Below are 55,014 nucleotides of genomic sequence, written 5' to 3'. Positions count from 1 at the left end.
TCAGCCAGGGGAAGTAAAATCATGGCTTCCGATCATCGAGGATAGTCGTGTCTGCTTCCGTTTTGAAGAACGATGTGTTCTTGCGCTCGCTGCTGCGCGAGCCCGTGCCCTACACCCCGATCTGGCTGATGCGCCAGGCCGGCCGCTACCTGCCCGAGTACCGCCAGACGCGGGCCCGCGCGGGTTCCTTCATGGGCCTCGCTCAGAACCCGGACTATGCCTCGGAAGTCACGCTGCAGCCGCTGGAGCGTTTCGACCTGGACGCAGCCATCCTGTTCTCGGACATCCTGACCGTGCCGCACGCCATGGGCCTGGGCCTGGACTTCGCCGAAGGCGAGGGCCCGCGTTTCGCCCGCCCCGTGCGCACCGAGGAAGACGTGGCGCGCCTGGAAGTGCCGGACATGGACAAGCTGCGCTACGTGTTCGATGCCGTGCGCACGATCCGGCGCGACCTGGACGGCAAGGTGCCGCTGATCGGCTTTGCTGGCAGTCCCTGGACCATCGCCTGCTACATGGTGGAAGGCCAGGGCAGCGATGATTACCGGCTGATCAAGACCATGCTGTACGGGCGCCCCGACCTGCTGCACCGCATTCTAGAAATCAATGCCGAAGCCACGCTGCAGTACCTGAACGCGCAGATCGCCGCGGGTGCGCAGGCCGTGATGCTGTTCGACAGCTGGGGCGGCGTGCTGGCCGACGGCCTGTTCCAGCAGTTCTCGCTGGCATACACCCGCAAAGTCGTGGCCGGCCTGACCCGCGAGCACGAAGGCCGCCGCGTGCCGGTCATCGTTTTCACCAAGGGCGGCGGCCAGTGGCTGGAACAGATCGCCGCTTGCGGCGCTGACGCCGTGGGCCTGGATTGGACGGTGGACCTGGCGGCCGCGCGGCGCCGCACCGGCGACTCGGTCGCGTTCCAGGGCAACCTGGATCCCATGGCCTTGTTCGGCGGCGGACCCGCCATCCGTGCCGAGGCGCGCCGAGTGCTGGACGCCTTCGGACCCGTGGGCAAGGGCGGCCATGTGTTCAACCTGGGACACGGCATTTCCCGCTTTACTCCGCCAGAAGCCGTAGCCGAATTGGTGGATGAAGTCCACCAGCACAGCCGTTCGCTGCGGGGGTAAGTGAGTGGACGCTTCGGCCCACAGGGCCGAAGCTGGAGGGCCCCTGGGGACACTTGTGCACAGCAAGATTGCTCTCGGGGAAAACCCTTTAGATGCTAGTTTACAATCTCGGAAGCTCTAATAAGTCATTGTTTTTAATGATGAAAATAGAGTTTTCAACAAGATTTCGTAAGTTTGCGCAATCTTGTCAAATTCCAATTTCCGATGTTGCTCCAGCCTTTTCCCCAAAGTTATCCACAGGCGGGAAAGCGAGCACGCCGACATCATCCGGGATCATCCTTCTACATGCTCCGTCCTAGCTCCCATGTCTGAAGCGCAGCCGAATACGACCCCCGCGGTCTGCTGGGTGCGGGTGGCGCTGGACGTGCCTTTGCCCGGCCCGTTCGATTACCGCAGCGAGTCGCCGGTGACGGTGGGCCTGCGGGTCATCGTGCCGTTCGGCCGCCGCAAGCTGATCGGCGTGGTGGTGGATAACCCGGCCGAGCCGTCCTTCGATCCCAAGCAGATCCGGCCGATCGAAGAGGTGCTGGACGATTTGCCGCCCTTCGACGAGGACTGGCTGCGCCTGGCCCGCTTTGCCGCGGACTACTATCAGCGGCCGCTGGGCGAGGTGATGCTGCCCACGCTGCCGCCGCCGCTGCGCAAGCCCACGGCCTACCAGGGCAAGCGCTCGGCCGGCGGACCCGTGGCGCGGCTGGACGGGCGCAAGCGCAAGGTCGTGCGCACGCCGGCCCAGGCCGACCAGCCGCCCGAACTCAACGATGCCCAACGCGAGGCCGTGGACACCATAGGCGCGCTGAACGGGTTCAAGCCCGTGTTGCTGCACGGCGTGACGGGCAGCGGCAAGACCGAGGTCTACCTGCGCGCGGCCGAAAAGGTGCTGGCCGCCGGACGCCAGGTGCTGCTGATGGTGCCCGAAATCAATCTGACGCCGCAGCTGGAAGGGGCGCTGCGCGCGCGCCTGGAGGCGCTGGTCGGACCAGACGGCCTGGCGGTCATGCATAGCGGTTTGTCCGATGGCGAACGCCTGCAGGCCTGGGCCCGTGCCCAGCGTGGCGAGGCGCGCATGCTGCTGGGCACGCGCATGTCGGTGTTCGCGCCCTTGAGCCAGCTGGGCCTGATCGTGGTGGACGAGGAGCACGACGCGTCCTACAAGCAGCAGGACGGCCTGCGCTATTCGGCGCGCGACCTGGCGGTGTGGCGCGCCCATGACCTGGGCATCCCGGTGGTGTTGGGCTCGGCCACGCCGTCGCTGGAGACCTGGCAGCATGCCGAGCGCGGCCGCTACCTGCGCTTGACCCTGCCGGGCCGCGCGCGCGCCAGCAGCCTGCCATCGATGCGCCTGATCGACACGCGCCGCCTGCAGATGAAGCAGGGCATGTCGCCGCAATTGCTGGACGCCATCGCGCAGCGCCTGGAGCGCAAGGAGCAGTCGCTCATCTTCCTGAACCGGCGCGGCTATTCGCCGGTGCTGCATTGCCAGTCCTGCGCCTGGGTCAGCAATTGCCCGCGCTGCACCGCGTTTACCGTCCTCCACCGCACCGACGGCCGCGGCCACCGCCTGCAATGCCATCACTGCGGCTATCAGGCGCCGGTGCCGCGCGCCTGCCCCGAATGCGGTGACCAGGACTTGGCGCCCATGGGGCGTGGCACGCAGCGCGTCGAAGAACACCTGGCGGAATTGTTTCCCGAGGCGCGCATCCTGCGCATCGACGCCGACAGCACGCGCAAGAAAGGCAGCGCCGAGGCGCTGTTCGCGTCGGTACACGCGGGCGAAGTGGACATCCTGGTGGGCACGCAGATGGTGGCCAAGGGCCACGATTTCGCGCGGCTGGGACTGGTGGGCGTGCTGAACGCGGATTCGATGCTGTTCGCGCACGACTTCCGCGCGCCGGAACGCCTGTTCGCGCAGTTGCTGCAGGTGGCGGGCCGGGCCGGCCGCCACCAGGGCAATGGCGAAGTGCTGATACAGACCGGCTACCCCGAGCAGCCGGTCTATCAGGCGCTGCTGCGGCACGATTACGCGGGCTTTGCCCGCCATGCCCTGCACGAACGTGAAAGCACTGGCCTGCCGCCTTTCGTCTACCAGGCCCTGCTGACCGCCGAGGCGCGCGAGCTGAAGGTGGCGCAGGAGTTCCTGGAGCGGGCGCGGACCTTGCCCGAGGGGGAGTGGGCGGCCGATTTTCCGGGCCTGGACGCCATCATGCTGTACGACCCGGTGCCGCTGCGCGTGGTGCGCGTGGCCAATATCGAGCGCGCGCAGTTGCTGGCGGAAAGCAGCAGCCGGCCGGCCCTGCAGGCCTTTCTGGCGTCCTGGTCGCACCACCTGCCATACCTGGCCAACGAGGCCCGCGTGCGCTGGCAGCTGGAAGTCGATCCGCTCGAAATCTGATCGATCGCGACAGGGGCCGATGCGCCGTCGATCCGATTGTTCTATGATCTTTCTCCTCTATCGCGCCGGCGCGGCAGGCCCGCTGCGGCGGCTGCGCCCGTCCCCTTTTTCTCGCGTGTTACCGGCCCGCTGACGGGCGGCCGCAAGCCCCGTGCTTGCCGGCCGCATCTTCATTGCGGCCGCCGCGATGCATGATCACCTGACTCAAATGTCCGCCAGCGAACCTATAGCCCAAGGCATGAACCCCGCTCAACGCGAAGCGGTGCTTTACCTGGACGGCCCCTGTCTGGTGCTGGCCGGCGCCGGCAGCGGCAAGACGCGCGTGATCACGCAGAAGATCGCCTATCTGCTGCGCGAATGCGGCTACATGGGCCGCAACGTGGTGGCGCTGACCTTCACCAACAAGGCCGCGCGCGAGATGGACGAGCGCGTGAAGACGCTGGTGGACCGCAAGCTGTCCAAGGGCCTGATCATCAGCACCTTCCATTCGCTGGGCGTGAAGATGCTGCGCGAGGAAGCGCGCAACGCGGGCCTGAAGCCGACGTTTTCGATCCTGGACGCCGACGATGCCATGGCCATCATCCAGGAACTGCTGAACACCACCGACAAGGCCCGCCTGCGCCACGTTCAGGGCATCATCTCGCTGTGGAAGAACGGCTTGATGGAGCCGGACGACGCCGCGCGCGAAGCCATCACGCCGGCCGACGTGGAGGCGGCCAACGTCTATCGCAGCTACGCGGCCACGCTGGCCGCCTACCAGGCGGTGGACTTCGACGACCTGATCCGCATCCCGGCGCTGCTGCTGGCCAACAACGAAGAAGTGCGCACCCGCTGGCAGAACCGTGTGCGCTATCTGCTGGTGGACGAGTACCAGGACACCAACGTGTGCCAGTACCGCCTGGTGCAGTTGCTGACGGGCTCGCGCGCCATGTTCACGGCGGTGGGCGACGACGACCAGGCGATCTACGCCTGGCGCGGCGCGACCATCGAGAACCTGGCCAAGCTGACCACCGACTATCCCAACATCAAGCTCATCAAGCTGGAGCAGAACTACCGTTCGGTGCAGCGCATTCTGGCCGCCGCGAACCAGGTGATCGAAAAGAATCCCAAGCTGTTCGACAAGAAGCTGTGGTCCGACCTGGGCGTGGGCGAACCCATCCTGGTGTCGGCCATGGACGGCGAGGAACAGGAGGCGGAATCCATCGCCATGAAGGTGTCCGCGTCGCGCTTCGAACGCCAGGCGCAATGGAAGGATTTCGCCATCCTGTACCGCAGCAACCACCAGTCGCGCATCCTGGAGCAGGCGCTGCGCAACCTGAAGATTCCGTACACGATCTCGGGCGGCCAGAGTTTTTTCGACAAGACCGAAGTGCGCGACGTGCTGGCCTATCTGCGCATCCTGGCCAACGACGAAGACGACCCGGCCTTCATCCGCGCGGCCACCACGCCCAAGCGCGGCATCGGCCAGGCCACCTTGCAGACGCTGGGCCAGTACGCCGCCAGCCGTGAGCTGTCCCTGCTGGCGGCAGTGGCCGAGACCGGCCTGGAAAGCCAGCTGGCGCCGCGCCAGTTGGACCCGCTGCGCACTTTCACCGAATTCATCCGCCGCATGCAGTGGCGCGCCGGGCGCGGCGCGGCCTCGGGCAAGGACGCAGCGCCCGCCGAACCCGCGGGCGTGCTGCTGGACGATCTGCTGGAGGCCATCCAGTACGAGCGCCATCTGTACGAGCTGTTCGAGGAACGGCCCGCGCAGACGCGTTGGCAGAACGTGCTGGAGCTGACCGGATGGCTCAAGCGCAAGGCCGAAGAGGACAACATGACGCTCTTCGACCTGGTGCAGCACGTGGCGCTGGTCACCATGCTGGAGCGCGGCGAGGAAGAAGAGCCCGACGCCGTGAAGATGTCCACGCTGCATGCGTCCAAGGGCCTGGAGTATCCGCACGTGTATCTCGCGGGTGTCGAGGAAGGCCTGCTGCCCCACCTGGGCAAGGACGACGAAGTTGGCGATCCGGCGCGCGCGGCCGAGAACCTGGCTTCGCGCATCCAGGAAGAGCGCCGGTTGATGTACGTGGGCATCACGCGCGCGCAGCGCAGCCTGAATCTGAGCTGGTGCAAGCGCCGGCGCCGGGCACGCGAGGACCTGGTGCGCGAGCCTTCGCGCTTCATCGAGGAAATGGGCCTGGGCGACGTGCGCGTGCAGGAAGACGAAGCCACCGCCGCGATGAACCCCAAGGAGCGCATGGCCATGCTCAAGGCGCTGCTGAAGAAATAGGGGCAGGGCGGCGGCTTGTGGAAAGCCGTGGGCTGCTCCTACACTGGACTGCGCCCGCCCCGCGGTCCGGGGCGGGGCAACCCCGCGGATCGAAGGAGCGCGCCATGTGTCGCTGGCTGGCTTATACCGGTAGTCCCATACAGATGGAGAGTGTGCTGTTCAAGGCCAAGCACTCCCTGATCGACCAGAGCCTGCATTCGCGGCTGGGCGCCACCACCACCAATGGCGATGGTTTCGGGCTGGGCTGGTATGGCCGCCAGCACGAAGGCCGGCCGCTGGAGCCGCCGTTCCGCTACCGCAGCGTGCATCCGGCCTGGAACGACCGCAATCTGCGCGAGGCGGCGCGCGCCATCCACGCGCCGCTGTTCGTGGCGCACATCCGCGCCGCCACCGACACGCCCGCGCAGGAAACCAACTGCCATCCGTTCCGCCACGGGCAATGGCTGTTCGTGCACAACGGCGTCATCCGCGACTACCCGCTGCTCAGGCGCGACCTGATGCTGATGATCGCGCCCGCGTATTTCGGCTCGCTGGAAGGGTCGACGGATTCCGAGGTGATGTTCCTGCTGGCGCTCAGCTTCGGCCTGGAGGAAGACCCGCTGCCCGCGCTGGCCCGCATGGTGGGCGCGGTGGAAGAGACGGGCAGGCGGCATGGCGTGGCCCAGCCCATCAATATGACGGTCTGCGCGCTGGACGGCCAACGCCTGATCGCCGTGCGCTATTCCAGCGAAGCCGATTCGCGCACGCTGTTCCACAACACTTGCGTGCGCCATCTGCGTCAGCTGTATCCCGACAACCCGCAGATCGCGGCGCTGGACGATGACGCCTTCCTGCTGCTGTCGGAGCCCTTGACCGAAATGGCCGGCGTCTGGGAGGAAGTGCCCGAGGCCACCGCCATCATCGCGGGCGGCGGAACGGTGACGCACTATCCGTTCGCGCCGGTGCCGCCAGGGGCCTGAGACTGCCTGGCCGGGCCGGAAATGCGGGAAATTGGGGTCATCAAGCACGTATCTTCCATATAAGGGAGAATACGGATCGCATGACTTTGCGACGTCCTGGGCCGCGAAAGCACCCTAATTCCAATAAGGAAGTTGCATGACCGATAGCAAAACCCCGCAGGCCTCTGACGCGCTGGCGGTGTTTAACCACACGGGGAGCACCCCGGATTGCTTTGAGTTGCACGAGCATGGCGTTGTCAGCCGACAAGGCGACACGCGCACTTACACCGCATTTTCGGACATCCAGGACCTTTGCCTGTACGCCTCCGGACCGGACGCGGCTGCTGGCCTGATCAATAATTTTGCTTACCGCACCGGTACGGCGCAGGACTGGACCAGGGTGCTGGCCGAGGTCGGCGAATTCGACAAGCTGATGGACGCATTCCGCTCGCGCTACGTCGCGCAGCGTCTGCCCGTGCTGGAAGAGAGGATCGCGGACGGCGCGCGAGTCGTGTTCCGCTACATCCGCAGCGGCGATTTCCCGGACCTGAAGACGCAGGAACTGGCCCTGTCGGCCGAAGGCCTGCACATCGGCGACGCCACCTGGCCGTACGAATCGCTCAAGCGCATCGACCTGAACCAATGGGCCGAGACGATCAGCCTGCAGGACGAAGACGGCAAGACCGTGTTTTCGTGCCCGGCCATGCGCGTACTCAGCTCGGACCTGTTCGTGAACCTGGTCTACGACCAGTTGGGACGGACGGCGGAATACGCCTGAGCAGGTAGCTCCCGCGCCGCGGGGTCAGTGTCCTGAATGCAGGGCGGGATTCAGCGTGCCCCAGGCGGCGGTGCGCACCAGGCACTCCACGGCGCCGGTCTGCGAATTGCGGCGGAACAGCAGGCCTTGCTGGCCCGCCAGCGAGGTGGCCTTCACCACCGCGCCTTCCGGCGTCAGCACGCGCGTGCCGGCTGTGATGTAGCAGCCGGCCTCGACCACGCAATCGTCACCCAGCGAAATGCCGATGCCTGAGTTGGCGCCCAGCAGGCAGCGCTTGCCGATGGACACCACCTGTTTGCCGCCGCCGGACATGGTGCCCATGATGGACGCGCCGCCGCCGATGTCGCTGCCGTCGTCGACGATGACGCCGGCGCTGATGCGGCCTTCGACCATGGACGCGCCCAACGTGCCGGCGTTGAAATTGCAGAAGCCTTCATGCAGCACCGTGGTGCCGGGCGACAGATGCGCGCCCAGCCGCACGCGTGCGGTGTCGGCGATGCGCACGCCGCCGGGCATCACGTAGTCGGTCATGCGGGGGATCTTGTCCACGCCGCGGATTTCCAGGATCTGGCCGGAGGCGCGCAGGTGCCAGCGCAGCGTGTCCACTTGGTCCACCGCGCAAGGTCCCGCCGAGGTCCAGGCCACGTTGGCCAGCACGTTGAACAGGCCGTCCAGGTTGGCGTCGTGCGGACGGATCAACCGGTGGCTGAGCAGGTGCAGGCGCAGATAGGCGTCGTGCGCGTCGACCGGCGGTTCGTCCAGCGACGAGATCGCGGTGCGCACGGCGACGATGTCCACCTTGCGGCGGGTATCGCGGATCAGGGCGGTGGGCACGTGTTCGCCCAGCGCGGCGCGGGCTTCCTCGGGCGACAGGTGGCGCGTGCCGGTGGCCGGCGAGTTGTCGGCCAGCGAGGGGCGCGGATACCAGGTGTCCAGGATGGCGCCGTCGGCGGCCAGCGTGGCGACGCCATAGGCGATGGCGCTGAGGGGCTTGGAGGAATCGGCCATGATGAAAGAGGAAGTGCGCAGTCTGAGTGCGTAATTCTAAGGCGAAAGGGCTGTGGTTTTCAGAGGCTGCCGAAGGCCCAGCGCAGGCTCAGCGAGCCGGTGTGCTCGCGGTTGCCGCCGCCATACTGGCCGCCGTAGGCCAGGCCGATGACGGCCGAGCGCGACACGGCGACTTCCAGGCCCACGCCCGCCAGCGCGGCGGACCGGGCGATGGGCGCGCCAGCCACGGTCAGCACGCTGCCGCCGTCCAGCACCAGGGTCGTCTCCGGCTGCACGTCGCCGAAGGCGCGGCGCCAGCCCAGCGTCGCGTGCAGTCTGCCGACCGTGGGTCCGAGTGCGAACCCGGTCTGGCCGCGCAGTCCCAGCGTGGTGGTGGTCTGCCGGATCCGCCCCGCGTCGGCCGAGAGTGCCGTTGAGCCGCCCGATTCGCTGAAACTGCGGGTGCGCACGTTGCGCACGGCCACGCCTGCGAACGGTTCGATGGTGGCGCGTGGCGACAGCGCCAGCTCGTAACCCAGTTCCGAGAAGGCCTGTGCGGTGTAGGCGCTGAAGTCGGCGGTCAAGGTTTGCCGGGCAATGCCGGGCATTTCGAAATGCCGACGGGTGTCGATGTCGTGCCAGGTGTAGGAGGCGGCGGCCAGCAGGTTCAGCTTGCCGGGGCCGGCACTGAACGACTTCTTGCCGTAGACCCCGGCGGTGTAGCTGTAGACATCCATCCGGAGGTCGGCGGCGTCGATGCGGACGCGGCTGCGGGTGGCGCCCAGCGCGCCGCCCAGCCGCCAGCCGGCGCCCGCGTCGAACTCGCCGCCGCCATACAAGCCGGTGGTGCGCTGCTTGATGCGGGCCACGTTGGCGCCGCCTTCCAGCGTCTGCCAATTGTCGACGGCGACGAGCCAGCCCGGTTGGGCCGGCGCGGGGCTGGTCGGCCGGTCGGCAAGCAGGTCGCGGGCCGGCTCGGCTGGTCCGGCGTGCGCATGGGCCGCGCCCGCCGCGAATACGGCATGCATGGCGAACGCCCGCGCCAGCAGCTGCCGGCGGACGGCTATCGGCGGTGGCAAGGGCTGCCTACGCCAGTTCTTTCAACAGCAGTTCCCAGAATTTCATGCGCTGTTCCAGCGTCGAAACCAGGATGTACTCGTTCAAGGTGTGCGCGCCGTCGCCGTCGGCGCCCAGGCCGTCCAGCGTGGGGATGCCCATGGCGGAGGTGAAGTTGGCGTCGCTGCCGCCGCCCGTCATGGGCGCGTCTTCCAGCAGGAAGCCGGCGCGTTCGGCGTAGCCCTGCACCAGCGCCAGCAGATCGGCGGCGGCTTCGGTCTTCACCATGGGCGGGCGGTTCAGTTCCACGTCGATGTCCAGTTCGACGTCCGGACCCACGGCGCACAGCTCGCGCATGCGGCGCAGCACGTCTTCGGCGGCGCCCATGTCGGGCACGCGGAAGTCGACCACGCAGCGGCACAGCGCCGGCACGGTGTTGGTCACGGTGCCGCCGGCGATGGTGCCGACGCTGACGGTGATGCCGCGGTCATAGTCGGTCATGGCTTCCAGCGCCAGCACCTGGTGGGCCATTTCGCGGATGGCGCTGCGGCCCTTCTCGTGCTGCATGCCGGCGTGGGCCGGACGGCCCTTGACGTTCAGGTTCAGCATGCCGGTGCCCTTGCGCGCCGTGACGCACTTGCCGCCGTTGGGGCGGGCCGGTTCGCAGACCAGCGCGTACTTGGCGTTGGCGGCGAAGCGTTCGATGTGCGTGCGCGAGGCGTGGCTGCCGGTTTCTTCGTCGGGCACCACCAGGAAGTCCACCGGCAGTTGGGTCGCGCCGGGACGTGCCAGGCCGGACAGGGCAGTCAGCGCCAGGTAGATGCCGGCCTTCATGTCGTAGCCACCCGGGCCGTAGAGACGGTCGCCTTCGATGCGCACCGGATTTTCGAGCAGCGTGCCCACCGGATGCACCGTGTCCATGTGCGCCAGGATCAGGATGCCGGGGCGCGTATCGCCGGGGGCGCGGTTGGTTGCGTACAGCAGCGGGCCCGTGGTGGGGCCCAGCGACGACAGCTCCACCGTCAGGCCGGCGGCCGCGGCGTAGTCGGCGATGATGCGCGCCATGGCGGCGATGCCTTCGGGGAAGTTCGAGGGCGATTCGCATTGCAGCCAGCTCTTGATGCCAGCGACGATCTGTTCAGTGCTCTGGGTGTTGGACATGACGGTATCGGATATCTGCAACGAAGAAAATGGGAGCGGTCAGGCGACCTGCTGGCCGGCCAGGCGGGCCAGTTCGGCGGCGTCGGGCATCTTGCCGTCGAACCAGAGGCTGGCGCACACGGCGGACATGGCGCGGCCGTCGTGGCCGATGCCGGGCACGACTTGCAGCGTCCAGCCGAACGGCACGCCGCGGCGCTCGGCTTCCTTGCGGCCGAACTCGAAGTAGTTCTGGGCGCGCGCAAAGCGGTGCGGGCCCTGGCGCATGGCGGCGGGCTCGGACGGCAGGTTGGGATCGTCGGTGGCGATGTCCTGGTCGCCCGCCAGGATGGTCATCGGATAGGCCAGCAGCTTGACCAGGTGTTCTTCGGTCAGGCCGACGCCGTCCATGCCTTCGGGGAAGGGATGGTCGAAGGTCGGCAGCGTGTACCAGCCCGGGTTGCCGGCGGCCACGGCCTTGAAGGGCGCGTGCGACTGGCTGCTCATCAGGCGGTGCACGAACTGGCCGCCCGCGGAATGGCCGAACAGGTAGATGTTCTGGCCGTCGGTGATTTCACCGTCGATCAGGTCCTTGATGACATTGCCCACCAGCGCGTAGGTCCAGCCGTCGATGTGGCGCGGATTGCCGCCGGCCGAGAACACGCGGCCGTTGTTATAGCTTTCGACGCCGGGCCAGATCTCGTTGGAGAAGGTCAGCGCCACGATCAGCAGCTTGTGCTTGTCGGCGGCTTCCACCCAGAAATCGCGGTACTCGTCGCCGTTGCGCAGCACGCCGTGCTGCACGATGACCACGGGCCGGTCCGGCGTGTAGCCGTAGGGGCGGTAGGTCTGGAGCTTGAAGGGACGGTCGGAATTGCGGTCCTCGTCCACATACAGGATGGCGTTGCGGCCAGCATGGCCCAGCTCGATGGCGATGCGGTCGACGTTGGACATCTCGGAGGGTTTCATCAGGCGTGCGCCTCGTTCAGGTGGCAGGCCGACCAGTGGCCTGCCGAGATTTCTTTCAGGGCCGGCGCCTGCTCGCGGCAGCGCGGCATGGCGTGGGGGCAGCGGGGATTGAAGGTACAGCCCGGCGGCGGATTCAGCGGCGATGGGATCTCGCCCTTGATCGGCGTGAACTTGCGGCCGCGGCGGGCCACGTCCGGCACTTCGGCCATCAATGCCTGAGTGTAGGGGTGATTGGCGCGCGCGAAGATCTCGGCCGACGTGGAGATCTCCACGATCTTGCCCAGGTACATGATCGCCACGCGGTCCGAGATGTGCTTGACCACGCCCAGGTCGTGGCTGATGAACAGATACGTGAAGCCGTGCTGTTCGCGCAGGTCCATGAACAGGTTGATGACCTGCGCCTGGATCGACACGTCCAGCGCGGCCACGGGCTCGTCGCAGACCAGGAACTTCGGCGCCACCATCAGCGCGCGGGCGATGCCGATGCGCTGGCGCTGGCCGCCCGAGATCTGGTGCGGGAAGCGGTCGCGGTATTCAGGGTCCAGGCCGACTTCCTGCAAGGCCTGGTCGATGCGCGCGGGAATCTGCGCGGCGGGCGCCAGCTTGTGGACCTTGAGCGATTCGCCCAGGATCTGGCGCAGGCGCTGGCGTGGGTTCAGCGAGGCTTGCGGGTCCTGGAAGATCATCTGCACGCCCAGGGTATAGGCCAGCTTGTCGGCGCCGCGCAGGCGGCGCGCTTCCTTGCCCTGGTACAGCAGTTCCCCTTCGCTCTGGCCGTGCAGGCCGGCGACGACGCGGCCCAGCGTGGACTTGCCGCAGCCGGACTCGCCGACCAGGCCCACGACTTCGCCGCGCTTGATGGACAGGTCCACGCCATTGACCGCGTACACGGTGCGGCGGTCGATGGGGCGGCCGGTCAGGGCCAGGATGCGCTGGGCCAGATCGGGCCGTTGCTCGAAGCGCTTGTGGACGTTCTTGAGCTCGATGACGGGGGTATCGGCGGTACTCATACCGACTGGGCCTCGCGGGTAATCGGCACGTAGCAGCGATAGCTGCGCGGGCCTTCGGTGGTGACGGAGGGGGCTTGTTCGGTGCAGCGCGTGACCGCGCTGTTGCAGCGCGGACGGAACGGACAGCCCGAGGGGCGGCCGGCCAGGCTGGGCGCCATGCCGTTGATCTGGTGCAGGCGCGCGCCGGGCTGGGTAGCGCCGGGCATCGAGTCCAGCAGGCCCTTGGTGTAGGGATGGCGGGGCGCGTCCAGCACCTGCTCGACCGGGCCGCTTTCGACGATGCGGCCGGCGTACATCACGGCCACGCGGTCGGCCAGTTCGGCCACCACGCCCAGGTCGTGGGTGATCCAGATCAGCGCCGTGTTGTGCTCGCGGCAGATCTCCTGCATGCGGTAGAGGATCTGGCCCTGGATGGTGACGTCCAGCGCCGTGGTCGGCTCGTCGCAGATGATCAGGTCGGGTTTGTTCAGCATGGCGATCGCGATCGCCACGCGCTGGCGCATGCCGCCCGAGAATTCGTGCGGATAGCTCTTCAGGCGTTTTTCGGGCGAAGGAATGCCGACCATGGCCAGCGCCTCGCGGCAACGCTCCTCGGCTTCGGCGCGCGGCACGTTTTCATGGGTGAGGATGGCCTCCATCATCTGCTCGCCGATGCGCAGCACCGGATTGAGCGTCATCAGGGGATCCTGGAAGATCATGGCGATGCGGTTGCCACGCAGCTGGCGCATCTGCTCTTCGCTCAGCTTGCGCAGGTCCGTGCCCTTGAACTTCACTTCGCCGTCCACGACTTCCCCGGGCGGGTCGATCAGGCCCAGCAGCGAAAAGCCGGTGACGGATTTGCCGGAGCCCGATTCGCCGACCAGGCCGACGATCTCGCCGCGGCGCACGGTCAGGTCGACACCGTCGACCGCCAGCCAGGCGCCGGCTTCGGTATGGAATGCGGTGCGCAGGCCGCGCACGTCTAGAAGGATTTCGCTCATGCTCGTCGCGGGTCCAGGCTTTCGCGCAGGCGGTCGCCCACGATATTAATGGAGAGGATCAGCAGCAGCAGGGCGATGCCCGGGAACAGGCTGATCCAGTAATCGCCCGACAGCAGGTACTGGAAGCCGTTGGAAATCAGCAGGCCCAGCGAGGGTTCAGTGATGGGCACGCCCACGCCCAGGAACGACAGCGTGGCTTCCAGCGCGATCGCGGTCGCGATCTGGATGGTGGCGAACACCATGACGGGACCGAGACAGTTGGGCAGCAGGTGGAAAAGCATGATGCGCCAGGCCGGGTAGCCCAGGTTGGCGGCGGCTTCCACGTATTCCTTGCGGCGTTCCTGCAGGGCGCGGCTGCGCATGATGCGCGCATAGTGGCCCCACTGCACCAGCACCAGGGCCAGGACCACCTTGTCGACCCCGCGCCCCAGCACCACCAGCAGCACCAGCGCCACCAGGATGGTCGGAAAGCCCAGGATGAAGTCGACGATGCGCATGAGCACGGTGTCGACCAGGCCGCCGACATAGGCGGCCACCAGGCCGACCGCGCCGCCCACGGCGGTGGCCAGCACCACGGCGGACAAGCCGACCATCAGGCTGATGCGCAGGCCATACAGGATGGCACTGAGCATGTCGCGGCCCTGGTCGTCGGTGCCCAGCCAGGCGATGCTGCCGTCCATCAGCGCCTGGCGCGGCGCCAGGCGGCCGTCCATCAGCGAGAGGTTGGCCAGGTCGTAGGGGTTCTGCGGCGCGAAGTAGGGCGCGAAGACCACCAGGATGATCAGGATGGCCAGCGCGATCACGGAGCCGCGCAGCGTCGGGCGCGCGTGCAGTTTCTTCAGGATGGAGGCGCGCTGGGGCGTCTCAGCCAGGGGCTGGACGGTGCGGGTGCGGCCGGAATTGGGAGTTTGAGCCATGGCGGATTATTGAGCGGGAGTCACGAGCTGCACGCGCGGGTCGAGCGCGGCGTACAGGATGTCCACAACCAGGTTGATGATCACGAAGATCAGGGTGACCAGCATCACGTAGGCCACCACCACGGGGCGGTCCAGCTGGTAGATGCTGTCGATCAACAGCTTGCCCATGCCTGGCCAGGCGAACACCGTCTCGGTAATGGTGGAGTAGGCGATGAGGCTGCCGAATTCCATGCCGATCACGGTGACCACGGGGATCAGGATGTTGCGCAGGATATGGCGGCGCACGATGCGGCCCGGCTTCACGCCCTTGGCGCGCGCGAACTTCACGTAGTCCTGGCTGCGCGCTTCGACCACGCCGGAGGCGGTCAGGCGCAGCACCAGGGCGATATTGGCCAGCGCCAGGTTGATGGCCGGCATGATCAGGTGCGACCAGCCGTCGGCCGTCAGGATGGACAGGCGCACGCCCAGCACGGTGACCGTGTCGCCGCGGCCGGTCGCCGGCAGCCAGCCCAGCCACACCGCGAACAGCAGGATCAGCATCATGCCCTGCCAGAAGTTCGGCAGGGAAAAGCCCAGCACCGAGGACGCCATGATGCCGCGGCCCAGCGGCTGGTCACGGTACAGGCCCGCGATCAGCCCCAGCGGAATGCCGAACACACAGGTCAGCAGGATGGCCACGACCACCAACTCGAAGGTGGCGGGAATGCGCTGCACGATCAGTTCGACCGCGGGGATGCCGTGCACGAAGGAGGTGCCCAAGTCGCCGTGCAGCGCGCGCCACAGGAAGCCTGTGTATTGCTGCCACACCGGCAGGTCCAGGCCCAGGCGGGCGATCATCGCCTCGCGCGCGGCCTGGCTGGCTTCGGGGCTGACCAGCAGTTCGATCGGATCGCCCACGGCATAGACCGCGAAGAAGACCACGACCGAAACGGCCAGCAGCACGAACAGACTCTGTATCAGTCTGCGTAGGATGAACAAGGCCACGAGATGATTTCCTTGGTGGGCTCAGGGTTTGCGGGCGCCGCGTAGGGTCTTACTTGGCGGGCTTGGCCGACATGGCCAGGGTGTACTGGTCGGCGCGGCCTTCGTAGGTCAGTCCCTTGCGGAACGCCCAGATGCTGCTTTCGAAATGCAGGGGAATGCTGGGCAGGTCGGCCAGCGCAAGCGTCAGCGATTCCTGCAGCAGCTTTTCGCGCGCGGCCGGGTCCACGGTGACCAGCGCGCGCTTGAACACGCGGTCGAACTCGGGGTTGTCATAGCCGCCGTAGTTGCTGGTGCCCAGGCCGTGTTCCTTGTCGAACGCGCTGACCCAGTATTGCAGGAAGGACGAGGCCTCGCCGGTTTCCGAGGACCAGCCGCCCATGGCGAAGCTGAACTCGCGCTTGGCGCGCTTGGGGAAGTAGACCGAGCGCGTCATGGTGTCGACGGTGGTCTTGATGCCCACGCGCGACAGGTATTGCGCCACCGCCTGGGATATCTGCGCGTCGTTGATGTAGCGGTCGTTGGTCGACGACACGGTCAGCTCGAAGCCGTCCGGATAGCCGGCTTCGGCCAGCAGCTTCTTGGCGGCGGCCGGGTCGTACTTGAGTTCCGGCGGATTGGGCAGGGTGCCGAACATGCCGTCGGGCAGGAACTGGTTGGCCGGCGTGGCGGCGCCGTCCATGATGCGGGCGGCGATGGTCTTGCGGTCGATGGCCAGCGACATGGCGCGGCGCACCCGCGCGTCCTGCAGCGGGTTCTTGCCATCCGCGGCCTTGACGCCGGGGCTGGGGCTGCGCGCCACGTCGGGCTGGAAGTACACCACGCGCACCGAAGGCGTGATGACGTGGCCGAAGCCCGGCGTTTCCGAAATGCGCTTCACGTCGCGCGCGGCGGGGTTTTCGATCAGGTCGAAGTCGCCCGCCAGAAGACCCGTCAGGCGTGGGCCGGCGGCCGGCACGGGCACCAGCTTCACGTCCTTCCATGCAGGCTTGTCGCCCCAGTAGGCGTCGTTGCGCGTCAGCTCGATGGCGGTGCCCTTGACGTAGCTCTTCAGGGTGTAAGCGCCGGTGCCGATCACGGAGCGGCCGGTGTTGAAGTCGGCCACGGTGGGCCAGGCGCCGGTGACGCCGCACTTGTTCTTCAGGTCGAAAGTGATCGCGCCGTGCTCGGCGATGCCGTTCCACAGCATGCCCATGCGGGTCAGGTCGTTGGGCAGCAGCGGATAGGGCTGGCGCGTCTTGATCACCAGGGTATTGCCGTCGCGCACCTGCACGTCGGCGAATTTCTGGACGATGGCCGGGTACGAGCTGCTGATGGACTGTTCGTTGTTGACCACGCGGCAGAAGGTGAACAGCACGTCCTGCGGCGTGAAGGGCTGGCCATTGGAAAACTTGACGCCCTCGCGCAGCGTGAATTCCCAGGTCGTGTCGTCCACCGGCTTCCAGGCCGTGGCCAGACGCGGAATCAGGTTCATCTTGGCGTCCTGGCCCACCAGCGTCTCGAACATGTGCGAGGTCATCGCATCGTTCGGCGTGGCCTGGTGGTAGTGCGGATCCATCGACGTCGGCTCGGACGACAGGCCGATCCTCAGGACGCCGGCGGCATCCTGGGCGATGGCCGTGGTGGTACAGGCGGCCATGGCGAAGGCCGTGAGCATGCTGCGGTGGAGCGTCTGGGCAGACATGGATTTGTCCCTTTGTTTATTGGTTTTGTGTTGCAAGGCGGCGGGCTGCCGCGGGTCTTCAGGCGATGGGCTGCGCCAGCCGGACCACGGTCACGCCGGGCCGCAGATTGGCGGTGGACGGCATGATCAGCACGCAATCGTCATAGGGCGTGACGACGGGCTCGCCCTCGGACCAGCCGATCAGGGTGCCGGCCGCAGCCAGCGTTTCCAGGCCCTTCCAGGGCTGGGCGAAGCGGAAATCGGCACTCTTGGCGGCGACCGCATGCGTCACGCGCAGCGCGCGCTGCGCAGGCGCTGCGGGCACGAACCAGGCTTCGGGCAGGTCGCTGCTGTCGACCGTGCCCGCTTCCACCAGGAAGCGCGCCATCTGGTCGACGGCGACGCCGCGCGCCTCGGGCGCGCCATGGAAGCCGCATTCGATCAGCAGGGAACGGGTGCCGTTGTCGCCGGCTTCGCCGAAGCGGCCGAAGTCGCGCATGCGCACGCCCGCGGCGTGGCCGGCGTCGGCGATGATGGTGGCGGGGTTGCCCAGGGCCAGCGCCAGGTCGATATTGCGCTGTTCCATGCCGGTCAGCTGTAGCGGCACATCGGAATTGCTCATCGAATGGAAGTCCAGCAGCCAGTCGGCCTGCTCGACCCAGGGCCGGATCTCGGCCGCGCGGCGGCGTTCCTGGCTGGTGGGCACGCTCAGCTTGTCGTCGCTCCAGACGCGGTTCATGTCCTCGTCGACGAAGCGCGCGGGCGCGTAGTTGGCGGGATCGAAGCGGTCGAACGCGGCCAGATTGCAGAAGGCCAGCGTCAGCGACCCCCGGCGCGGCCGCAGGCCCGCCGTCAGTGCGTCCTTCAGCGCCCAGGCGCCGCAAAGTTCATTGCCGTGGATCAGCGCGCTCAACATGACATGCTTGCCAGGCTCGCCAGAGTCGAAATGCCAGACCCCCGGGGTATCCGTATTGCCCGCCCGCTCGGCCGACAAGTTCGGACAGGCAAGAAGAAATGGACGCGGTAGGGACGCGGGGGCGGGCGTAGGCATGGGGACTCCGATGAAGCGACGCGATTGTATAGGCGATGGCGCTAGGGGGGCGGCTAGGAGCCGGCGTGGGCGTGCGCCGTCGCGCGGCGGGCGCTGAAATGGGCTGCTGACACGGGTTTTCCCTTATATATGGGGCACGTCAGGCGCGCGCCGCCTTCGAGTATTGGGCGAATTCTAGGAGCTTGGCTGCTTTCTCTACAATTAGAATATTTATCTCGAGCTTTGCAGAAAAGGCAAAGCTTGTTCCTCATTCCCATTCCTTGAGAACCGCGAGGGGCGGACATGCACGGCATCGCCTTGAAGTACTTTCTGGAGGTTGCCCAGGCGGGCAGCCTGAGCGGCGCGTCCGAGCGCCTGCATGTGGCGGTGTCGGCCATCAGCCGGCAGATCGCCAAGCTGGAGGAAGAAGCAGGAGCGCCGCTGTTCGAGCGCGCGGCGCGCGGCATGGTGCTGAGCGAGGCGGGGCAGCTGTTGCTGGCGCATGCCCGCCGCACCATGCTGGAAGCCGACTCCGTGCTGCAAGAGATCGCCGCCATCAAGGGCACGGTGCGCAACGAGATCCGGGTGGCGTCCGTCGAGGGCGTGGCGCGGATTTTCCTGCCCTCGGTGATGGCGCGCTTTCGCCGCGATTGGCCCAACATCCGCTTTGACCTGCATGTGGGCTCGCCGGCCGAGGTCAGCCGCCGGGTGGCCGAAGGCAGCGTGGAACTGGGCATGGTCTTCATCGCCGAACGCATCGGCGGGGTCAGCCCGCGCTATTCGCGCCGCGCGCCGGTGCATGCGGTGATGGCGGCCGACCACCCGCTGGCGGGCCGCGCCAGCGTCAGCCTGCAGGATCTCAGCCAATATCCGCTGGCGCTGACCGGGCCGGGCACCACCACGCGCCAGCTGTTCGAGATGGGCTGCGCGCTGGAGTCGGTGCAACTGCAGCCGGCGCTGACCTGCAACGATTCCTCGCCGCTGCACGGCTTCGTCTTCGGGTCGGACGCCATCATGCTCAGCGGCTACATCTCGGTGGCCTGGAGCCTGCAGCGCGACGAGCTGATCGCCGTGCCGATTTCCAACGCCGAGCTGCAATCGCGCACCCTGCAGATCCAGGTCATGCCGGGCCGGGTGCTGCCGCCGGCAGCGGAAGCGTTCGTCGAGCTGCTGTCCAGTGAATTGGACAACGCGTTGCAAGGCCGGCCAGCCGTGTAGCCTGGAAAGGCCCAATGGCAAAAAAAAACGGCTGCGCGAGGCAGCCGTTTTCTCGTTCAGGCGGACCTGATCATTGCTTTTCGGGCGTGACCGAGGTGGCCAGCGTGTACTGGTCGCGGCGGCCTTCGTAGGTGATGCCCTTGCGGAAGGCCCAGATGCTGCTTTCGAAGTGCAGCGGGATCAGCGGCACGTTGTCCAGCGCGATCTGGGTGGATTCCTGCAGCAGCTTTTCGCGCTTGGGGGCGTCGACGGTCACGATGGCCTGCTTGTAGACCTTGTCGAAGTCGGCATTGCTGAAGCCGCCGTAGTTGCTGGTGCCCAGGCTGTTGGGGGAATCCAGGGAAGCCACCCACAGCTGGAACAGCGCCGAGGCTTCACCCGTTTCCGCCGGCCAGCCGCCCATCGAGAAGCTGAACTCGCGCTTGGCGCGCTTGGGGAAGTAGATGGAGGCCGTCATGGCGTCCACATTGGTCTTGATGCCGACGCGGGCCAGGTACTGGGCCACGGCTTGCGCCACCTGGCCGTCGTTGACGTAGCGGTCGTTGGTCGACGACAGCGTCAGTTCAAAGCCGTTCGGGTAGCCGGCTTCGGCCAGCAGCTTCTTGGCGCCTTCGGGGTCGTACTTGATTTCCGGCGCCTTGGGCAGCGCGCCGAACATGCCGTCGGGCATGTACTGGAAGGCGGGCGTGGCCATGCCGTCCATGATGCGGGCGGTGATGGTCTTGCGGTCGATGGCCATCGAAATCGCCTTGCGCACGCGCAGGTCTTGCAGCGGGTTCTTGCCGTCGGCGCTCTTGACGAAGGGGCTGGGGTTGCGGCCGATGTCCGGCTGGAAGAACACCAGGCGGGTCGACGGGGTGGCGACGAAACCGAATTTGGGGTTGTCCTTCAGGCGCGGCAGGTCGCGCGCGGCGGGGTTTTCGATCACGTCGAAGTCGCCCGACAGCAAGCCGGTCAGGCGCGGGCCGGCGGACGGCACCGGCACGAACTTCACTTCCTTCCAGTACGGCTTGGGACCCCAGTAGTTTTCATTGCGGACCAGCTCGATGCCGGTGCCCTTGACGTAGGACTTCAGGGTGTAGGGGCCGGTGCCGATCGCGTCGCGGCCATTGTTGAAGTCGACCACGGTAGGCCAGGCGCCCGTCACGCCGCAACCCTTCTTGGGATCGTACGTGAGCTTGCCGTGCTCGACGATGCCGTTCCAGACGATGGGCAGCGAGCGCGCCAGTTCGGCGGGCATCAGGGGGAAGGGTTCGCCGGTCTTGATGATGACCGTGTGCGCGTCCGGCGTCTGCACGTCGGTGATGCGCTTGGTCATGTCCATGTAGGACTGCGACACGTTGGTTTCGTTGTTCAGCGTGCGGCAGATCGTGAACAGCACGTCTTCGGACGTGAACGGCTTGCCGTTGGAGAACTTGACGTCGTCGCGCAGCTTGAATTCCCAGGTCAGGTCATCCAGGTTCTTCCACGACGTGGCCAGTGCGGGCACCAGCTTCATGTCGGCGCTGCGGCCCACCAGGGAACTGTAGACGTGCGCGGAGAACGCGTCGTTCTGCGTCATCTTGTGATAGTGGGGATCTGCCGAGGTGGGCTCGGCCGACAGGCCGATCTTCAGCGTCTGGGCTTGGGCGGCGGCCAGGGGAATGGCGGCGGCCGCAAGGGCCAGGGTGGTGCGCAACTTCATGGTGACAACTCCGGATGGAAAACGAACCGGATCGCGCCTGCGTGTAAACCAGCCTGCGCCAGCCGCGCATGCAGCGTCGCCTGGAAGGGGCTCAGGGGGTTTTGGCGCCGGGCACGACGGCAAGGGGCCGATTATCGGTAGGGGCTTCGCGCACTGTCAATGTGCAATGGCAAGCGCAGCGCTAGGGAAAACGCGGAGAGGAAGGGGGGGGAGGGCGCCGCGCTGCCTCGTCTGGAGGCCTGCGCGGCGCGATGGCGCCCGGGTGAGGGACTGGGCGCCGAAGAACCGCCGCAACGGGCGCCGGGAAGCCGGCGGGCGTTGTGGCGGGGTTGCGCCAGGCTGAATCGCGGGAGATCGATCGCGATTCAGGCCGGCGCGGCAGGGCTTACCACTGCGAACCGGAGAAGCGCGAGCTGGCGGCGCGGGCCTTGTTCATCGAATCGTTCACTTCGTCGATGAAGGAAAACACGGCGGCAACAGCTGCGGCTACGGCTTGACCAGCCTTCTTCAGGTTGGTCAGCGGATGGGAATTCGGTTGGTTCTCGAGGGCGCCGCGGAGCAGATCGCGCTCCAGCGCGTCGGTCAGGCGGGCAGTGTGGTTCAGGGTCAGTTCGCTCATGGTTTGCTCCAGTCCGTTTCGTCTTGGTGTAAACCATTATAGGGATAACCCTATGATCAATGCAACGCTATTTTTAGGGTAAACCCCTATATGTTGTAAAAATGTTTATTCCCCAGGGACTTAGCTGGCGTTTCGCAGGGCGCGGGCGGCATCCGCCAGCTCTCCGGCGGTCAGTCCGATAGGGCCAATACCCTGAGCGACCAGCGCGTCCGCCGCCGCGCCGTGTAGCCAGACGGCTCCGGCCACGGCCTGGTCCAGGGGCAGCTTCTGGGCGATCAGCGAGCCCAGCATGCCCGCCAATACGTCCCCGGTTCCGGCAGTGGCAAGTCCCGGATTGCCGCTGGCATTGATGTGCAGTCCGCCATCAGGGGCGCAGACCACGGTGCCCGCGCCCTTCAGTACCACCCAGGCCCGGTAGCGCTGCGCCAGTTGCCAGGCGGCGTCCGGGCGGTCGGCCTGCACTTCGGCCGCGCCGATGCCCAGCAGGCGTCCGGCTTCGGCCGGGTGCGGCGTCAGCACCACGGGGCCGTCGCCCCAGTTGGGTTGAATGTCGCCGCGGGCCAGCAGGTTCAGGCCGTCCGCGTCCAACACCAACGGCGCCCCGCGCCGCAGCACGAACAACTCAGATAGCGTATTGGCCGCCAGGGCGCCCGTGCCGATGCCGCAGCCGGCCACCCAGGCGGTGACGCCCCAGTCTTCCTCCAGCAGGGAGCGGGCGTCGCGCAGCATCACCTCAGGCTGCAAGGGATCGCAAGCCAGGGGCGCGGCTTCCTGCGCAAAGCCGACCAGCACCTTGCCGGCGCCAATCTTCAGTGCGGCCCGCGCGGCCAGCAGCGCCGCGCCAGCCATGCCGGGGCCGCCGCCCACCACGCCTACCGTGCCGAAACTGCCCTTGTGGGTGTCCTGGCCGCGTCGCGCGAACAGGGCGGGCAGGGCGGCGCGGTCGATGACGCCGCCGGCGGTCGGGGCGGTAGTGTTCATGGGCTGAGGCTCCTGAGGTAATCGGCGTGGCGCGAGGGCACGTATCTACTATAGTGCGCCCAAACCAGCCGGCATCCGGTTGGGCCAAAAGACAAGATGGAGACGAACATGAGCGACATCACGCTGGAACACTATTCCGCCTATGAGTCCCTGAAGCTGCGCCGGCACCCCGGCGGGGTGCTGGAGGTGATCATGGGCGCCAAGGGCGGCAAGCCGGGTAAGCTCTCCACCGCCGACGACCGCATGCACCGCGAGCTGGCCGACATCTGGCGCGATATCGATACCGACCCGGACACCCGGGTGGTGGTGATCCGCGGCGAGGGCAAGGGCTTTTCGGGCGGCGGCGACCTGGACCTGGTGCAGCAGATGGCCGACGATTTCGACGTGCGCACCCGCGTCTGGCGCGAGGCCCGCGACCTGGTCTACAACATCATCAACTGCAACAAGCCCATCGTGTCCGCCATGCATGGCGCGGCCGTGGGCGCGGGCCTGGTGGCGGGCCTGCTGGCCGACATCTCCATCGCGGCCCGCGACGCGCGCATCATCGACGGCCACACCCGTCTGGGCGTGACGGCAGGCGACCACGCCGCCATCGTCTGGCCGCTGCTATGCGGCATGGCGCGCGCCAAGTACTACCTGATGTTGTGCGAAACCGTGACCGGCGAGGAAGCCGAGCGCATCGGCCTGGTGTCGCTGTGCGTGGACGAGGCCGAACTCATCGGCCGCGCTTTCGAAGTCGCCAACAAGCTCGCCGCGGGTTCCCAGACCGCCATCCGCTGGACCAAGTATTCGCTGAACAACTGGCTGCGCATGGCCGGGCCCAGCTTCGATACGTCGCTGGCGCTGGAATTCATGGGCTTTGGCGGCCCCGACGTGCGCGAAGGGATCCAGTCCCTGCGCGAACGCCGGGCGCCGAACTTCCGGCCGGATTCGCCGTTCTGACGGGATGGGGATTGTCCACCCGTCTTACTTGAAGAACTTCGCGAACGCCGCCTGCGCCTCTTCGGATTGCAGGCGGATGCGGAATTGCTGGGCTTCGTAGTCCAGCGTGTCCTGGATTGCCTGGCGATCCGGGCGGCGCAGCATGGCCTTGGTCAAACGCAGCGCGGCGCGCGGCTGGCGTTCCAGGTCGGCGGCGGTGGCTTGCGCCGTGGCCAGCGCCTGGCCCTTGGCCGTGACCGAAGTGGCCAGCCCGGCATCGCAGGCGTCCTGCGCCGTGAACGCCTTGCCCTGTAACAGCCATTCGGCGGCACGGCGAGCGCCAACCAGCCGCGGCATCAGCAGGCTCGACGCGCCTTCCGGGCACAAGCCCAGCGCCACGAACGGGATGCGGAAGGTGGCGCCTTCGCCGGTGTAAACGAAATCGCAATGCTGCAGCAGGGTCACGCCTATGCCGATGGCGTAGCCTTCGACCGCGGCGATCACCGGCACCTCGGCCGTCGCCAGCGTGCGCAGGAAGGTCAGGCCGGCGCTGTCGCCCGCGCCGCGTTCCGCCTGGAAGTCGCGCAAGTCGTTGCCGGCCGTGAAATGCTCGCCCGCGCCGGTCAGGACAACGGCCGCCACGGCCATGTCGGCGGACGCCAGCGCAATCTGTTCGGTCAGCGCGGCATAGGTGGCCGTGTCCAGCGCGTTGCGGCGGTCCGGGCGGTTGATGGTGAGCGTCAGCACCGCGCCGTCGCGGCTGACCTGCAGCCCGGCGCTCATGCGCCGAAGTCGCCGGCCAGGCGGGCCCGCGCGTCCGCATACTCGCTACGCAACGTGTCCACGATCCGGCGCGTCGGCTGCACGCTGGCGATGCCGCCCACGCCCTGGCCCGCGCCCCAGATGTCCTTCCAGGGCTTGACCCGGCTGGAGCCGAAATTGGACGCGCCGCTGTCGGGCTGGGGCAGGTTGGCCGGGTCCAGCCCGGCGGCGGCAATGCTGGCCTTCAGGTAGTTGCCGGGGATGCCGGTGAAGAACGGGGTGTACAGGATGTCCGAGGCGCTGGCGTCGACGATGGCGGATTTGTAGCCTTCGCTGGCGTTGGCTTCCTCGCTGGCGATGAAGCGCGTGCCCATGTAGGCGAAGTCCGCGCCCATGGCCTGGGCGGCCAGGATGTGCGCGCCCGAGGTGATCGCGCCCGACAGGATCAGCGGGCCGTCGTAGAAGCGGCGCACTTCGGACACCAGCGCGAAGGGGCTGAGCGTGCCGGCGTGGCCGCCAGCCCCGGCGCACACCAGGATCAAGCCGTCCACGCCGGCCTCCAGCGCTTTTTCGGCGTGGCGGATCGTGGTCACGTCATGGAACACCTTGCCGCCCCAGTCATGCACGCCTTTGACCAGGTCGCCGGGAGCGCGCAGGCTGGTGATGATGAGCGGTACGCGGTGGCTGGCGCACACGGCCAGGTCCTGCTCCAGCCGGTCGTTGGACTGGTGGATGATCTGGTTGACCGCGAACGGCGCCACCGTCGCGCCGGGGTTGGCCTCGCGGTGCGAGGCCAGGCCGGCCTGGACTTCGTCCAGCCAGTCGGTCAGCAGGCTCTGCGGACGCGCGTTCAGCGCGGGGAACGAACCCACGATGCCGCTGGTGCACTGCGCCACCACCAGCTTGGGGTTGGACACGATGAACATGGGGGCGCAGATGACCGGCAGGGACATCTGGCCGTACAAATCAGTCACGAGAGAATGGGGCATGGCGTCGTCGCGGAAAAAGGTCACAAGAGGGCTTGAGCATCGTAGTCGGGTGTGCCTATAATTACCTACCGACCGTCCGGTAATTAATTAATCCTTATTAAACGGCATGCGCCAAAGCGCTGTCAATGGAGGTACGCGAGTCCCTCCGGCAGCTGCGGCGCGGCCCCTGCAAAGGCAGCCATGGCGACCTCCGCCCCTCCCGCCCAGAAGCGCGCCCGCGCCGGCCGTCCGCCCACCGTGGCGGCTCCCCGCGAACGCATCCTGGAAGAAGCCGCCAAGCTTTTCGCCCGCAGCGGCTATGACGGCAGCTCCGTGTCGGACCTGGCCGCCGCGCTGGGCGTGTCCAAGGCCGCCATCTACCACTACTACACCACCAAGCAGGACATCTACGACGCCATCATCCTGGTCGTGCTCAGCGGCCTGACCCAGGCCGTGGCCCAGGACGTGGCGCGGGCCGAGGGCGCCACCGCCCGGCTGCGCGCCTTCATGGTCGGCCACGCGCGCTACTTCGAACAGCACCACGCCGAATTCGTCACCATGCTGATCGGCTATTCCGGCATGGCCCTGACCGAACGCGAAGACGCGGCCCGGCTGCGCGACGGCTACGAAAAGCGCCTGCGCGAACTGATCGCACAGGGTGTCACCAGCGGCGAGTTCCGCGCGCTGGACGTGGCCGCGGCGGGCCGCGCCGTGCTGTCCATGCTGAATTGGATGGTGCGCTGGTACAAGCCCGGCCAGGGCGACAGCGCCGAAGCCATCGCCGCCGGTTATTTCGATCTACTGGTCGGAGGCATGCGCGCCTGAGGCGCGGCTGTCCCCCGGCTTGCCCCGCATTTTCTTGAGACTTCCATCATGGCCCTCGACACCGAAACCCTGAACCTGCTGCTGGACGCCGTGCGCCGCTTCGTGCACGAACGCCTGATCCCCGCCGAAGACGAACTGGCCGAAAGCGGCCAGGTGCCGCCCGACATCGTCAACGAGATGCGCGAGCTGGGCCTGTTCGGCCTGTCCATCTCGCCCGACCACGGCGGCCTGGGCCTGACCATGGAAGAGGAAGTGCGCGTGGTCTTCGAGCTGGGGCAGACCTCGCCCGCCTTCCGCTCGCTGGCTGGCACCAACATCGGCATCGGCTCGCAGGCCATCGTGCTGGCCGGCACCGACGAGCAGCGCGCCCGCTACCTGCCCAAGCTGGCCAGCGGCGAACTGATAGGCTCGTTCGCGCTGACCGAACCCGACGCCGGCTCCGACGCGATGGCGCTGCGCCTGTCCGCCGTGCGCGACGGCGACAGCTACGTGCTCAACGGCACCAAGCGCTACATCACCAACGCGCCTATCGCCGGCCTGTTCTCGGTCATGGCGCGCACTGCGCCGGAACGCCGCGCCAATTCCATTTCGTGCTTCCTGGTCGAAGCCGGCACGCCAGGCCTCTCCATCGGCAAGCCCGACAAGAAGATGGGCCAGGCCGGCGCCCTGACCAGCGACGTGGTGTTCGACAACTGCCGCGTCCCGGCCAGCGCGCTGCTGGGCGGAGAAGAAGGCAATGGCTTCCGCACCTCGATGCGGGTGCTGGACAAGGGCCGCCTGCATATTTCCGCGCTGTGCGTGGGCATTGCCGACCGTCTGTTGAGCGACGCCGTCAAGTACGCCATCGAGCGTAAGCAATTCGGCCAGCCCATCGCCGAATTCCAGCTGATCCAGGCCATGATCGCCGACAGCCAGGCCGAACTCTACGCGGCGCGCTGCATGGTGCTGGACGCCGCCCGCATGCGCGACCGCGGTGAAAACACCACCATGCAGGCCGCCTGCAGCAAGCTTTACGCCACCGAAATGGTGGGCCGCGTGGCCGACCGCGCGGTGCAGATCCACGGCGGCGCGGGCTACATGTCCGAGTACGCCGTTGAACGCTTCTACCGCGACGTGCGCCTGTTCCGCATCTTCGAGGGCACTTCGCAGATCCAGCAGTTGGTGATCGCCCGCGAAACCATCAAGGCGCATTCCTGAGCGCGGATCCGGCGCAAGAGGCTAATATCCTGCATGACTGACGGTGATCCGGCGCCGGCCCCTGGCCGCGCCGGAATATGACGCGCCAGCGGCCGCGCGCCGCCGGCATGACGGAATTCCAGTCTGGCTTGCGCGCCGCCGCAAGCCAGACGTTTTCATTTCTCTTCTAGCGAAAAGACTAATGTCGCAACGTCCCGCTCCCCTTACCGGCATACGCGTGCTGGACCTCACCCGCGTCCTGGCGGGTCCCTGGTGCACCCAGAACCTTGCCGACCTAGGCGCCGAGGTCATCAAGATCGAACGCCCCGGCGCGGGCGACGACACCCGGGCCTGGGGGCCTCCCTACCTGAAGGACGAGGCGGGCAACGACACCACGGAAGCAGCCTATTACCTGTCCGCCAACCGCAACAAGCTGTCGGTGGCGCTGGATATCGCTTCGCCGCGCGGCGCCGAGCTGGTGCGCGAACTGGCGCTGCAAAGCGACATCCTGGTGGAAAACTTCAAGGTGGGCGGCCTGTCCAAATACGGCCTGGACTACGAAAGCCTGAAGGAACTCAATCCGCGCCTGATCTACTGCTCCATCACCGGCTTCGGCCAGACCGGCCCCTACGCCAGCCGCCCCGGCTATGACTTCATGATCCAGGGCATGGGCGGCCTGATGAGCATTACCGGCGAACGCGACGACCTGCCTGGCGGCGGTCCGCAGAAGGCCGGCGTGGCCGTGACCGACCTGATGACCGGCATGTACTCCACGGTCGGCATCCTGGCCGCGCTGCACGAGCGCTCGCGCAGCGGCCTGGGCCAGCACATCGACATGGCGCTGCTGGACTGCCAGGTCAGCATGCTGGCCAACCAGAACCTCAATTACATGACCTCGGGCGTGGCGCCCAAGCGCGCCGGCAACGCGCACCAGAACCTGGTGCCCTACCAGGTGTTCGCGGCCAGCGACGGCCACCTGATCGTGGCGGTCGGCAACGACAGCCAGTTCCGCAATTACTGCGGCGCGATCGGCCTGCCCGAGTTGTCGGCCGACCCGCGCTTTGCCACCAATCCGCAGCGCGTGAAGAACCGCGCCGAGCTGGTGCCGCTGCTGACCGAACGCATGGCCACCGGCGCGCGCGACCACTGGCTGGCCGCGCTGGAAGCCGTGGGCGTGCCGGCCGGCCCCATCAATACGCTGGACCAGGTCTACGAAGACCCGCAGGTCCTGGCGCGCGGCATGAAGCGAGAAATGCCGCATCCGACCGCGGGCACGGTGCCCATTGCTTCCAGCCCGTTGAAGTTTTCCGACAGCCCGGTCGAGTACCGCCGTCCGCCGCCCATGCTGGGCGAACACACCGAGCAGGTGCTGTCCGAGAAGCTGGGCCTGTCGGCCGAAGAAATCCTGGCGCTGGCGCAGAGCCGGCCCTGAACCCCATCCAATAAAAGAAAGCAGGAGAGTGTTGATGAAGGAGATTCAAACCATCGGCGTCGTCGGCGCCGGGGCCATGGGGCGCGGCATTGCGCAGATCGCGGCGCAAGCCGGGCTGCGCGTGCGCCTGTACGACACCAGCGCGGACGCCGTGGCGGCGGCGCGCGAATCGTTGCGCCAGACCTGGGACAAGCTGGCCCAGAAAGGCAAGATGAGCGCCGCCGACGCGCAGGCGGCGCTGGAGCGCGTGGAATCCGCCACCGCGTTGACCGACATGTCGAACTGCCAGCTGGTGGTGGAAGCCATTGTCGAGCGCCTGGACGTCAAGCGCGACTTGTTCGCCGCGCTGGAAGGCGTGGTGGCTGAAGACTGCATCCTGGCGTCGAACACCTCGTCGCTGTCGATCACCGCCATCGCCGCCGCCTGCAAGCGTCCGCAGCGCGTGGCCGGCTACCACTTCTTCAACCCCGTCGCGCTGATGAAGGTGGTCGAAGTCATCGACGGCCTGCGCAGCGCGCCCGAAGTCGGCGACGCGCTGGCCGAGCTGGCCCGCCGCATGGGCCACACGCCCGTGCGCGCCAAGGACATGCCGGGCTTCATCGTCAATCACGCCGGCCGCGGCATGAATACCGAAGGCTTGCGCGTGGCGCAGGAAGCCGTGGCGACCTTCGCCCAGGTCGACGCCGTCATGCGCGAGCAGGCCGGTTTCCGCATGGGTCCCTTCGAACTGCTGGACCTGACGGCGCTGGACGTGTCCCACCCGGTCATGGAATCCATCTACCGCCAGTTCTTCGACGAACCGCGCTTCCGCCCCTCGCCCATCACCACCGTGCGCCTGGCCGGCGGCCTGATCGGCCGCAAGGCCGGCGAAGGCTTCTACGTCTACGCCGACGGCCAGAAGCAGGTGCCGGCCGAGCCGCCCGTGCCCGCGCTGCCCGAGAACCTGAAGGTCTGGGTCAGCCCCAAGCATGCCGAAGGCTACGCCCGCGCCGCCGCGCTGGTGGAAAAGCTGGGCGCCACGCTGGTGACCGGCTCCACGCCCGACGCCGACGCGCTCATCCTGGTCACGCCTTACGGCGAAGACGTCTCCACCACCGTTTCCGCGCAAGGCCTGAACGCGGCCCGCACGGTCGGCCTGGACACGCTCTACGCCTTCGACAGCGCCAAGCGCCGCACCATCATGGTGTCGCCGGCCACCGAAGCCAAGTGGCGCGACGCCGCGCACGCGCTGTTGGCCGCGGACGGCGTGCCCGTCACGGTGATCGAGGATTCGCCCGGCTTCATCGCCCAGCGCATCGTCGCCACCATCGTCAACATCGCCAGCGACATCGCGCAGCAGCAGATCGCCACGCCCAAGGACATCGATCTGGCGGTGACGCTGGGCCTGGGCTATCCGGTGGGTCCGCTGGCCCTGGGCGACAAGCTCGGCGCCGACCGCATCCTGGAAATCCTGAAGAGCATGCAGCGCGTGACCGGCGATCCACGCTATCGCCCCAGCCTGTGGCTGCAGCGCCGTGTGCAGCTCGGCATGTCGCTGACCAAGGCGGCTGGCGAGCAGTGATGTGATGGGATGCGCATGGCAGGCGCCGCCCTGGCATGCGCAAAAAAAGGCCCGCAAGACTTCGTGTCTTGCGGGCCTTTTTTGTGGGGCCGGCCGCCTCAGTTCGCCGGCTTGACGCCGATCAGGGACACCAGAGGGGTCCACAACGCGATGTCGTCGCGGATCCGGCGAGCGAACTTCTCTTTCACCTCGCCCGCCCGCGGCTGGCTGCCGGACGCGTCGAATTTGCTCAGCACGTCCGGGTCACGCAGCATGGCCTGAACGGCGTCGGCCAGCCTGTCCACCACCTCGGTGGGCGTGCCGGGCGGCGCGAACAGGCCATTCCAGGTTTCGATCTCGTGTCCGGAGATGGTGTCGGCGATGGCTGGCACGCCGGGCAGCTGAGGCACGGGCTGGCGGCTGGACACGCCCAGGAAGCGTATGCGGCCGCTGTCCTTGTACGGCAGGATTTCGGAGATGTTGGCCGAGTAAAGATCGGTCGTGCCGCCCATGGTGTCCAGCAGGGCAGGCGCGCCGCCCCGGTAGCCGATCAGCGTTGCCTCGATGCCGGCGCGCTTGAGAAACACCAGCACCGACATATGCGACATCGACCCTTCGCCGCCGTGCGCAACGGTCAGCGCGCCCGGTTTGGCCCGGCCATACTCGATCAACTGCGCCAGGTTCTGGAAACGCGAACTGGACGGCACCGTGAGCACCAGCGGATTGCTGGCGATATTGGCGACCGGCACCAGATCGTTCAACGGGTCGTAACGCACATTGAACAGGAAGCGCACCAGCGAAACCTGGCCGATCGAACCCACCATCAGCGTGTTGCCGTCGTTGCGCGAGCGTATCAGCGCATCGGTGGCGATGGTTCCGCCTGCGCCGGCCTGGTTCTTCACGACGACCGACGAACCCAAGGTGCGGCGCAGCGAATCGGAGGTAATGCGCGCCACATAGTCGGTGTTGCCGCCAGGCGGGTAAGGCACGATCAACGTGATGGCGGCCCCTTCCTGGGCGCGGACCAGCGCGGGCAGCAGCAATGGCGCAGAGGCCAGCAGCCGCGAGAACTGACGACGATTCATGATGTTTTCCCCTTGAGTCGTAGTATTGCGCGGCCTTGACCTCAGCGGGTCGCGGCAGCCATCTGGCCGCCGCCCTTGGCGCCGACCACTTTACCGTCCGCATACACCGTGGCGCCGCGCACCAGCGTGTGCACCGGCTTGCCCTTGAGGCGGCGGCCGGCATAGGGACTCCAGCCCACCAGGCTGAGCACGTCCTCGTCGCGCACTTCGTATTCCGTCTCCAGGTCGACCAGCACCAGGTCGGCGTCCAGGCCCGCGCGGATCTCGCCCTTGTCGCGCAGCCGGAACAACTCCGCGGGCTTGGCGGAACATGCCTCGGCCACGCGCTCCAGGCTGATCTTGCCTTCCTGGGCCGCCGTCAGGAACATGCTCAGGTAGAACTGCGTCGACGGCGTGCCGGTATGGGCCTTCCAGCCATCGGTCCAGCCCACTTCCTTTTCTTCGCGCGTGTGCGGCGCATGGTCGGTGGCGATGATGTCGATCGTGCCGTCGTTGAGGCCTTCCCACAAGCCGGGCACGTTCTTCTCCGGCACCCAGTACGACAGCGCATACGAGCCCAGGCGCTGGATGGCCGACCATTCGCAACCCAGGAACAAGGCCCAGGGATTGATTTCGCAAGTGACCTTCTGGCCTGCCGCCTTGGCCTCGCGGATGAGCTGCACGCTGCCGGCGGTCTGGGTGTGCAGGATGTGCAGATGGCAGCCGGCCGCCTTCTGCAGCCGCAGCAGGGTGGCGATGGCGGTTTCCCAGATCACGCCGTCATGGGCGGCGTAGGCGCGTGCGTAGGCAAGAGCGTCGCGTTCGCCCCGGTCCCAGTAGGTCTGTTCGATCACATCCATCAGGGCTTGGTCGTGGGGATGCACCATCAAGGGTACGTCCAGTTCGGCGCAGCGCTGCATGATGCGCAGCAGCTTGCCGTGGTCATGCACGCCGATGCCGGGCATGTGCGGGTAGTCTCGACCCGTGTCCACCACCATGAAGATCTTGAACGCCGCAATGCCCGTGGCGGTCATGGCTTCCATTTCCGACTCTATCGTTGGCGCCGGGTTGAAGTTCCAGTCGACCACGGCGTCGCTGCGGTAGATGGCGAACTGCTTTTCCAGCAGGTCCAGCGAGTTGGGCGGCGGATTGACGTTGGGCATGCCCACGCTGGTGGTGACGCCGCCGGCCGCGCATTGCTGCGTGGCGGTGAGGATGGTGTCCTTGTACTCGAAGCCCTTCTGCGAGCCCTGGCGGTGGTGCGAGTGCATATCGATGGCGCCGGGCAATACTGCCAGGCCGCTGGCATCGATGACGTTGCGCGCGTCGGGCTCGCTGCCGGCCTCGTACAAGCCGGCGATCTTGCCGTCGCGGATGCCGATGGAGGCGCGCACCTGTCCCTGGGGAGTGACCACCAGGCCGTTCTTGATCAAAGTGTCCATGCTGTTTTCCTTGTGAGGGGGAATGCCAAAACGATCAGGCCGCGCGGGCGGCAGGCGGGAGGGCGCGCTGGCGCACCGTGTCCCAGACCTGCATGACGTAGTCCTTGCTCAGGCCCTTGGTGATGAAAACCATGCGGGATTGCCGGTCCGTGTCGGGCCATTGCGGCAACTCGGTAGGCGGATGGAACAGGCGCTGCACCGCTTGCAGCACGATGGGGCGTTCGTGGCCGGCTATGTGCAGGATGCCCTTCACGCGCAACAGCTCGTCCGGATGCGCCATGACCAGCGCATCCAGCCAGGCGCTGACTTGCGGCCAGTGCAAGGGGTCGGCGAAGTCCAGGCAGAAGCTGTCGATGCGCGCATGGTCGTGGGCATGCGTGTGTTCATGATGATGTCCGTGCCCGTCCGCATAGGGCGCGGCGTTGAGCCATAGCCGGGCCTGCTCCGGGCGCACGTCCACGTCATAGACGTCAGGCCCGTCCAGCACGGTGGCATCCGGCCGGGCCGCGGGGTTGCAGACCACGCGCGTGGCGCCGGGGTTGGCGCGCGCCAGCGTGTCCACCAGCGCCGCGACGCGCGCGCCGGGCAGATCGGTCTTGGTGACGATCAAGGCATCGGCGACAGCCACTTGCTTGACGGCCTCCGGGTGTGCCGCGAGGGTGGCCGGACCGTTGACGGCGTCCACCACGGTCAGCACGCGGCTCAGGCGAAACGAACGCGCCACCGGAAACGTCATCAAGGCCTGGATGACCGGCACCACGTCGGCCATGCCCGTGGTCTCTATCAGGACGCGGTCAAAAGCCGGGATCTGGCCGGCGCTGCGCTTGGCGCGCAGGTCGCGCAGCGTCTCGACCAGATCGCCTTGCACCGTGCAGCACAGGCATCCCGTGCTCAGTTCGATGGTGTTGTCGTTGCTGCTGGCGATCAGCGCGTGATCGATGCCGATTTCCCCGAACTCGTTGACGATGACCGCCGCATCGGCCAGCGCCGGGTCGCGCAGCCAGTGATTCAGCAGGGTGGTCTTGCCGCTGCCCAGGAAGCCCGTCAGCAAAGTGACCGGAATGCGCGTTTCGGAGGTCTCGCCGTTTGCCATGATCTACCTTTGCAAAAAACATTAAATTCGCAACCATTGCGATTAAATGGATTTTTGCATCGAGTTGAAGCTTTGGCAAGTCCCCCTGATTTCACGTGGCGTGCCTCGGCCCAGCGGGGGGAGATGACGCTGCTAGAATCGCGGAGAAATGAAATTTCGCAATGGATGCGAAATCACGCGCCGCGCAGGCGCAACGATAGAGAGAGGTCGACGTGGCGGGTGAAATCAGGACGCGCAACCGGATACTGCACATCCTGCAGCTCTATGACAGGCGCGCCGCATGGTCGGTCGAGGAAATCGCCGTCGAAATGGACGTCTCCGTCAGCTCGGCCTACCGCGACGTGCAGGAGCTGGTGCGCGCTGATTTCCTGACCCCGGTCATGGGCGCACGCTACGTGCTGGGGCCCACGTTTGCCCATTTCGACCTGCTGATGCGCCATGGCGACCCCTTGCTCAAGGTGGCGGAGCCGCTGATGCGGCGGCTGGTGGAGGCGACCACGCCCTCGTCGGCCTCGGTGCTCACGCGCAGCTACCAGGACAAGGTCATGTGCATCCACCAGGAAATCGGCGATCCTGCCGCGCGCGTCGGCCGCTATGAACGCGGCGCCACCATGCCGATGTTCCGCGGCGCGACCTCCAAAGTCATCCTGGCGCACCAGAGCCGCCGCGCCCTGGAGCGCATGTACCTGGCCCATGAAGAGGAAGTGCGCGCCATTTCGCACTGGAAGAGCCTGAAGGATCTGTGCCAGGAACTCGATGCCATCCGCGAGGCGGGCGTGGCCGTCAGCGATTCCGAGATCACGCCGGGGACCATAGGCATCGCGGCGCCCATTTTCCTGGAGCAGCGCGTGGTGGCCGGATTGAGCCTGATCGTGCGCACCGAGCATTGCCGTCTCGAGCCCTTCCGCGCGGCGGTCATCGAGGCCGCCGGCCAGATCAGCAGCGAGTTGGCCGAGGTTGACGGCGCCTGGGTGGCCCGCGCCTGAATACGGGCCCCAGGCCGCTCAATCGGCTCGCAACTGGCGGTCCCGGCCCAGGCGGCGCAATTCATTCAAGGTGTGACGCAGCAACCCCGAGGGCTGGCTCTCCCGCCGGATATACATGCCGACCGAGCGCGTTAGCGCTTGCTGTAGGCGGGTCTTGCGCACGCCGCGCTGCGTCGCGTTGTCCAGCGACGATTCCGGCAACAGCGCAATACCGCAGTTGTGTTGCACGAAGCGTGCAATGGTGTTCAGGTCCCGCAGGGAATAGAGCGGATTGAAGGGCTGGGACGCGGCCTGGAAGGCGCGCTCGGTCAGCACGCGCACGCTGGTGCCGGGCGGCATGCTGATCAAGGGCAGCCGGGCCAGTTCCATGGGCATCCAACGCGTAACCTCCGGCTTGATCTGGGCGTTGTGGAACAGCGCGAAGGGCTCGGTAAACAATTCCTGATAGACGAGATCGGAAGCGCCTTCCTCGTTCATCGTGGTCACGGCGATGTCCACTCGCCGCTCGCGCAGCAATTGCAAGGCCTCGCTGGCGATGGGATCGTAGACCTCCACCCGGACCCGCGGGTGCTTGCGCGCAAGGCTTTGGATCAACAGTGGAATGAGCGAGGCCGCAAGCGTGGGCAAGGCCGCGACGGCGACGCGGTCGTTGCGGTCGCGCAGCCGCTGGTCCAGTTCCAGCATGCCTTTCTCATGCAGCGCCGTGATCTTGCGCGCGATCTCCAGGATGTCCTGGCCTTCGCGCGACAGGCGCACCATGCGGGTGGTGCGCTCGAAGAGTTTGACCCCCAGCGTCTCTTCCGTTTCCTTCAGCAATTTGCTCAGCGTGGGCTGAGTCACATGCAGCATCTCGGCCGTTCTCTGGAAACTCAGGGTCTCTGCCAGCAGCACGAAGATGCGCAGTTGTCTCGTCGTCAGATTCATTCTTTTTGTCTATCAATGACGTTCAAATCGGAACTTAACCGGAGGGGCCGGCTGCCTTAGCCTTTGCATCACGATCTTTTTCTGGAGCTGGGATGTTTCGTCTTGATGGCAAGGTAGCCCTGGTGACCGGTTGCGGCACGCTGGGCGAAGGGTGGGGCAACGGCAAGGCCGCCGCGGCGGTGCTTGCCAGGCAGGGCGCCGCGATTTTCGGTTGCGACCTGAACATCGACGCAGCGCGCCAGTCCGCCCAGGCCGTGGCCGCCGAGGGCGGCAAGATCACGGTCCGGCAGTGCGATGTCACGGATGGCGGCCAGGTGGCGGAACTGGTGCGGGCCTGCATGGACACATACGGCCGCATCGACGTGCTGGTCAACAACGTGGGCCGCTCGGAACCGGGCGATCCAGTCTCCATGCCGGAGGATCTTTGGCACGATCAGATCCAAGTGAATCTGACCTCTGCCTTCCTGTGCTGCAAGCACGTCATCCCCCTCATGAAGAGCGCTGGTGGAGGATCGATTATCAACATTTCGTCCATCGCCGGGCTGCGTTATGCGGGCAAACCCCAGGTCGGCTACGCCGCCGCCAAGGCCGCCCTAATGCAGATGACGGCCACCACGGCGGTCATCTATGCGCAAGACGGCGTGCGGCTGAATTCAGTGGTGCCAGGACTGATGTTCACGCCCCTGGTGGAACGCCTGGCGCAGAAGTACGCCAAGGGCGACTACGAGGGGTTCGTGGCGCACCGCCATGCCCAGGTGCCCGCGGGCCGCATGGGCGACGCCTGGGACGTGGCCCACGCCGTGGCTTTCCTGGCCAGCGATGAGAGTCGCTACATCACGGGCCAGCAGATCGTGGTGGATGGCGGCATCACCATGGCAACGCGTTGAGCGGAGGACAGTCGCGATGAGCGTGCATGAGCAAGCGGGCGCTGGACGCCTGGCGGGCAAGGTGGCCTTGATCTTCGGCGCAGGTTGCGTGGGACCCGGCTGGGGCAACGGACGAGCGATCGCTGTGCGCTTCGCCCAGGAGGGGGCCGTGGTGTTCGCGGTGGACATACGGCCGGAGTCCTTGCCCGAGACTCTGGAGTTGGCTGGACGCTACCAGTCCCGCATCGAAACCCATATCTGCGATGTGGGCGACGCGGCCCAGGTCGCTGCGCTGGTCCAAGCCGTGGCGCGGCGTCACGGACGGATCGACATCTTGGTCAATAACGTGGGAGGTCCCATTCCCGGCGGTCCGGCGGCGCTGACACAAGCGGATTGGCGCAGGCAGCTCGATTTGAACCTGACCTCGGTGTTCACGACCTGCCAGCACGTCCTGCCCATCATGGAAACGCAGGGCGCTGGCGCCGTGGTCAACGTGTCCTCGACCTCGGCCATACGCTGGACCGGCGCGCCGCAGGTCGGCTATGCGGCGGCCAAGGCGGGAGTGATGCAGTTCGGCCGTGTGGCCGCCGTGGAATACGCCGCCAAGGGGGTGCGCATCAACACCGTCCTGCCGGGCCAGCTCCATACCCCGCTGGTCGATGCCTTCCTCGCCGGCCAGCAGAGCGCGGGCGACATCGACGCCTTGCTGGAGCGGCGGCGCCGCCGCATTCCGTTGCCGCTTTCCGGCGATGGCCGGGACACGGCCAATGCCGTGCTCTTTCTCGCCTCGGACGAGGCGCGTTTCATCACCGGAACCGAACTGATCGTGGACGGGGGCATGAGCGCCCGCTGCGACTGAAAACCAAGCTGAGGAGCATCACGATGGCGCGAGTTGAATATGCGGATATCGCCAGGCCGGAGATCCGGCCGCTGGTCGAACGCATCGAACGGGAGCGGTCCAGCCTGCCGAATCTCTATCGGATGCTGCTCAACAGCCCGCCGGTGGCGCAAGGCTGGCTGGCCTATCTCACGGCGATACGCCAGCACAGCGGGCTTGCGCCCAAACTGCGGGAGATGCTTATCCTGCGCGTCGCGGTGCTGAACCAGGCCGATTACGAGTTCGAACAGCATCTGCCGATCGCCTTGAAAGCGGGCTGCAACGAGGACCAGGTGCAGGGCTTGAAGACCGGCAATTTCACATCGTTGGACGCGGGCGAGCGCGCGGCCATGGCGTATTGCGATGAGATGACGCGCGAAATCCGGGTCCGGGACGCTACGTTCGCGGCCGTCCGCGAGGCTTTCGATGCCCGTGCGATCGTCGAGATCACGGCCACGGTGGCTGCGTACAACATGGTGTCGCGCTTTCTGGAGGCCATACAGATCGACCACGAATGAACGGCTCGTCGTACAGCCGGTAAATAAAAATACAGGAGACATGCATGCATAGCTTCAAACGATTTAGTGGCGCGTTCGCCTCCCTTGCGCTGGGCCTGGCCCTGAGCGCGCCGGCACATGCCGGCTATCCGGCAAAGCCGGTACAGCTGATCATTCCGTTCGCGCCGGGCGATACCGACCAGATGCTGAGGCCCATCACCGAGAAGATGGGGCAATACCTGGGCCAGCCCATCGTGATGAACTACAAACCCGGCGCGGGGGGAGGCATAGGCGCCGCGTACACGGCGTCGGCGGCGCCCGATGGCTACACCATCGTGGGCAGTTCGCCGGGGGCGCTGGTCGTGGTTCCGCTGGCCAACAAGGAGATCAAGTACACAACGGAGTCCTTCGCTCCGGTCGCAGCGATATCCCTGGGCGGCATGATGATCGTCGCGCCCGGGAAGTCCAGGTACAAGACTCTGGCCGACGTGGTGGCCGATGCCAAGGCGCGTCCCGATGCCATCTCCTACGGCACGTCGGGCGCCATGGGCATCAGCCATCTGCTGGGCGAGACGTTCGCTTCCGAGGCCAAGGTCAAATTGCGCCACATCCCCTTCCAGGGCAGCACGCCGGCGGTCACCGCCTTGCTGGGCGGCCACACGGATATCGCCGTGTCCGCGGTGGGGCCGGCGCAGGCGCATATCCAGTCCGGCGGCTTGCGGCCGCTGGCCGTCTTCAGCAGCAAGCGGCTGGCGGCCTATCCGGACGTGCCGACTTTGCGCGAACTGGGCTACGACGTCGGCAGCCCCACCATCTACGGGTTGATGGCGCCCAAGGGCACGCCGCCCCAGGTGGTCGATGCCTTGTACCAGGCCGCCCGCAAGGTCGTGGCGGAGCAGGGGAATGAGGTGAACAAGACCCTGGGCGGCATAGGCGCCGAAATCAGCGTGCTGAGCCCGCAGGAGTACGGCGCCTATCTGCAGGAGCAGCGGGCGTTGTTTTCCAAGGCGATCGGGCTGATCCGAGAATAATCGGCGCGCCAGCGCGCAAAGAAAAAGCCCCTTGATTGGCTCAAGGGGCTTTTTTCATCGTGGACGGCGAGTCTTACTTGGCCGCATCCACCATGTACTGCACCGCTGCGCGGATATCGTCTTCCGAGGCGTTGGCCGCGCCGCCCTTCGGGGGCATCGGCGGCTTGCCTTGCATGGCGACCTTCACCATGGCGTCCATGCCGGTTTTGATGAACGGATCCCAGGCCGCCTTGTCGCCGAACTTGGGGGCGTTGGCCACACCGGTGGCATGGCAGGCAAAGCAGACGCTCTTGTACAGCTTTTCGCCGGCCGGATTGACTGCTGCCGCGGCTTGCGGCGCGGCGGCTGGCGCTGCCGGAGCAGGCGCCGGTGCGGCGGCGGCCGCGGGAGCAGCAGCAACAACCGGGGTGGCAGCGGGTGCTGCGGCGGGCGCGGCAGCTGCTTCCTTCTTGTCGCCTTCCGCAGCCGGAGCGGCGGGCTCGGGCAAGGAAGCGCCCGACTTGTTGGCCATGTACACCACGGCGCGCGCGACTTCGTAGTCGGACAGCGTGGGGTTGCCGCCCTTGGCGGGCATGCCGCCCTTGCCGTGCAGGGCCACGTTCATCATGGCGTCGTAGCCCGCGGTGATGAAGGGCGCCCAGGCGGCGTTATCGCCCACCTTGGGTGCGCCAGCCACGCCGGCGGTATGACAGGCCGTACAGACGGCGGCGAAGACTTGTTCGCCGGTCTTGAAGACCTTGGGGGCATTCGCATCGACCAGCTGAAAGCCCGCGACCGGGGCAATGCGCTTGGCGACAGCTTCTTGGGACAGCGTGTCCGAACCCGCTCCTGTCTTGTTGCCCGAGACCACCATGTTCACCAATAGGATGATGATGGCGATCGGGATCACGAAAGATAGGACGATCGTGACGATCAGTTGCTTCGGGGTCTTGATGGGGGAGGAGTGCTCTTCTATGTGTTCCTGCTCGTTGCTCATGACCAAATCCTGCTAACGGGTACCGGGGGCGCCTGGCGGCGGCAACAGAAAATCAGTACTGCACAAGTCGGCGGCATGAACAGCCCGCCTTGCAAGCAAACGCTGGATTATATAACGGTGTCATAGACACGAGTCCAATGCAACCGACGGGGTTTTCGCTGAGTTTGACGGAAGATTTGATCCCGTTCATGCAGTTCCGCGAAAACTGGGTACAATACCGCCTCCTTGCGCTGCGCCCGTAGTTCAATGGATAGAATGAGAGTTTCCGAAGCTCTTGATACAGGTTCGATTCCTGTCGGGCGCGCCATTAAATCAAGGACTTATGTTTTTTTGGGGCCATTTTGGGGCCAAAGCATGCGAATTAACGCGAGTTCTTTGGGCTTCCAATTACGGCTCCCGAGCAGGCAAATGCTCGGCATATAGGGCCGCCATCTTCGCCTTTTCCCGCTGATTGGATTCCCCATCGATCCACTTGGAATAGACGCGGAAGAACATCTGCGCATTCTTGTGACCCATCTGGCGCGAGAGATAGCCAGGGTTCATTCCAGCGTGTAGACCAAGCGTGGCATATGTATGCCGAGTCTGGCGCGCATCCCGATCACGGATGCCCAAGGCGGATAGTGTCGGACGCCACACCTTTCGAACGGGATCTGCCGTGTCCACGAATGGCTCCCCAGTTTGAGGATTCAGGAACACATGCCCCCCGGGGCGAAACGTCAGTTGCCTTTGGCGTTTGAGTGCTTCGAGCGCCGGTTGCTGCAGATCCACGTCCCGCGACTTGTATGTCTTAGTCGCCTTGTGGTGACGCCTCACGAGCGCTCGGTCGATGCGGATTTGTTCTCTTGAAAGATCTACGCTCGTCCATAGCAGGGCGATTAGTTCTGACGGTCTGACACCGGTGAAGAACGCTACTTCGAAGTAATTCCGCCAGGCCGCACCAAAGTGTTCTTCGACGTGCTGGACGACTTGAAGCACTTCCGACATGAGCAGAGGATCCGGTTCAGGTTCTTGGCCCTTGCGGCTTTCAATCTCCAGCGTGATGTTCTCCGTCACTTTCCGCATCTTGAGCGCCAACGCCCAAACTTGACGAGCCGGTGTCATCATGTTGTTGAACGTCTTCGCCGCCACGCGTGGAAATGCGGCTACATCCATGGCCAGCTCTTCGAAGGTGATCTCCGCTATCGGGCGATGCCCATACAACGGGCGCCAGCGGGAGTTCAGCAGGTTCTCGTACTCGCTCAGGGTCGTTGCAGCTTTGTGACTGTTGAGCTTCAGCCACATGTCGGCCATCTCGTTGAGGGTGACTCCTCGAGCGGACACTTCTTTGACCGGGATGCTAGGGGAGTCGGGGAAGTGACGCGCAAAGTCGTCCCACGTGAACACGCCCAGGTCAATTGCTTGCAGGATCTCGTTTCTCATGCGCGCTGCCGCCCGCATGTTGGCGGCGGTAGGGCTCAGGTTTACACGTTCACGGTAGCGCTGATTGTTCCAGCGGAAGTAGATTCGGATCGACGTCGTCCTCGCTTCGATCCCTTGGAGGTGCTCTCTGATACCCATTCGTCGTACGCTTCAAGATTGATGTGTTGGCGGTTGTCGTCGGACCATTTCCAGTGTTTGCCCTCGATCAGGTAGCCGTCTCGGATCAGATGCCGGAACGAATGGACAGATCTGCCTGTACATTCGGAAGCCTTCTCCACGACGACCCATGCGACGGGTCGATAGCGTAATGGCATTCGTTTTGCCTCATAGAATTGAGTTGACTGACGGTGGCTGGAAGTCCGTTCAGGGAAAAGGCGGTATCGGCGCCCCGGCGGCGGCGTCCCACTGCCACCACTTGCCGGGACCGTACTTCTCGTCGTAGTGAGCGATCTTCTGCTCCTTGCGCGCCACATAGTCTGGATCCGTAAGGCCCCAAACCTCCATTGGCACGATCTCACTGCGATCCCGCAACCAGAAGTCGGGAAAGACTTGCTCGGTCCCAGCATCGAATCGGAGCGGCTTTTCGAAACGACGCTCGGCGGCGACCAGGGCTGCCACCACCGCAGCCTCATAGCCCGAATCGACGGGGATCCATTGAGGAGTTACGGTCATAAGGGCAAGATCTACAACCCGCGCCTTCATCGAGCCTGCGGCGGGGGTGGGAACGTCTGTCTGTGCGATGGCAATGACCGTGTCACCCGACATCCATCCATTTATTTCTGCCATGAAGCTGCGCTGCAAGACTTCCCAGTCCTCTGCCGAAAGCGTGAGGTGTGGGATGCCATGAAAGCCCATGATCGGCAGACGTCCGGCCGCTTCCATGCCAGGCTGGTACTGTGCCAAGGGCGCAACGGCAACCAGGCGGCGGCGCCGGTTCATCGCTTCCGTGGACTTCGCCCGGTTCAAAGCTGCCTGCTGCCTATCAGCCGCCGTCGCAGCAATCACCAGATTGCTGGACAAGCGAACGCGACCCGCAAAAGTGGACGAGGCAACACGCAGTAGGTGGTAATGCACGAGGCCGACGCTGCGTTTGCCATTCATGGATGGCGCCCAGGCATTGAAGCCGGCCTCCGTCCACAAGTAGTGGAGCAGGCCGAGCAATGTCATGCTTGCCTGGCCAGATCGGGCGCGAGCCGACGCCATCTTCTTGTCAGCACCAGCAGCGGCGTTCTCTTCTTCCGGGGCTGCTGTCGGGCGTTGTTGAAGACCGACCTTGAGCTTGATCTTGGTGTTGCCGTCATCCAGCTCTTGCACCACGCCGCGCCGATACCAGATGTACGACATCGCTCGGATCCATCCCGACCCGGACAATCGTCGTCGTGCTTACAACAATGGGCTCCGCGCGGAAAGTATCGGGGAGATGGCCGCGACCATCCGGGACAGGCAAAGCCAGGGCAAAAGGGGGGTGATGCTGCCCATCTCGTTGCGCCCGCACCCCTCCATCATTGGCGATTTCATAATCAATCACGGTCATCGCCGCTACCTGGGATCGATAGAGGCGGGGCTTAGCCAGATCCCTGGATTTGAAGATCCCGATTTCGATGACTTCGATCAAATGATCGAAAACCTCCAGCGCGAAGGGCTCAGCGGCCGCGAAGCAGCGGACTTCATCGGAGGCAAAATCGCTGAAGGTATGACGCAAGCCGACATCGCAAGGAAACTGGGCAAATCCAAAGCCTGGGTGAGCATGCACGTGGCAATGCTCGATTTGCCAGAGCCGGTCGCCGAGGCGGTGGCCAATGGGCAAGTCACAGACGTGACGTTGGCTAAGGAACTGGTAGTTGCCCACCGTGAGAATCCGGACGCAGTGGAAGAGCTGCTCAGCTCGCCGGTGCGGAAGCCCACTCGCGCAAGCGTGAAGGCACTACGGCAAGCCGCAGACGGCAAGCCAAAGGTGACGTCGCCAACCACGGCTGGCCACGGCGAACAAGATGAGCAGCCGGCGGAAGGCGAGATCACCGCGAAAGGCTCAAAGCAGGCCGTGTCTAGCGAAAATCCCGGCGAATCGCCCTCGGCGGATGAGGTGCCTGCGCATGTGCGCGAGGAGTTCGACCGTATGCGGGCACGGCGAGATCAAGATGCTTGCGATCGCTCAAACCCTGCGTTAAAGAAGTCGGGGATGCAGGCCCTCCAGCGCCTGATAGAAATCGCGCGCCGGGATACACAGCAGAGCAAGCGGGTGGCTGACTTCCTCCTCTCCTGGTGGAACGCGACCAGTTGCGGAGGGTTTGACTTGAGCGACTTCTGGAGCGTCGACGCCGAGATCGCGGACGATATGGTCACTGTCATCGGACTGATCCGTCGCTCGCGAGCATATCCGGACACCTTCGGCGCTCAGGTACACGACCAATTCAAGGCGCTAGTGACCTTGTGGCGCCCAGCACTAATAGCCAACTGATCATGAATCTGCATCTGGGCAACTGTTTAGCTGCTAAACACTCTTGTCGCCTTTAGCCCGCGAAGCAGCATTTACAACGCTCTACTAAGGATTGCGATATGCAGGATCAATCAATCCCCACCTTGTCCGAATTGCAGGCATTGCACGGACGGATCTTCGCCACGCTGACGGCACAAGAAGCCCTGGTCATGGACTTCTATCGTCGGCAAGGGCGGAAGTTCGACGTCGTCGTCGGAATCATTAATGAGGCCGATCCGATCGAGGTCGCCGCGGCCCGCACGGAAGCGGAGGCAGACGAGATCATGAAGCAGGCCAACAGCCGCATCTCCGTCACGATTGGTCCGAGAGCCGAATCGGCATGGGCCCAGCGAGCTGGACCACGGCGGGAATGTTGATCCTGGTTCAGCCCACTTCAAGAATCACCCAACACAACATCGAAGGAAGCACTGATGACCAACGCGATCGCGAAAATCAACGCACAGATCAAGAAGCTGGAAGAGCAGCATCGCCAGCTGACGCTGCGCAGGCGCGCGGACGAGATCAAGAACATTGTCCAGACGATGCGTGAGTATGGACTGTCTCCACAGGACATTCTGCCGGCATTCACTGGCGAGCAGCGAAAGAAGAAGACTCCCATAAAGCCCTCCCAACGCAAACCCCGCGGCCCGGTCGCGCCCAAGTATCGCCACCCGACAACAGGAGAAACTTGGACCGGACGGGGAAGGGCACCGCGCTGGCTTGTGGCTGCAGAAAGTGATGGCGCCGATCGCGCTGATTACCGCATTTAATACCCAGGAACCGAAGCCCATGAAAGACAGCAAGACCGGCAATGACTGCGATGGCTTGTGCTTCCTAAGCATTGCCTTCCTGGTAGTCGTCGGCACCCAGATTCTTTGGATCTTCTCTTCGGCCGTAAAAGGGGATGTCGAGGGGGGGGTAGAAGGCACGTTCCTAATCGGGGCGGCGTTCATGATCGTCGGTGCTATTGCCCCCCTGCTTTTACCCGAAGGGGACAGCGAAGAGAGCCGACCTGGCGTTCGAAACCGGCAGTCTGGGTTGAACAGCGACCAGGACTGAACTCCAACAAGGAATGAAGAAGATGTTCGAACGAATTGACCGACTGATTACGAATCACGACTTCGCCTTTCAGGCCTGGTCCGACCGGTACGGAAAGGGAGTCTGGGCAGCGCTCGGCCTGTGGGAGAACATGGTCGACACGGTTCGCGATCTCTCCAGCGCGGGCGACCTCGACATGATCGCCGCTACCGAGTATGTGTTCAGTGTCTCGTGGCTCCCAGTGGTAACGGGCCGCACGCTGAATGAAGCGGTGGCCGCGCTCGAAGAGAAGCTGGCCAGCCTCCCGCAAGATCAACTGAATCGCGGCTCTGAATGGTCGGCCGCAGTGCAGCGTGCGATCGAAGACCTGCGCTATTCCTGGGAAGCCGCAGATGCCTACGGTGATCTTGAAGGCAAGCTTCCGACGCTACCGGCCAAATACAGCGATCTTGTCGCTGCGCGGTAATACGTGACAGACAGGGGCCGTAGTCATCAAAACAGCCGGATATGCATTTGGCAAGACCTACGGCGCGGATATTCAACATGAGATCGGAAAACTGGGTATGTATAGCTTCTTTGTCATCGTTGCCTTGATCAGTGCGGTGGTGTGTTTCGTCTGCGTTTTGAGGGGCAGTCTGGCTGGTGGCTTCGTCGCGGCATTTTTTCTTATGGTTGGGCTCGTAGGCGTCGCTGTGATGCAGATGCACTGGGATCATTGCGCCAGCATGCCCTTTGTCAACAAGTGGTGCGGTTAACGAAATGGTTGCCACGGAATCTGATGTTGTCCTAAGTAGGCGGGTAGTAAGAAATACCCAGAATGAACCGTGGGCATGGGTGCGACCAATCGAAAGATCGATAGATTGGAGTGTTTACCTGCACTACAATGATCAATCAGGCAACGTAGGGCTTTATCATGATCGACTGCAAGGAACAGCGCGAGCGTGAGCGTGCGATCCACATCGCCGTGGCAAACCAGCGCCTCGAGGGCCTGGAACCGGACGCGATCACAATCGCGGAGCTGGGTCGGGTCGCGAAGGGCGAGCTGACTGTCGAAGAAGTGCTGCGGAATCTTCGAAGAAGAATCGACGCAGGCGAATTCCAACAAGTGCCGGCCAAGTAGGCCGGCCTTTTTTTCAGCTGCGCTAAGAGTTCGAAAATGGCGAAGTATCCAGTCCGCACCAGCGACCCCTATCTTGACGAACATTCAGGGCTTCTCAGAAACCGCCTCGGCATCACTGACCAGGCCGAACTTGATCGCGTGGAAGCCACCTTTGGTCTCGTGCGCGCATACGAGCTGGTGGAGAAGCCTGTCGCAGGTAACTTCGACCTGGCGCATCTGCAGGCGATCCACAAGCGGCTGTTCGGAGACGTGTATGACTGGGCCGGGGAGATCCGCACCGTTGACATTTCGAAGGGCCAGACACGCTTCGCCAACTTTCAGCAGATCGAGAGTTATGCGCCGGAGATCACCCGGCCCTTGCAACGCGAGCAGCTTCTGCGTGGACTCAATATCGACACCTTCAGCGAGCGCGCTGGACATTATCTCGGGGAGCTGAACGTCCTACATCCATTTCGTGAGGGGAATGGGCGAGCTACCCGCGAGTTCGTCGGCCAGCTGGCCCGCGGTGCGGGTTACGCCGTGGACTGGTCGGGTATTGAACGGACGGAGATGATCCACGCGTCTATAGAGGCCTATGAGGGAAGCTCTAAACGTCTCGCCGGACTCATTCGTGCCAGTCTCGTCGACATCGATAAAGAACGTGCATTGGACCTGGCTATGGCTGTTTCAGGTGGGAAAGTAGAGATATCTCCAGCGGAACCTGGTCATGCTTACGAGGGTGCGGTCGTGGGGTCAACGGAACGCTATGTTGTGCAGTCGCTGGGCGACGAAATGGTGCTTCATACGCGGCAAGCTCTTCTGAACGCCGAAATGCTTGTTCCTGGCCAGATCGTGAATATCCGCTACCCGCATGGCGGTGTTGGCCTGGTTGAAGGGGAGGGCACACCCCAGATCGACAAGCCCCTGCAGCATGACCACGAGCGCAAGCGCGATAGAGACCTGGAGCGTTGACGGCGCACGACGCATCGCGTCAGCGGTCGACAGACAAACGGCAAAAGCACAACCCCGGACCCGTGGATATGTGGATGATCGCTGCGCGACCGCCCATCTCGCTGCGCTCGGCCCGTGGACAACCCTGCTGGACAAACGGTGGACAGGCTGCGCCTGACCACGCGCTTGCCCACAGGGTGTGCCCACCGGCTCCTGTGCTTCACCCACATACCCACCGGCCCCCATCAGGTCCCAATTTGAAATACGGACTTCAAAACAGCAATGCTGTTGGTGTTTCGTGTCCAGACGAGGAGGTGTTTAGCGGCTAAACGCGGTTTGGGCCGAAGCGGGCAGCTCAGCCACGCTTCGACAACTTTCCGCAGATCGAAGTTGCTCCTGAGTTGGTCCGAATCGTTGATCAAATATGTAACATATAAATACGAAATCATGGCGTGGCACGCGACTTGCTGAATACGTTCAACGGCATGAAAGCGGTTTGCGGGCACAGGTATTTTGACCCTGGTCAATGTTCATTCTCCACTGAATTAACTACCCGGTCTTGCAATGCACTGCTCAATCGCTGTGATAAAGGTCTCATATGGATAGCGAAGAACTATTGGCGCTCATGATTTCAACTCCTGCCCCTGCGCCGACTTTGAATGCATGGGACAAGGTTCTTGTAATTTATGCAGAACATTTGGCGCGCCTAACACCCAAGCTCGACGAAAAGGACTTGGGCGCGTTGCTCGCGAGCGGTGCGATGTTCTATCGAACGCTTCGGCAGGCCGACGCTGCGAGGTTGCAAGCTCTGGAACGGTGGTCGAGTCTTCCGCATACTGGAGATAGCCCAAGCTGAAGGTTTGGTAGCATAGTTGTATGGGGTGAGCCGGATGTTGCTACCGATTTCCGCGATGGGACGAACATTAAGCAGGCATGCTGCGCCATCGGTGCCCTTCCTCTTGTGGGATCGCATCATTCCGCCAACACTCTAGGCTCAATGCAACGATTTGGCTTCAGAGCCTGTCAATGCCTGCGAAACCTTCTGGAACTTGGTTTCCCAATAGGGCTCGCTGTTTGATCGCCCCGCTACCGTCACTCCAAATGCGCTCGGTCCGTGGCAAAGCCCTGCTGGGCAAGACCTTCCCGGGCAACCGGGGGGGGGCAGGCTGTGCTCGACCGCGCTTGCCTGCCAGCTCACATCAGCTCTCAATTTGCAATACTAATGCAGAACATCGGTGCTATTCTGCCGAACCGAACTCAAATTGAAGGATTCTTTGTTTTCGATTCTCAACCATTTGAGTTCCGGTCAAGCAATTCCTACCTATCCTGAAGATCTCAGTAGACATTCAATTGACCTTCGTGAGGAGGAGGCTTCGTCCATGAAGATCGAAAGTACCAAAGCGCCTGTGAGCCCGAATGTCTTCCACGCGGTCTCATTAGAAGCACGCGATGTGCTTCGCATTACATTCCCGAGTGGCGCGATTGTGATCGTTGCACCAGAAACCGACGCGATAATCGTTCAACGTTTTGAGCAAGACCACGAGAGTATGGTCGCTGTCAACGCTCCCTTGGTCCGGGCCGATCAAACCCGACGAACTATCGCCATGTGTGCGCCCCACGTACTGGTGCAGCAGCTGGAGTCCTGTAGCTTCAAGATGTAGGAGTGTCACGCCTTTCTCGCCTCTGCAGGCGCTACCACTGAAAATCTCGAGCGTATGCGATTGCCTTCACGTTTCATCGGTGGCACAACTCTTCAACGGTACACCTCAACCCCGGACCCGTGGATAATTGGATAATCGCGCCCGATCGCCCATCTCGCTGCGTTCGGCTCACGAACAACTTTGATGGACAAGCGGTGGACAGTCTGCAGTTGACCACGCGCTTGACCACAAGGCGTACCATCGGCTGCCTGGTCTTTCCCTGCGTCTCCACCGGCCATCAACGAATTTTCAACTTGAAGTAACTCCTTCAGCATAACGATGCTAATAGCCTCGCCTGAAGATGGTCAGAGCTTGCATCAATGCCATTAAGTTCAAGCAACCGGGCATGAAGCTCAGATGTATCTGTCGTTGAGTAACTGTAAGAAGACCTGCTTCGAATGGGGCAGGCAGCAGTTGGTATTCATGAAGCGCTCGGAATTGAAAGACCTGAAAACTCCGCCGCGGTCACTGGTTTGGGGCATTGGCGTTGAGAACGCAAGCGGCCATCGGAGTATCAGCGTTTTCCCGATTGGTTCTGGACGTTTGTCACCTTTATTCTCTTGCCGAACACCTGATTCAATAGCAGACACAAGCAACAGCAATGGGCGTCGAAATTCAAGCGACGAACTTGGCTTCGTCCCACATCGACGGCGTTATATCCAGAACTCTTCCTTCGAGCGAGACTGATATTACGAACAAGTTGACCCCAGGTGATGGTCGAATACTGTATGTCCTCAGCGCAATTCTGAGCTCTTCTCCAACCTCCATTTTTTTTGAGGAGTTGGTCGAGCAAACTGTTGCGGGGATGGGCGTAGATTGTGCCTGGACTCATTTGGAAGGGCAGGACAAGCACGAGTCGACACTGAGCAGAAGCTGCAACGACTATCTGTCGGTGCCACTGCAGGTCGTGATGTCACTGCAAAGTTTCCTTGTGGAGAATGACCTCTCAGAATGGTCGGCGGCACCACAGCAAGATGATTTGGAAACGGTTTGGGGCGGCAGCGCAGGTATCCGGTCAGTAATTGCCCGAGTGATTCGCGATACAGCGGGAACGCTGCGCGGACATATCGCGTTCGGATTCAAGCGCGAGCTGGATTCGGTCGCCTCCTATTCTTGCGCCTTGAAAGTTCTGTGTTCCCATGTGCAGCACGCTGTGCTTGACGTCCAAGTCTTAGGGCGAGCGGCGGCACAGATGCGCAACGTAGTCGCTCAATACGATGCGCTTTTTCGGACTGCCCCGGTGCTAATCAATTCCTTTGACAGAGATGGTAGGTGTTCGATGTGGAACGAGGAATGCGAACGGCTATTCGGATGGTCAATTGAGGAGATCAATGAGCAAGCTGTGCCGCTGGCCCTGTTCTATCCTGATACTGAGGTTAGGGCGCAAGTGGAATCGAGTGTTAGCTCGATGCCGAATCGTTCATTCCGCGATTGGCATCCCCTCACACGCTATGGAGAGGTCCTCTGCGTCACATGGTCGAATGTGCGGCTGCCGGACGGCTCGATTGTCAACATTGGCTTGGACATCACGGAGAGCAAGAGGGCGGAAGCATCCGTGATCAGACGATCAAAAACTGACTGCCTGACAGGATGTTGGAATCGTGGAGAAATTGTCGACCGCCTTGACGAAATGGTGACAACTGCTGCACGTGATAGCCGCGCGACCTTTACCGCAATGATGTTAGATCTAGATCATTTCAAGAAGGTCAACGATCACTTTGGCCATCTGACGGGTGACGACGCGCTGCGGCATTTCTGTGTACAGTTACAAGGCTGTCTGGGCGAAGCGGATTTGATTGGACGGCTAGGAGGCGAGGAATTCTTAGTGTTGTTGCCGGGCGCAAATTCGGATGCCGCCTATATAGTTTTCAACAGCCTGCGAGCGAACCTCGAGCGCTGCCCGCTGAGGGTTAACGGCGACTCATTGGTGCTATCTGCGAGTGCTGGAATTGCCGAGTACAAGCCTGGGGATATGAGTGCGAATGATGTCCTGACGCGTACAGACTTGGCTCTTTACCACGCAAAACGCGCAGGGCGGGGCCGAGCGGTACTTTTTCGGCTACGGGACCTGTGACGTTGGTTCTTTCGTAAGTGAGTTCGAAACTTCAGAATGCTCGAGCCCATGGGGCTATTTCAAGAACGCTTGATGGAGCCCGCGTGTACCAAGCCACGCCGATTGATTGGTGTCGAGAATACGATGGACGTGCGCGTTTCACCGAAGGGATTGATGGTCCCGATAAACCTTTCAAGGTCTGTGAGGCTCGTGGCCACAACCGTCATGAGATAGGAATCAGCTCCTGCGACGTGATGACACTCAAGTACTTCAGGTGAGGCTCGGATTTTTTGCAGCAATGCCTTCTTTCCCGGCTGCACGACAGTGACACCCACGATCGCCTTTACTGGATAGCCGGCCTTCGCAGAATCAATTTCTGCAGTGATACCACGCACTATCCCGGCGTCTTGAAGCTTTCTTAGACGCTCCGCAGTGGCTGCTACAGACAGACCTGCAGCCTCGGCCAGCACCTTCAACGAGGCGCGCCCATCTTGTTGAAGCTCGCCAAGCAAGCGCCATGAGATCTCATCCAGTTCCATAGTGATGTATTTCGGAAGAATGCGACAATGGCAAGAAAATCATTCGCCCCTGAAGCATAGTTCCGTAAAAACCCACTGTCCAGTCCCTAGTAATAAGAAAACAATAGAGCTTACCATTTAGCTCAAGGGATTCATCATGTTCGGTATTCAGAACTACAGCAGTTTTATCGTGGCCATCCTCATCTTTCAGGCTGTTCCCGGCGCAGGCACAATCGCGATCTTGGACGCTACCGCTCGCTACGGCCGGAAAACGGGCTTAGCGTCCGTTGCTGGGACTCTCGTGGGTGACTTCATTTTCATGATTGCGGCGGCCGCGGGACTTGCGGCCGTATTGCAGGCTAATCCACTCCTGTTCCGGGGACTGCAGTGGTTTGGTGCTGCTTATCTTTGTTGGATGGGAATCAAGCTCTTCGGGAAGAAATTCCAGAACGGGGGGACGACGTCAAAAGGACCGTCATCGCGGTGGAAGTACTTTCGACGCGCACTGGGTGTCAGCCTCACGAATCCCAAGGTTGTGCTGTTCTTCGTGGCCTTCTTCCCGTTGTTCATGAACCCCGGGGCGCATATTTCGACCCTGGCGATCATGATGCTGCACGTCTCGTTCCTCAGCCTTGTCTACCAAGCCCTATTGGTCTTTGTGGGGAATGACATCTCTGTCCGCCTGAAGTCCTTTCCCTCCGCAAGAAGGCTCGCCACTTGGACTGCTGGCCTGGCGCTGGTCGGTTTGAGCTTGAAGCTGTTGGCAAACAGCCGTTGAGGCCGCGAAGTTTGAGCATCAGCAGGCCAGGGCCTTTGCGACGAATGATGGCTTGCGCCGGCGTTCAAGCAGATTCACCGCGTCATGCGCGACGACACCTTGTGCATTTCGTTCTACGGCTGGAATCGGGTTGATCGTTTCTTTGCCGCCTGGCGGGCGGCAGGCCTGCGCGCCGTGGGTCATATCGTGTTTGCCAAGCAGTACCAATCCAAGGCCCGGTTTCTCGGGTATCGCCATGAGGCCGCCTACTTGCTGGCCAAGGGACAGCCGCCCGTGCCGGAAAAGCCGCTTCCCGACGTGATGCCCTGGAAGTATTCGGGCAACCGCCACCACCCGACGCAAAAGCCCGTCGAATGCTTGGCGCCCCTCATTGAAGCATTCACGCAGCCGCGGGGGATTGTCCTGGACCCCTTCGCCGGCTCCGGCTCGACGTGTGTTGCTGCGCGCCAAGTCGGCCGCCGCTTCTACGGCATTGAGATGGATCCGAAGTATCACGCAGCCGCCATGGAGCGTTTGCACCTGGCCAACCAAGAGAGGATTGCAGCATGAACCAACTGACCAACGACAACGCGGGCTTGCTCGCATATCTCAGGGGCTACGGCCGCAACAACCCGGAGGGCTTGGAGGATATCGCGGCCTATCCGGGCTGGGCGTTCCTTGCCTCGAACGATGCCCAGCGCCGTATGGAGAAAATCCTTGAGTCCTTGCCTCTACACGAGGTGATGGCCATTGCGAACCACGAAATAGACCTCAACGAGTTAGCCCGCCAGGTGCTGGCCGAACAGAGCGCGGAATAGATCATGGCAAAACCGATGCTGTCCGAAGCTGCGCAGCAAGAACTATTGCGGATTGCGCGCCAGCATTTGTTCTTGGAGACACTGGAAACCCGAAAGCACGGCAGTCTGGATTTCAAGGAGCAGGCGGTCTGGTGCATTCGGGATGCCCTAGAGGCGGCATATCTGGCCGGGATGATGGATCACCACCGATCCGAATAGCGCCGAAGGCGCGTAAGCCAGCGGCCCGGCACACGTCGGTGCGGCCGCTGGCGGCCAACGCGAATAGAGGGCCGTCGCCTGCGGCGCCGACCAGTGCCACCCCGGCCGAACTGCGAAAGTTAGAGCCCGCGCCGGAGGGCGCGGGCTAGGGGCGCTCGCCGCGCGGCCGGCCCGGGATCGCTATCGAGCAGGCGCAATGCCTGTCCTGGCAGTTCGTCGCCCTAAATCCGCCGACTGTATCACTGCGTTCCTCGTTCCAAGGGGTTCGCTGCGCCGGATGCGCGCCCGTTCGGTGCTCGGCCTCTGGCCTGCGCTCCGCATGCGGCCTGTGCTCCGCCCCTTTCCAGTCGTCGCTCCGTGATCCAGATCGGCAAGGGCGACGAACTACCAGGACGGGCGGCATACAACGCGCAGCCGCCGAACTGCGAAACCCGATCCGAAAACCTACGCAGGGGCTCGGAATCTTCAGTCCAGGTCAGCACAACAGACCATTTTTCGGGAGATCCAAGATGTGTTCCAAGCAAGCCAACAAAGCGGTCAAGCCGGAGCATCGGCTCATTAGCCTCTACACGTTGTCGAATTGCGCGGAATCGGAGCAGACACGGCAGGCGCTCGTCAACCGTGGCATTTCCTTTTCGGAGCGCAGCGCAGCTGATCAATCGCCGCCGGCCTCGCCTGTTGTGGCCACCATCGTCAAAGGCCAAATCGTTGCGTGGACGGGACACCGGCCCGACATGATCGAACTGCTTGCCGACCTTCTGGACCTGGGGCCGGTCCCGGAAGGCGGCCTGGCCTACCTGGAGCAAGCCGAAGAGGCGGTGTTGACCCGATTTCAGGTCCTGGTCGAGATCGAAAGCCATCAATTGAACCACCAGGACTTTTTCGACGACTGCGGCGATCACCCGCTGTATCGGGGTTCCACGCTGCTGAATTGGCTGGGCTACTGAGCCCTACTTGAAATGAAAAGGCCCCGTCCGGCGGCAACCGGCGAGGCCTGCATCCCAACCCCCCCCCTAGCAAGGAGAACTGCGATGAACCACGACTTTATCAGATTGGCGAACGACATGCGACGTGCCCATGCCCTGGGCCTGCCTTTCCGCATCCCGGCAATGACCATGCGCGACCTCGCTGCACTTTTCGCGTTCGTGCAAGACGTTCCGGCCTCCGCGCAGTTGCACTGATCCAGATAATTCGACCCCAGGAGTACAAGCAATGAAATTCGATTCCAAGGAACTTGCCGCCATCCACGCTGCCAGCATCCGCACTGAGATTCCGTATGCGCAACTGCGTCTCAGCGAAACCTATCAGGCTCGTCGCCCGCAGGATGCGGAGCAGGATCCGGAAATCCTGGAACTGAAGGCGACGATTAAGGCGATGGGCGGCGTCCTGCATAACCTCGTGGTTGTCGCCTGCGCTGATGGCACCTATGAGGTTTGCGCCGGCGGTCGTCGCTGGACCTCCATAGGCTTGCTGATTGAGGAAGGGACATTTCCCGCCGACTATGTTGTGCCGTGCCTCATCATCCCGGCCGAGTTTGCGCACCATGCCAGCCTCATCGAGAACATCGGCCGTAAGGCCATGCACCCGGCGGACACGTTTGAGAGCTATGCCCGCCTGCGTAGCGAGAACTGGACTATCGAAGCGATTGCGGCGGCGCACGGCGCTACGGAATCCGCCGTGAAGAAGCTCCTGGCGCTGGGTAATGTGTCGCCCACGCTGATGCAGCTGTTTCGGGATGGAAAGATCGAGCTACCGGAAATGCAAGCGCTTGCCTCCGTTTCCGATCATGCCCGGCAAGAAGCTGCCTGGAAGGCGGTGAAACAGCAGTATTGGAACCGGGATGACGCGATCCGCAATCTGCTTTCGGAAACCGA

General features: G+C 64.2%; 54 protein-coding genes, 1 tRNA gene and 1 pseudogene (1 of these 56 cut by a window edge). 33 read left to right on the top strand and 23 right to left on the bottom strand.

Translation table 11 applies throughout. From position 1 onward, the window contains the following. Window positions 1-47: 47 nt before the first annotated feature. From hemE to FOC84_RS10895, 5 genes are all read left to right on the top strand, one after another. Window positions 48-1,121: a uroporphyrinogen decarboxylase gene (gene hemE / locus FOC84_RS10915; protein WP_173144437.1), complete on the top strand. Its 1,074-nt coding sequence runs from the start codon at window positions 48-50 to the stop codon at window positions 1,119-1,121. Between the two features lie 304 nt (window positions 1,122-1,425). Further along, window positions 1,426-3,513 carry a primosomal protein N' gene (locus FOC84_RS10910; RefSeq protein WP_173144436.1) on the top strand — a complete coding sequence of 696 codons (2,088 nt, stop codon included), beginning with the start codon at window positions 1,426-1,428 and terminating at the stop codon, window positions 3,511-3,513. Window positions 3,514-3,721: 208 nt separating this feature from the next. After that, window positions 3,722-5,785 (top strand): UvrD-helicase domain-containing protein, encoded by a 2,064-nt coding sequence (locus FOC84_RS10905; protein WP_173144435.1) that lies wholly within the window; start codon window positions 3,722-3,724, stop codon window positions 5,783-5,785. A 104-nt stretch (window positions 5,786-5,889) separates the two neighbouring features. After that, window positions 5,890-6,744: a class II glutamine amidotransferase gene (locus FOC84_RS10900; RefSeq protein ID WP_173144434.1), complete on the top strand. Its 855-nt coding sequence runs from the start codon at window positions 5,890-5,892 to the stop codon at window positions 6,742-6,744. A 136-nt stretch (window positions 6,745-6,880) separates the two neighbouring features. Beyond that, entirely contained in the window at window positions 6,881-7,501 is a 621-nt protein-coding gene (locus tag FOC84_RS10895) for a hypothetical protein (RefSeq protein WP_173144433.1), read from the top strand. A 24-nt stretch (window positions 7,502-7,525) separates the two neighbouring features. On the opposite strand, the gene dapD is transcribed toward FOC84_RS10895, so the two are convergent. From dapD to FOC84_RS10845, 10 genes are read right to left on the bottom strand one after another with little or no spacing between them, the layout of a single operon-like run. Continuing rightward, on the bottom strand, window positions 7,526-8,509 hold the full coding sequence (dapD, locus tag FOC84_RS10890; RefSeq protein WP_173144432.1) for a 2,3,4,5-tetrahydropyridine-2,6-dicarboxylate N-succinyltransferase: 984 nt from the start codon (window positions 8,507-8,509) through the stop codon (window positions 7,526-7,528). A 59-nt stretch (window positions 8,510-8,568) separates the two neighbouring features. Then, the gene (locus FOC84_RS10885) at window positions 8,569-9,516 is read right to left on the bottom strand and encodes an autotransporter outer membrane beta-barrel domain-containing protein (protein ID WP_254241951.1); all 948 of its coding nucleotides are present in this window, start codon (window positions 9,514-9,516) and stop codon (window positions 8,569-8,571) included. A gap of 58 nt (window positions 9,517-9,574) precedes the next feature. Continuing rightward, complete coding sequence (locus FOC84_RS10880; protein WP_173144431.1) at window positions 9,575-10,705, bottom strand: M20 family metallopeptidase; 1,131 nt, start codon at window positions 10,703-10,705, stop codon at window positions 9,575-9,577. A gap of 39 nt (window positions 10,706-10,744) precedes the next feature. Further along, window positions 10,745-11,650 (bottom strand): prolyl oligopeptidase family serine peptidase, encoded by a 906-nt coding sequence (locus tag FOC84_RS10875; protein ID WP_173144430.1) that lies wholly within the window; start codon window positions 11,648-11,650, stop codon window positions 10,745-10,747. Continuing rightward, entirely contained in the window at window positions 11,650-12,660 is a 1,011-nt protein-coding gene (locus FOC84_RS10870) for an ABC transporter ATP-binding protein (RefSeq protein WP_173144429.1), read from the bottom strand. Before FOC84_RS10870 ends, FOC84_RS10875 begins: the two co-directional genes overlap by 1 nt. After that, the gene (locus tag FOC84_RS10865; RefSeq protein ID WP_173144428.1) at window positions 12,657-13,640 is read right to left on the bottom strand and encodes an ABC transporter ATP-binding protein; all 984 of its coding nucleotides are present in this window, start codon (window positions 13,638-13,640) and stop codon (window positions 12,657-12,659) included. The genes FOC84_RS10870 and FOC84_RS10865 overlap by 4 nt, the downstream gene beginning before the upstream one ends. Continuing rightward, the gene (locus FOC84_RS10860; RefSeq protein WP_173144427.1) at window positions 13,637-14,557 is read right to left on the bottom strand and encodes an ABC transporter permease; all 921 of its coding nucleotides are present in this window, start codon (window positions 14,555-14,557) and stop codon (window positions 13,637-13,639) included. The genes FOC84_RS10865 and FOC84_RS10860 overlap by 4 nt, the downstream gene beginning before the upstream one ends. Window positions 14,558-14,563: 6 nt before the next feature. Beyond that, window positions 14,564-15,541 (bottom strand): ABC transporter permease, encoded by a 978-nt coding sequence (locus FOC84_RS10855; protein WP_173144426.1) that lies wholly within the window; start codon window positions 15,539-15,541, stop codon window positions 14,564-14,566. A 49-nt stretch (window positions 15,542-15,590) separates the two neighbouring features. Further along, window positions 15,591-17,222 (bottom strand): ABC transporter substrate-binding protein, encoded by a 1,632-nt coding sequence (locus FOC84_RS10850; RefSeq protein WP_173144425.1) that lies wholly within the window; start codon window positions 17,220-17,222, stop codon window positions 15,591-15,593. A 58-nt stretch (window positions 17,223-17,280) separates the two neighbouring features. Then, window positions 17,281-18,252 (bottom strand): succinylglutamate desuccinylase/aspartoacylase domain-containing protein, encoded by a 972-nt coding sequence (locus FOC84_RS10845; protein ID WP_173144424.1) that lies wholly within the window; start codon window positions 18,250-18,252, stop codon window positions 17,281-17,283. 282 nt (window positions 18,253-18,534) lie between these two features. Between FOC84_RS10845 and FOC84_RS10840 the strand changes: the two genes are divergently transcribed. Then, entirely contained in the window at window positions 18,535-19,449 is a 915-nt protein-coding gene (locus FOC84_RS10840; RefSeq protein WP_173144423.1) for a LysR family transcriptional regulator, read from the top strand. A 70-nt stretch (window positions 19,450-19,519) separates the two neighbouring features. On the opposite strand, the gene FOC84_RS10835 is transcribed toward FOC84_RS10840, so the two are convergent. The 3 genes from FOC84_RS10835 to FOC84_RS10825 all read right to left on the bottom strand — a co-directional run bounded on the left by FOC84_RS10835 (window position 19,520) and on the right by FOC84_RS10825 (window position 22,733). After that, window positions 19,520-21,133, bottom strand: a complete 1,614-nt coding sequence (locus FOC84_RS10835; protein WP_173144422.1) for an ABC transporter substrate-binding protein — start codon at window positions 21,131-21,133, stop codon at window positions 19,520-19,522. A gap of 385 nt (window positions 21,134-21,518) precedes the next feature. Next, window positions 21,519-21,752 (bottom strand): hypothetical protein, encoded by a 234-nt coding sequence (locus FOC84_RS10830; protein WP_088138009.1) that lies wholly within the window; start codon window positions 21,750-21,752, stop codon window positions 21,519-21,521. Window positions 21,753-21,872: 120 nt separating this feature from the next. Further along, window positions 21,873-22,733, bottom strand: coding sequence for an NAD(P)H-hydrate dehydratase (locus FOC84_RS10825; protein WP_173144421.1), 861 nt, complete (start codon window positions 22,731-22,733; stop codon window positions 21,873-21,875). 108 nt (window positions 22,734-22,841) lie between these two features. On the opposite strand from FOC84_RS10825, the gene FOC84_RS10820 reads away from it, so the two are divergent. Continuing rightward, on the top strand, window positions 22,842-23,675 hold the full coding sequence (locus FOC84_RS10820; RefSeq protein WP_013391155.1) for an enoyl-CoA hydratase/isomerase family protein: 834 nt from the start codon (window positions 22,842-22,844) through the stop codon (window positions 23,673-23,675). 24 nt (window positions 23,676-23,699) lie between these two features. On the opposite strand, the gene FOC84_RS10815 is transcribed toward FOC84_RS10820, so the two are convergent. Both FOC84_RS10815 and FOC84_RS10810 read right to left on the bottom strand, forming a co-directional pair. Next, window positions 23,700-24,437 carry an enoyl-CoA hydratase-related protein gene (locus tag FOC84_RS10815; RefSeq protein ID WP_173144420.1) on the bottom strand — a complete coding sequence of 246 codons (738 nt, stop codon included), beginning with the start codon at window positions 24,435-24,437 and terminating at the stop codon, window positions 23,700-23,702. Continuing rightward, a complete protein-coding gene (locus FOC84_RS10810; protein WP_088138043.1) occupies window positions 24,434-25,405 on the bottom strand; it encodes an NAD(P)H-dependent flavin oxidoreductase in 972 nt (323 codons plus the stop codon). Before FOC84_RS10810 ends, FOC84_RS10815 begins: the two co-directional genes overlap by 4 nt. Before the next feature lie 180 nt (window positions 25,406-25,585). Between FOC84_RS10810 and FOC84_RS10805 the strand changes: the two genes are divergently transcribed. From FOC84_RS10805 to FOC84_RS10790, 4 genes are all read left to right on the top strand, one after another. After that, window positions 25,586-26,209, top strand: coding sequence for a TetR/AcrR family transcriptional regulator (locus FOC84_RS10805; protein ID WP_173144419.1), 624 nt, complete (start codon window positions 25,586-25,588; stop codon window positions 26,207-26,209). A gap of 48 nt (window positions 26,210-26,257) precedes the next feature. Then, window positions 26,258-27,406, top strand: coding sequence for an acyl-CoA dehydrogenase family protein (locus FOC84_RS10800; protein ID WP_173144418.1), 1,149 nt, complete (start codon window positions 26,258-26,260; stop codon window positions 27,404-27,406). Between the two features lie 181 nt (window positions 27,407-27,587). Further along, entirely contained in the window at window positions 27,588-28,817 is a 1,230-nt protein-coding gene (locus FOC84_RS10795; RefSeq protein ID WP_173144417.1) for a CaiB/BaiF CoA transferase family protein, read from the top strand. A 34-nt stretch (window positions 28,818-28,851) separates the two neighbouring features. Continuing rightward, entirely contained in the window at window positions 28,852-30,378 is a 1,527-nt protein-coding gene (locus FOC84_RS10790) for a 3-hydroxyacyl-CoA dehydrogenase (protein WP_173144416.1), read from the top strand. A 98-nt stretch (window positions 30,379-30,476) separates the two neighbouring features. On the opposite strand, the gene FOC84_RS10785 is transcribed toward FOC84_RS10790, so the two are convergent. From FOC84_RS10785 to FOC84_RS10775, 3 genes are read right to left on the bottom strand one after another with little or no spacing between them, the layout of a single operon-like run. Further along, entirely contained in the window at window positions 30,477-31,442 is a 966-nt protein-coding gene (locus tag FOC84_RS10785) for a Bug family tripartite tricarboxylate transporter substrate binding protein (protein ID WP_173144415.1), read from the bottom strand. A 41-nt stretch (window positions 31,443-31,483) separates the two neighbouring features. Then, the gene (locus FOC84_RS10780) at window positions 31,484-32,863 is read right to left on the bottom strand and encodes a dihydroorotase (protein WP_173144414.1); all 1,380 of its coding nucleotides are present in this window, start codon (window positions 32,861-32,863) and stop codon (window positions 31,484-31,486) included. A 34-nt stretch (window positions 32,864-32,897) separates the two neighbouring features. Continuing rightward, window positions 32,898-33,956: a CobW family GTP-binding protein gene (locus tag FOC84_RS10775; protein ID WP_173144413.1), complete on the bottom strand. Its 1,059-nt coding sequence runs from the start codon at window positions 33,954-33,956 to the stop codon at window positions 32,898-32,900. A gap of 212 nt (window positions 33,957-34,168) precedes the next feature. Here FOC84_RS10775 and FOC84_RS10770 point away from each other — a divergent pair, with 212 nt between their 5' ends. Then, window positions 34,169-34,942, top strand: coding sequence for an IclR family transcriptional regulator (locus tag FOC84_RS10770; protein ID WP_173144412.1), 774 nt, complete (start codon window positions 34,169-34,171; stop codon window positions 34,940-34,942). Between the two features lie 18 nt (window positions 34,943-34,960). On the opposite strand, the gene FOC84_RS10765 is transcribed toward FOC84_RS10770, so the two are convergent. Next, window positions 34,961-35,866, bottom strand: coding sequence for a LysR family transcriptional regulator (locus FOC84_RS10765; protein ID WP_173144411.1), 906 nt, complete (start codon window positions 35,864-35,866; stop codon window positions 34,961-34,963). 92 nt (window positions 35,867-35,958) lie between these two features. On the opposite strand from FOC84_RS10765, the gene FOC84_RS10760 reads away from it, so the two are divergent. From FOC84_RS10760 to FOC84_RS10745, 4 genes are read left to right on the top strand one after another with little or no spacing between them, the layout of a single operon-like run. Continuing rightward, window positions 35,959-36,753 carry an SDR family NAD(P)-dependent oxidoreductase gene (locus FOC84_RS10760; protein ID WP_059377338.1) on the top strand — a complete coding sequence of 265 codons (795 nt, stop codon included), beginning with the start codon at window positions 35,959-35,961 and terminating at the stop codon, window positions 36,751-36,753. 16 nt (window positions 36,754-36,769) lie between these two features. After that, the gene (locus FOC84_RS10755) at window positions 36,770-37,591 is read left to right on the top strand and encodes an SDR family NAD(P)-dependent oxidoreductase (protein WP_173144410.1); all 822 of its coding nucleotides are present in this window, start codon (window positions 36,770-36,772) and stop codon (window positions 37,589-37,591) included. A 23-nt stretch (window positions 37,592-37,614) separates the two neighbouring features. After that, entirely contained in the window at window positions 37,615-38,127 is a 513-nt protein-coding gene (locus FOC84_RS10750) for a carboxymuconolactone decarboxylase family protein (protein ID WP_173144409.1), read from the top strand. Window positions 38,128-38,171: 44 nt separating this feature from the next. Next, entirely contained in the window at window positions 38,172-39,137 is a 966-nt protein-coding gene (locus tag FOC84_RS10745) for a Bug family tripartite tricarboxylate transporter substrate binding protein (protein ID WP_173144408.1), read from the top strand. 73 nt (window positions 39,138-39,210) lie between these two features. Here FOC84_RS10745 and FOC84_RS10740 read toward each other — a convergent pair whose 3' ends face one another. Further along, window positions 39,211-40,113 (bottom strand): c-type cytochrome, encoded by a 903-nt coding sequence (locus FOC84_RS10740; RefSeq protein ID WP_173144407.1) that lies wholly within the window; start codon window positions 40,111-40,113, stop codon window positions 39,211-39,213. A 232-nt stretch (window positions 40,114-40,345) separates the two neighbouring features. Between FOC84_RS10740 and FOC84_RS10735 the strand changes: the two genes are divergently transcribed. After that, window positions 40,346-40,420: transfer RNA gene (locus FOC84_RS10735), tRNA-Arg, on the top strand. A gap of 80 nt (window positions 40,421-40,500) precedes the next feature. Here FOC84_RS10735 and FOC84_RS10730 read toward each other — a convergent pair. Further along, the gene (locus FOC84_RS10730) at window positions 40,501-41,670 is read right to left on the bottom strand and encodes a site-specific integrase (RefSeq protein WP_173144406.1); all 1,170 of its coding nucleotides are present in this window, start codon (window positions 41,668-41,670) and stop codon (window positions 40,501-40,503) included. Between the two features lie 225 nt (window positions 41,671-41,895). Next, complete coding sequence (locus tag FOC84_RS10725) at window positions 41,896-42,876, bottom strand: DUF1173 family protein (protein WP_173144405.1); 981 nt, start codon at window positions 42,874-42,876, stop codon at window positions 41,896-41,898. Here FOC84_RS10725 and FOC84_RS10720 point away from each other — a divergent pair. From FOC84_RS10720 to FOC84_RS33390, 9 genes are all read left to right on the top strand, one after another. Further along, window positions 42,866-43,990, top strand: a complete 1,125-nt coding sequence (locus FOC84_RS10720) for a DUF7673 family protein (protein ID WP_173144404.1) — start codon at window positions 42,866-42,868, stop codon at window positions 43,988-43,990. The genes FOC84_RS10725 and FOC84_RS10720 overlap by 11 nt on opposite strands. A 98-nt stretch (window positions 43,991-44,088) precedes the next feature. After that, entirely contained in the window at window positions 44,089-44,385 is a 297-nt protein-coding gene (locus tag FOC84_RS10715; RefSeq protein ID WP_173144403.1) for a hypothetical protein, read from the top strand. A gap of 54 nt (window positions 44,386-44,439) precedes the next feature. Then, window positions 44,440-44,778: an H-NS histone family protein gene (locus FOC84_RS10710; protein ID WP_173144402.1), complete on the top strand. Its 339-nt coding sequence runs from the start codon at window positions 44,440-44,442 to the stop codon at window positions 44,776-44,778. 19 nt (window positions 44,779-44,797) lie between these two features. Next, window positions 44,798-45,067: a hypothetical protein gene (locus tag FOC84_RS10705; RefSeq protein WP_173144401.1), complete on the top strand. Its 270-nt coding sequence runs from the start codon at window positions 44,798-44,800 to the stop codon at window positions 45,065-45,067. A gap of 22 nt (window positions 45,068-45,089) precedes the next feature. Next, complete coding sequence (locus FOC84_RS10700; protein ID WP_173144400.1) at window positions 45,090-45,512, top strand: hypothetical protein; 423 nt, start codon at window positions 45,090-45,092, stop codon at window positions 45,510-45,512. Window positions 45,513-45,959: 447 nt separating this feature from the next. Beyond that, entirely contained in the window at window positions 45,960-46,166 is a 207-nt protein-coding gene (locus FOC84_RS10695; protein ID WP_088153977.1) for an antitoxin VbhA family protein, read from the top strand. A 36-nt stretch (window positions 46,167-46,202) separates the two neighbouring features. Then, the gene (locus FOC84_RS10690) at window positions 46,203-47,117 is read left to right on the top strand and encodes a Fic/DOC family protein (RefSeq protein WP_173144399.1); all 915 of its coding nucleotides are present in this window, start codon (window positions 46,203-46,205) and stop codon (window positions 47,115-47,117) included. Window positions 47,118-48,475: 1,358 nt separating this feature from the next. Then, entirely contained in the window at window positions 48,476-48,757 is a 282-nt protein-coding gene (locus FOC84_RS10685; RefSeq protein ID WP_173144398.1) for a hypothetical protein, read from the top strand. 640 nt (window positions 48,758-49,397) lie between these two features. Further along, window positions 49,398-50,870: a sensor domain-containing diguanylate cyclase gene (locus FOC84_RS33390; protein ID WP_254241950.1), complete on the top strand. Its 1,473-nt coding sequence runs from the start codon at window positions 49,398-49,400 to the stop codon at window positions 50,868-50,870. Between the two features lie 59 nt (window positions 50,871-50,929). Here FOC84_RS33390 and FOC84_RS10675 read toward each other — a convergent pair whose 3' ends face one another. Continuing rightward, a complete protein-coding gene (locus FOC84_RS10675) occupies window positions 50,930-51,388 on the bottom strand; it encodes an Lrp/AsnC family transcriptional regulator (protein WP_173144397.1) in 459 nt (152 codons plus the stop codon). A gap of 136 nt (window positions 51,389-51,524) precedes the next feature. Here FOC84_RS10675 and FOC84_RS10670 point away from each other — a divergent pair, with 136 nt between their 5' ends. From FOC84_RS10670 to FOC84_RS10640, 7 genes and pseudogenes are all read left to right on the top strand, one after another. Continuing rightward, window positions 51,525-52,145 (top strand): LysE family translocator, encoded by a 621-nt coding sequence (locus FOC84_RS10670; RefSeq protein WP_173144396.1) that lies wholly within the window; start codon window positions 51,525-51,527, stop codon window positions 52,143-52,145. Between the two features lie 48 nt (window positions 52,146-52,193). After that, window positions 52,194-52,694 (top strand): annotated as a pseudogene (locus tag FOC84_RS10665) (DNA methyltransferase); the annotation flags it as partial. Then, entirely contained in the window at window positions 52,691-52,942 is a 252-nt protein-coding gene (locus FOC84_RS10660) for a hypothetical protein (RefSeq protein WP_173144394.1), read from the top strand. The pseudogene FOC84_RS10665 and the gene FOC84_RS10660, both read left to right, overlap by 4 nt. A 3-nt stretch (window positions 52,943-52,945) precedes the next feature. Next, on the top strand, window positions 52,946-53,140 hold the full coding sequence (locus FOC84_RS10655; protein ID WP_173144393.1) for a DUF6900 domain-containing protein: 195 nt from the start codon (window positions 52,946-52,948) through the stop codon (window positions 53,138-53,140). A gap of 509 nt (window positions 53,141-53,649) precedes the next feature. Then, a complete protein-coding gene (locus FOC84_RS10650; RefSeq protein WP_173144392.1) occupies window positions 53,650-54,087 on the top strand; it encodes a hypothetical protein in 438 nt (145 codons plus the stop codon). An 84-nt stretch (window positions 54,088-54,171) separates the two neighbouring features. Beyond that, entirely contained in the window at window positions 54,172-54,321 is a 150-nt protein-coding gene (locus tag FOC84_RS10645; RefSeq protein ID WP_173144391.1) for a hypothetical protein, read from the top strand. 31 nt (window positions 54,322-54,352) lie between these two features. Next, window positions 54,353-55,014: the start of a ParB/RepB/Spo0J family partition protein gene (locus FOC84_RS10640; protein WP_173144390.1), read on the top strand. Its footprint extends 1,324 nt past the window's final position; 662 of the gene's 1,986 nt are visible here — the first part of the coding sequence; it begins with the start codon at window positions 54,353-54,355; its stop codon lies beyond the right edge, outside the window.

The sequence above is a fragment of the Achromobacter pestifer genome, from assembly GCF_013267355.1.
Classification (GTDB): Bacteria; Pseudomonadota; Gammaproteobacteria; order Burkholderiales; family Burkholderiaceae_B; genus Achromobacter; species Achromobacter pestifer_A.
This window is presented reverse-complemented; position numbering and strand designations above follow the sequence as displayed.

What these genes read in the sequence shown, in the direction of transcription:
- FOC84_RS10910 (WP_173144436.1), top strand. Translation starts at nt 1,426, where the DNA reads ATGTCTGAAGCGCAGCCGAATACGACCCCCGCGGTCTGCTGGGTGCGG.
- FOC84_RS10905 (WP_173144435.1), top strand. Translation starts at nt 3,722, where the DNA reads ATGTCCGCCAGCGAACCTATAGCCCAAGGCATGAACCCCGCTCAACGC.
- FOC84_RS10900 (WP_173144434.1), top strand. Translation starts at nt 5,890, where the DNA reads ATGTGTCGCTGGCTGGCTTATACCGGTAGTCCCATACAGATGGAGAGT.
- FOC84_RS10895 (WP_173144433.1), top strand. Translation starts at nt 6,881, where the DNA reads ATGACCGATAGCAAAACCCCGCAGGCCTCTGACGCGCTGGCGGTGTTT.
- dapD (WP_173144432.1), bottom strand. Translation starts at nt 8,509, where the DNA reads ATGGCCGATTCCTCCAAGCCCCTCAGCGCCATCGCCTATGGCGTCGCC.
- FOC84_RS10885 (WP_254241951.1), bottom strand. Translation starts at nt 9,516, where the DNA reads ATGCATGCCGTATTCGCGGCGGGCGCGGCCCATGCGCACGCCGGACCA.
- FOC84_RS10880 (WP_173144431.1), bottom strand. Translation starts at nt 10,705, where the DNA reads ATGTCCAACACCCAGAGCACTGAACAGATCGTCGCTGGCATCAAGAGC.
- FOC84_RS10875 (WP_173144430.1), bottom strand. Translation starts at nt 11,650, where the DNA reads ATGAAACCCTCCGAGATGTCCAACGTCGACCGCATCGCCATCGAGCTG.
- FOC84_RS10870 (WP_173144429.1), bottom strand. Translation starts at nt 12,660, where the DNA reads ATGAGTACCGCCGATACCCCCGTCATCGAGCTCAAGAACGTCCACAAG.
- FOC84_RS10865 (WP_173144428.1), bottom strand. Translation starts at nt 13,640, where the DNA reads ATGAGCGAAATCCTTCTAGACGTGCGCGGCCTGCGCACCGCATTCCAT.
- FOC84_RS10860 (WP_173144427.1), bottom strand. Translation starts at nt 14,557, where the DNA reads ATGGCTCAAACTCCCAATTCCGGCCGCACCCGCACCGTCCAGCCCCTG.
- FOC84_RS10850 (WP_173144425.1), bottom strand. Translation starts at nt 17,222, where the DNA reads ATGTCTGCCCAGACGCTCCACCGCAGCATGCTCACGGCCTTCGCCATG.
- FOC84_RS10845 (WP_173144424.1), bottom strand. Translation starts at nt 18,252, where the DNA reads ATGCCTACGCCCGCCCCCGCGTCCCTACCGCGTCCATTTCTTCTTGCC.
- FOC84_RS10840 (WP_173144423.1), top strand. Translation starts at nt 18,535, where the DNA reads ATGCACGGCATCGCCTTGAAGTACTTTCTGGAGGTTGCCCAGGCGGGC.
- FOC84_RS10835 (WP_173144422.1), bottom strand. Translation starts at nt 21,133, where the DNA reads ATGAAGTTGCGCACCACCCTGGCCCTTGCGGCCGCCGCCATTCCCCTG.
- FOC84_RS10830 (WP_088138009.1), bottom strand. Translation starts at nt 21,752, where the DNA reads ATGAGCGAACTGACCCTGAACCACACTGCCCGCCTGACCGACGCGCTG.
- FOC84_RS10825 (WP_173144421.1), bottom strand. Translation starts at nt 22,733, where the DNA reads ATGAACACTACCGCCCCGACCGCCGGCGGCGTCATCGACCGCGCCGCC.
- FOC84_RS10820 (WP_013391155.1), top strand. Translation starts at nt 22,842, where the DNA reads ATGAGCGACATCACGCTGGAACACTATTCCGCCTATGAGTCCCTGAAG.
- FOC84_RS10815 (WP_173144420.1), bottom strand. Translation starts at nt 24,437, where the DNA reads ATGAGCGCCGGGCTGCAGGTCAGCCGCGACGGCGCGGTGCTGACGCTC.
- FOC84_RS10810 (WP_088138043.1), bottom strand. Translation starts at nt 25,405, where the DNA reads ATGCCCCATTCTCTCGTGACTGATTTGTACGGCCAGATGTCCCTGCCG.
- FOC84_RS10805 (WP_173144419.1), top strand. Translation starts at nt 25,586, where the DNA reads ATGGCGACCTCCGCCCCTCCCGCCCAGAAGCGCGCCCGCGCCGGCCGT.
- FOC84_RS10800 (WP_173144418.1), top strand. Translation starts at nt 26,258, where the DNA reads ATGGCCCTCGACACCGAAACCCTGAACCTGCTGCTGGACGCCGTGCGC.
- FOC84_RS10795 (WP_173144417.1), top strand. Translation starts at nt 27,588, where the DNA reads ATGTCGCAACGTCCCGCTCCCCTTACCGGCATACGCGTGCTGGACCTC.
- FOC84_RS10790 (WP_173144416.1), top strand. Translation starts at nt 28,852, where the DNA reads ATGAAGGAGATTCAAACCATCGGCGTCGTCGGCGCCGGGGCCATGGGG.
- FOC84_RS10785 (WP_173144415.1), bottom strand. Translation starts at nt 31,442, where the DNA reads ATGAATCGTCGTCAGTTCTCGCGGCTGCTGGCCTCTGCGCCATTGCTG.
- FOC84_RS10780 (WP_173144414.1), bottom strand. Translation starts at nt 32,863, where the DNA reads ATGGACACTTTGATCAAGAACGGCCTGGTGGTCACTCCCCAGGGACAG.
- FOC84_RS10775 (WP_173144413.1), bottom strand. Translation starts at nt 33,956, where the DNA reads ATGGCAAACGGCGAGACCTCCGAAACGCGCATTCCGGTCACTTTGCTG.
- FOC84_RS10765 (WP_173144411.1), bottom strand. Translation starts at nt 35,866, where the DNA reads ATGAATCTGACGACGAGACAACTGCGCATCTTCGTGCTGCTGGCAGAG.
- FOC84_RS10760 (WP_059377338.1), top strand. Translation starts at nt 35,959, where the DNA reads ATGTTTCGTCTTGATGGCAAGGTAGCCCTGGTGACCGGTTGCGGCACG.
- FOC84_RS10755 (WP_173144410.1), top strand. Translation starts at nt 36,770, where the DNA reads ATGAGCGTGCATGAGCAAGCGGGCGCTGGACGCCTGGCGGGCAAGGTG.
- FOC84_RS10750 (WP_173144409.1), top strand. Translation starts at nt 37,615, where the DNA reads ATGGCGCGAGTTGAATATGCGGATATCGCCAGGCCGGAGATCCGGCCG.
- FOC84_RS10745 (WP_173144408.1), top strand. Translation starts at nt 38,172, where the DNA reads ATGCATAGCTTCAAACGATTTAGTGGCGCGTTCGCCTCCCTTGCGCTG.
- FOC84_RS10740 (WP_173144407.1), bottom strand. Translation starts at nt 40,113, where the DNA reads ATGAGCAACGAGCAGGAACACATAGAAGAGCACTCCTCCCCCATCAAG.
- FOC84_RS10730 (WP_173144406.1), bottom strand. Translation starts at nt 41,670, where the DNA reads ATGGGTATCAGAGAGCACCTCCAAGGGATCGAAGCGAGGACGACGTCG.
- FOC84_RS10720 (WP_173144404.1), top strand. Translation starts at nt 42,866, where the DNA reads ATGTACGACATCGCTCGGATCCATCCCGACCCGGACAATCGTCGTCGT.
- FOC84_RS10725 (WP_173144405.1), bottom strand. Translation starts at nt 42,876, where the DNA reads ATGTCGTACATCTGGTATCGGCGCGGCGTGGTGCAAGAGCTGGATGAC.
- FOC84_RS10715 (WP_173144403.1), top strand. Translation starts at nt 44,089, where the DNA reads ATGCAGGATCAATCAATCCCCACCTTGTCCGAATTGCAGGCATTGCAC.
- FOC84_RS10710 (WP_173144402.1), top strand. Translation starts at nt 44,440, where the DNA reads ATGACCAACGCGATCGCGAAAATCAACGCACAGATCAAGAAGCTGGAA.
- FOC84_RS10705 (WP_173144401.1), top strand. Translation starts at nt 44,798, where the DNA reads ATGAAAGACAGCAAGACCGGCAATGACTGCGATGGCTTGTGCTTCCTA.
- FOC84_RS10700 (WP_173144400.1), top strand. Translation starts at nt 45,090, where the DNA reads ATGTTCGAACGAATTGACCGACTGATTACGAATCACGACTTCGCCTTT.
- FOC84_RS10695 (WP_088153977.1), top strand. Translation starts at nt 45,960, where the DNA reads ATGATCGACTGCAAGGAACAGCGCGAGCGTGAGCGTGCGATCCACATC.
- FOC84_RS10690 (WP_173144399.1), top strand. Translation starts at nt 46,203, where the DNA reads ATGGCGAAGTATCCAGTCCGCACCAGCGACCCCTATCTTGACGAACAT.
- FOC84_RS10685 (WP_173144398.1), top strand. Translation starts at nt 48,476, where the DNA reads ATGAAGATCGAAAGTACCAAAGCGCCTGTGAGCCCGAATGTCTTCCAC.
- FOC84_RS33390 (WP_254241950.1), top strand. Translation starts at nt 49,398, where the DNA reads ATGGGCGTCGAAATTCAAGCGACGAACTTGGCTTCGTCCCACATCGAC.
- FOC84_RS10675 (WP_173144397.1), bottom strand. Translation starts at nt 51,388, where the DNA reads ATGGAACTGGATGAGATCTCATGGCGCTTGCTTGGCGAGCTTCAACAA.
- FOC84_RS10670 (WP_173144396.1), top strand. Translation starts at nt 51,525, where the DNA reads ATGTTCGGTATTCAGAACTACAGCAGTTTTATCGTGGCCATCCTCATC.
- FOC84_RS10660 (WP_173144394.1), top strand. Translation starts at nt 52,691, where the DNA reads ATGAACCAACTGACCAACGACAACGCGGGCTTGCTCGCATATCTCAGG.
- FOC84_RS10655 (WP_173144393.1), top strand. Translation starts at nt 52,946, where the DNA reads ATGGCAAAACCGATGCTGTCCGAAGCTGCGCAGCAAGAACTATTGCGG.
- FOC84_RS10650 (WP_173144392.1), top strand. Translation starts at nt 53,650, where the DNA reads ATGTGTTCCAAGCAAGCCAACAAAGCGGTCAAGCCGGAGCATCGGCTC.
- FOC84_RS10645 (WP_173144391.1), top strand. Translation starts at nt 54,172, where the DNA reads ATGAACCACGACTTTATCAGATTGGCGAACGACATGCGACGTGCCCAT.